Origin of the sequence: Dyadobacter diqingensis (assembly GCF_024220585.1) — a bacterium.
GTDB classification, from domain to species: Bacteria; Bacteroidota; Bacteroidia; order Cytophagales; family Spirosomataceae; genus Dyadobacter; species Dyadobacter diqingensis.
Genome location: NZ_JAMXKF010000002.1, coordinates 634,388 through 692,058, shown reverse-complemented (window position 1 = coordinate 692,058; position 57,671 = coordinate 634,388). Strand labels below are relative to the sequence as shown.

Sequence of the window (57,671 nt, the reverse complement as noted above, 5' to 3'; positions counted from 1 at the left end):
ATAAAAACAGGATTCTGAAACCGGTTTTCTGGTAGTTATTCCAGGCCGGTACAGTCGTTGGTGTAGTTTTATTGAGCGTAAAATTGTCTGTCAACAGGTCAGCCATGGTTATAAGGTTAAAAGTTTTCTTCTACTCAGATAAAGGGGGTATTTCTTTTGTATTTTTTCGAGAACCACGTACAGGGAATCGTTTTTCTGATCGGTGCCGGAGAGTACAACAGTCGTGCTGTCGGGTCTGGAAATTTTGAATTTCAGCGTCTCGCCCGGATAATTCCGGTTTTTATTTTTGAGCAGGATTGTGCTGTCCGTAGGATTTGCGTCATAGCTGTAATAATGTCGGGATGTAATGCCGGCCAGCTCATAGTTTCTGTCAAAATCCTGTTTCTGAATCTTTTCGAAGTTGGTGTCGTCGATAGCGACCGGACGGTTAGAACGGATACTGAGCGTAGCCCATTTTTCAAAGACCACGTCTTTCCACCGGGCGGAATCCGTTTGAGAATAGGGCAGGACTTTCCCGTTAACACGGAACGTGCTGACATTGTAAATTCCACTGGCATCTGTCAGGCCGGGCTTGGCTGGGAATTGATAAGGGTCATTTTTATAGCCGGAATAAGCTTTGATGCCGTAACTAAAAACAAAAACGAAAATAATAAGCCCTTTAAAAACCAGACGCGCCGTTTTCAGATTTCCGTTCCAATGAAGTTTATAGCGATTGGGGCGGGCAGGTCTGTTCAACGAAATAAGGGTAAATATCTTTTCCGCGTCAAATGACAGTACAAAAAGGGCGAAACTGATCAGGTAAAAACTGTATACATACTCGCCGCCGTCATAGGCAAGGTTGGATATGAAAACGTTACCTGTAAAAATGAGGACCGTCAGGGCACCCAATGTTGCTGTTTTCCGAAACAGTAAAAGCAGCCCGGCCAAAATTTCAACAGCACCAAGAAAGCTTTCATAGACGGGTACAATTCCCAGACTCATCGAAAACATTTTCCAGTCGGTAAGGTCTCCGTAATTGGTATGCAGATTGCTCAGGGAAGGGTAGGGCGCCTGCATAGGAAAGAGTTTTAAAAAGCCGTAACCCAATATGCCAATGGCAAGCCGGTAACGAACAATCACCCTCAGCCAATAATATAACCTGTCAAAATGGTTGCTTTTAAATTTGAATTTTTCCCAGATCAGGGCGCCGCCTATGGCCACTGCGGCAATAAGAGTCCAGTTGAGAAATGATTCTTTCCCTGGAATGAACTGAGGTGTAAGGCGTGAAAGCGTAAACAGGTCACCGTAGCTGATGTTTAGCCCGTCCATGCTTTTTATGGTCTCAAACAAATCGGTGTTGAGAGGCAGCGACTGGATCAGAAAATAGATAAAAGCGATCCGGAGGTATCGGTACTGTGTCTCGCTTCGTATTTCGCCGGTCGTAGAGTCTTCCATAAGGGGATATAATTTATTTAATCGATAGGTTTTATATACAAAAATGAACCACAAAAATTAGCTTGATTTTCATTGGTCAAATTATGTTTTGGTCAGAAAATTCTTGTGCTGAATTGTTATTACCAGCCTTTCACCGCACCGCCTTTGAAGGCTGTTTCGGCAGCTTTTTCAACTTCTGCGGAATGATAAGCCTTGACAAAATTCTTTACTTTCTGCTCATCTTTATTGTCTTCCCTCGCTGCAATGATGTTTACATAAGGAGACTCTTTATCCTCCACCAGAAGCCCGTCACGACCCGGGATCAGATTGGACTGCGAGGCAAAAGTGTTGTTGATGATCGCTATCGTGACATCCTGGTCGTCCAGGGCTCTTGGCAGCTGTGGTGCTTCCAGTTCCAGAATCTTCAATTCCTTCGGGTTTGCGGTGATGTCAGTCACTTTTGGCAACAATCCCACACCGGCACGCAGTTTGATCAAACCGTATTTCTGTAAAAGCAGCAGCGATCTTCCGCCGTTGGTCGGATCGTTGGGGATGATGATCGTATTTCCGTTTTTCAACCCGGATAAATCCCTGATCTTTTTCGAATAACCCGCGATGGGATAAACAAAGGTATTGCCAACGACGGCAAGTTTGTAACCGCGCTGTTTAGACTGTTCTTCCAGATAAGGCTTATGCTGAAACGCGTTGACATCAATATCACCCTGATTAAGGGCCTCGTTCGGAACCACGTAATCGTTAAAGGCAACAAGTTCCACTTCAAGCCCATACCGTTCCTTCGCAACTTTTTTGGCCGCTTCGGCAACACTTAATTCCGGGCCGGCTGAAACACCGACTTTGATATGGTTTGGATCATCTTTTTTGGAACTTCCTGAGCAGTTCCAAATTGAAATTACGGAGCCTGCGAACAGCAGGGTAGACAAAAAGGATGTGAATATTTTCATGATTTTATCTGATAGCTAACCTGAAAAAATGGAATTATCTGTGATCCACACGTTTGGATATGCGGTCGCCTGCAAACTGGATCAGAAATACCAGTATGACCAACAAGGCAAGAACAGTGTTCATGATTACAGCGTCGTACCCGATGTAACCGTATTGGTAACCAATTTGCCCCAATCCGCCCGCGCCAACCGCGCCGCCCATGGCGGAATATCCAACGAGCGTGATCAGCGTAATCGAAGCGCTGTTGATCAGGGAAGGCAAAGCTTCGGGCAAAAGCACTTTGCGAACGATCTGCAAGGGCGTCGCCCCCATGGCTCTTGCCGCTTCAATAAGTCCCGAGGGAACTTCCAGAAGACTGTTTTCCACCAGCCTTGCTATAAATGGAGCTGCCCCGATGCTAAGCGGAACAAGCGCCGCACTCACACCGATCGAAGTACCTACCAACGATCTTGTGAACGGGATCATCCATACGATCAGAATGATAAATGGAATGGACCGAAAAATATTCACGAGTACCGAGACAATGGTATTCAGGGAAGGATGAGCCAGAACCTGGCCTTTTCGGGTCAAAAAAAGAAGAATTCCGACCGGAAGTCCAAGCGAAAACCCGAAAAAGCCGGATGCGAATGTCATCACGACCGTTTCCCACAAACCTTTCAGCATCAATGATAACAGTGAATCATACATAACCTACAATCTCGACGATGATTTGTTTTTCAATAAAAAATTTAATCGCTTCCCGGCAGTCCTTCGGATTTCCAGAGAGCTCCACAAGGATCACACCGAAGCTTACATTTCCGGCATAATCCATCTGGGCGCTGATAATTTTGGTGTCAATTTCAAAAATGCGGGCCGCCTGCGAAAGAATGGGCTCGTCCAGCGAGTTGCCGGTCAGCTCCATTTTTAATAACGTCCGTTTATTTTCTTCATTCGAATTTTTCAGCTTTTGCCGGTACGGATCCGGAATTTCAATGTGCATGGAAGAGGTGATAAACTCACGCGCAAGATCGGTTTTGGGATTAACAAAAATCTCAGCAACGGTACCCTGCTCGATCAGTTTGCCGTGGCTAATCAGGGCAACCGAATCACAAATTGATTTAATAACAGCCATTTCGTGGGTAATCAGAAGAATGGTTATGCCTAGTCTTTGATTGATATCTTTTAATAAATTCAGAATAGACCGGGTTGTAGCCGGATCCAGGGCGCTGGTTGCTTCATCGCATAACAAAACTTTCGGGTTGCTGGCCAGTGTACGCGCAATGGCCACCCGCTGTTTTTGGCCTCCCGAAAGATTGGAAGGATAATCATTTATTTTTTCTTCCAGCCCGACGAGCTTAAGTAAATCCACAACCCTTTCCCGGATCTGTTTTTTAGGTGTATTGTCAAGTTCGAGCGGAAAGGCGATGTTTTCAAAAACCGTTCTGGAAGAAAGCAGGTTGAAATGCTGAAAGATCATACCGATATGCCTCCTTTCCCGGGCAAGCTGCGAAGCTGAAAGTTGTGTCAGCGTTTTTCCTCCAACGATCACCTCACCGGAAGTGGGTTTTTCGAGCAGGTTCACACAGCGTATCAGCGTACTTTTTCCGGCGCCTGAGCTTCCGATCACGCCGAATATTTTCCCTTCTTCCACACGTAGCGACACATTGGAAAGCGCTGAAATCTCTCTGTCTTTCTGATAAAATGTCTTGGTGATATTTCTTAACTCAATCATTAAAATGCAATTTTAGGAGGTGATTGTAAACTGGAAAATCCGCTCCATGGGGCGCAATTTACTCAAACTTCTAAAATAGAATCGCCATATCTGCAATTATTTTATTTGTCCTATCGGTTTTATAGGTTTATTCTGATTCTTAGTAGCACGATGCCTTGAATGGGGGCGCATAGTCTGATATTTTTCCCGGTTTATACCTCACAGAAATTCCCAATGATCATGATCCGGAATGTAATTCGTAATAAAAATCAAAAAATAGTTTGCAATTGATCTTAATCATACTTTACTTTGTCTATCAAATTAATAGATTAATACTTCTGATTTATTACCACCAGTAAATCCGGATAGATTTAATATTTATTTTCTGTTATGGAAACGATTTATTCGTCGGATGGCCGTTTGGTGCCTGGTGTGAAAATGTTGCTGCGATTATCTTCTTCTTGTTTTGCTACGAAGCGTCTTTCCTGTTGTCGAGTCAGTTAGAACTGATTACGTATAACATGTGACGTTATTTGTATTGCACCCCTCATACAAGCTTGTCTTTGAATAAGGCCTTACAAAAATCCCGTCGTTAAGAAATTAGCCAATGTTTGAAATCATTGTTGTTTATGAAAACCATTTTAAAAGAAGGACAGTCGGACAAAGAACTGCTGGATCTGTTTCAGCAAGGTTCGATGGCGGCATTCGAAGAACTTTATAACCGGTATTTTCAGAGGCTTTATCTGCACGCCTACAAAATGCTCGGGAATCAGGATGAGGCCAAAGATCTGATCCAGGAATTGTTTACATCGTTTTGGATCAAAGGCCGGGATCTGGCCCTGACAACAAGCGTTTCGTCGTATTTGTACGCCTCGACTCGTAACCGTGTACTTAATATTTTTGAACATAACCGCGTACACGATCATTACATCTCGTCATTCGGTGCATTTTTGTCTACGGTAGAATTGTCTGTTGATGAGGTGGTTATCGAAAGGGAGCTGGCCGAAATTATTGAGGGAGAAATAAAACAGATGCCTCCCAAAATGAGGGAAATATTTGAATTAAGCCGGAAAGAAGAACTGTCATACCGGGAGATCGCTGAATTTCTGTCGATTTCCGATAAAACGGTTAAAAAACAAATCAGCAATGCGCTGAAAATACTGAGAATGAAAATTTCCTATGGCTTGTTTTTTGTTCAGGCTTGTTTGCAGTTTGTCAGTTAGTGAATTAAAATTGATTGTTTTGTATTGATAATCAGTTAGTTAATATTAATTTACAAAAATAGTTTAAAAAATAACATCTTCTTCTACTACCAAACACTTTCTGGCCTGTCTTAGCATCATACGCAGTAAATCTGATCTCTCAGAGTAACAATGAACAGGCAGGACGCAAGAAGACTTTTACAGAAATACCGGTTGGGACAATGCACCCCGGAGGAAAAATCGTGGGTGGAGCAGTGGTATCTTGAAATCGCCAGGCAGGAGGTTACGATGAAGGACGACATTGTCAAACAGCGGTTGAGCACCTGGAAGGCCGTGCAAAACAATATCTCCAATGGCAGACGACACGATTATTTATTCAGACGTCCATTGCAGGTCGCTGCTTCTGTTGCGGTCCTGCTGGGGTTGTCATTTCTGACTTATCAAAACAAGGCGGTCTTTTTTAAATCCAAATCAGAACAGCTTGCTTACACCGTGATCGAAACCAAAAAATCGCAGCTCGGAAACTTCGTTTTACCCGACGGATCAACGGTATGGCTCAATGCGGGAAGTAAGTTGAAGTATTCCAGCCTGTTTAACCGGAAATTGCGCGAAGTGACCCTGGAAGACGGGGAGGCTTATTTTGACATCAGACATGATACAGAAAAGCCATTTGTTGTTTACGCCGGTAAAACCAAAACCCAGGTGCTGGGAACTGCCTTCGCAGTGAAATCATACAAAAATCTTTCTCAGACGCAGATCAGCGTCGCAAGTGGAAAAGTAGGGGTGATGGGTTCAGGGGCGACTGGCAAACATCCGGTGTTTTTGCTGCCCAACCAGCAGGTTACCTTCAATGCGGCCGGTTCAACATTCGAAAAGGCGAATATCAATGCCCAGGATTTTATTGGCTGGAAGGACGGGAAATTACAGTTCAATAATGAAAATCTCGCTTCGATCGCTGTGATGCTGGAAAAGAAATTCGATACATCCATTCAGTTTAAGGAGCGTGATTTGAGCAAGCTAAGATTCAGTGCCGGTTTTGAGGCGTCCGAAAAACTCGATGATATCCTCGAAGTACTTTGTCTGGCCGAAAATCTGACTTACAAAATAGACGGGAAAAAAATCACCCTTTCACGAAGTAATTAACATTCATTTTTTACAAAACCCACCATTACTTATTTAACCCAAAATCGTTTAAATATGAAAATAACTATGCGAAAAAAGCTGTCATTGCTGACCCGGCCTGTGAAATACATGTCGCTGTCACTGATGCTGTTAAGCTTTACCGGCCAGTTCATCCGTGCATCCGATTTAAGTGATTCATCGATCAAGGAAATCAAGATTTCGATCAAGGCAGAACACATGTCCCTGAAAGATATTCTGCAATTGATTCAGGAAAAAAGCGGTGTGGTTTTTGTTTACTCAGAAAGACTAGTTACTCCATATACTAAGCTAGTTTTATCCAGCAAAAATGAGACCGTTGCAAAGGTGTTAACCAAGGTTTTAAAGGATACGAACCTGGATTACAAAGAACAGAACGGGAAGATTATTCTCGTTGAGCGGGCTGTGAAATCCACTGTTTCGACCAGTCAGGTTGAAGCAGATCAGCCTTTGCGGAAAATTACCGGGAAAATTACGGACGATAAGGGAGAGGGCATTCCGGGTGTCAATATCGTTTTGAAAGGTACAAACACGGGAACTTCTACGAATATTGAGGGCGGTTTTCAGCTGGATGTGCCCGAAGCTACGCTGGGCGACAACGCGATTCTCGTTTTTTCTTTTGTCGGGTTTCAAACCCAGGAAATTCCGTTGGGCAACCGCAAGTTCTTTGAAGTGCAGCTGGAATCCTCTGAAAAACAGCTGAATGAAATTGTGGTGGTTGGTTATACGCAATTAAAAAAAGGTGCCGCAACCGGCGCGATTTCGAATATCAAAGCGGCTGAGATTACAAACCAGCACGGTGTCAGTTTCAGCGAAAAAATTCAGGGACTTACACCGGGACTTCAGATCTCTTCAAATTCAGGCGTGGAAGGCGGAAGTGTGCTGGTAAGGCTTCGCGGCGCTACGTCGATCAACGCAGGAAACGACCCGCTTTATGTTATTGACGGAGTTTTTATCAATAGTCAGTCGTTGCAGGGTGTAAGAACCGGTGGGCAGACGACCAACCCGCTGGCCGACATTAACCCATCTGATATCGAGAATATTGAAGTGCTCAAAGACGCGAATGCGACGGCGATTTACGGTGCGCGTGGCGCAAACGGAGTTATTCTGATCACCACCAAACGTGGTGCAAAAGGGGGTAAAACCAAGGTTTCGTTTAACACTTCACTTGGTATTGCCAAAGCACCGAAATTATGGGATTTGACGACTGGTCCGCAGCATGCCGAGATTATGAACGAACAGTGGATCAATGACGGGAACCCCGCAGCAACGCGGCCTTTTCGTCCGGTTAGTGAAGGAGGGCAGGGCAATCCAGCCGACCAGGGTACATATGACCGTTTGAACCTTGTTTTTCGTACCGCCATCCAACAATCAAACAATTTGTCGGTGACGGGAGGAAATGACAAAACCCAGTTTTATCTGGGTGGAGAGGTTACCAATCAGAATTCCATTTTGAAACTTCAGGATTTTCAGCGGCTTGGTTTCCGGGTTAATGTAGACCATAACATTAACAGCAAGGTTCAGATCGGTATCAGCACGTCGTATAGCGCCACCAAGCGCCAGCTTGCGCGGACAGGTGACACGGGAGGAATTTTAAATACAGGTTTGCATACGCCGACTTTAACACCGATTTATGCTGCCGACGGATCATACAATAAAAGTGAAAGATTCAATAACCCGTATGTGTTGTTTGAAAACAGTAACAACCATGCTTATGGCAAACACCTGATCGCGAACGGTTATTTTAAGTGGAATATCACCAATGACCTGACCTTCAAAAGTTCATGGAGCCTTGACGACAATTTTTACAACGAAGCCGTTTATTACAATGCCAATTTAACGGAAGGCAAGGCCACCAACGGAAGTGCAACCGATGCTACGACGCTGGATCGTACCTGGATTGCGGAACAGCTTTTGAATTATACCGCACCACTTGGCGAGCGTCATTTCCTGTCTGTTTTTTTAGGAAACACGTTACAGAAAAACCAGTTTCAGCGGTCAACCATAACGGGTACGAACTTCCCGAGCACACAGTTCACAACCATTTCCGCAGCTGCTATCACGACAGGCTCTAACACCGGCGTAACCAATTCGGGTCTGATGTCGTATTTCGGAGGGGCAAATTACAGTTTTGACAATAAATACAGCTTTGACGTTAATGTGCGTTCGGATGCTTCCTCGCGCTTTGGAGCAAAATATCGCTGGGGAACTTTCCCGTCGGCCGGAGCCTCGTGGAGAATCGGGCAGGAGGATTTTGTAAAGGATAACCTGACATTTTTGAATGACCTGAAAGTGAAGGCAAGCATAGGCTGGACGGGAAATCAGAGTATTCCTGACTTCGCTTCTCTGGGCCTTTGGTCGGGTGGAAATAACTATCTGGATCGGCCGGGTGTTGCGCCTGCGCAGCTGGGAAATGAGAACCTGAAATGGGAAACAACCCGCCAATGGAACATAGGGCTGGAAGGCGGCATTGCCAATAACCGTCTGAAATTTGAGTTTGATGTATACAACAAGTATACCACGGATCTGTTGTTATCGGTGCCTACGCCGGCAAAAACCGGGTTTTCTTCTTCGTACCAGAACTTAGGAGAGATGAGTAATAAAGGGTTTGAATTTCAGATCAGTTCTACGAATATTTCCAATAAAAACTGGGAGTGGACGACCAGCTTTAACGTGGCCCATAACATCAATACCATTGAAAAGCTGCCGATTTCCTTTACCCAATACAACCGCGACTGGGTGCGGCTTGAACAGGGTTCGCCGATGTATTCTTTCTGGTTGTACAAACAGCTTTATGTAGATCCGCAAACGGGAAACGCAGTTTATGACGACTCGCGTACCAAAGATGGAAAAATCACCACGGCCGACCGCCAGATCGTAGGAAATGCCTGGCCGGCTTATTACGGAGGTCTGAGAAATACGGTACGGTATAAAAACTTTGATTTCTCTGTCAACTTTTACTTCTCTCAGGGTAACAAAGTATTCAACATGAACCGCTACTTCCAGGAGCATGCCGGATCAAGGGGAACGTCCTGGTCGATGCTGGAAAGCATGATGGACAGATGGCAGAAACCGGGTGATATCACGGATATCCCGCGCGTGACGATTTTGCCTAACGAAGATGGTAGCTACAACCACAATTTCGAAAGCAGCCGCTTTATGGAAGACGGATCGTTTATCCGTCTGAGAAGTGCTTATCTGGGATATTCGCTGCCGAAAAAATGGCTTTCCAAAATTCGAATTGATAACGCCAAGGTGTATGTTAACGCGACAAACCTGCTCACGATTACCAAATATTCCGGGGCCGATCCGGAGGTGAATACTGCACAGGACATCGCCAATGCGACCGTTCAGGGGCTTGATTTTTCCATGCCGCCACATCCGCGCACCATCGAGTTTGGTATCAATCTTACTTTCTAATTCCTGTTTGACATTTTATGAGAAAACTTACATTTCATATCCGATATAACGTTGCCCTTCTGCTTGTTGCCGGTTTCCTGACCTCGTCCTGCGAATCGTATTTTCTGGATGTTGAGCCGCAGCAGTCTATTTCCGACAAGTCTGTGATCGTTGATGGTGCCACGGCAGAAACAGCGCTGCTGGGCGTGTATGATAAACTTCAAAGTGGTAATTATTATGGCGGTGACGGCTATCAGGCAGCCGCTTATCTGGCAGGCGGGGATAACCTGTGGGTGGGTACCCTGAACTATTATGCGACCTTCATCACCCATACCTACCGCTCTGATAACACACTGTTAAACAACGTATGGTATACGATCTATACGGTAGTGAACGGCGCGAACAATGTGATTGATAAAGTTGAAAAGCTTGAAAGCAAATCGATAACCGAAGCCCAGAGAAAGCAGTTTACCGGTGAGGCTTATGTGCTTCGCTCGCTGGCTTATTTTGATCTTGCCAGAGCCTGGGGCAATGTGCCGGTGGTGTTAAAACCAACAACGGCTCCCAATGATTTTGACGGTGTTAAGCAAAGTTCAAAAGAGCAGGTTTACCGCCAGGTGCTGGAAGATCTGACCAAAGCGGAGGGCTTGCTCAGTGCAACGACAGACCGTAACCGAATCACGCAAAAAACAGTTTTCGCCTTTAAAGCCAGGGTGCATTTGTATTTGGGAGAATATGAGAAAGCGGAGGAATACGCTTCCAGGCTGATCTCGGATACCAATTACGAACTGGTGAGCTGGTCTTCAATTATCAGCAGTAAAAATTCGAAAGAATCTGTTTTTGAGCTTGCTTACAGTACGGCAGACAAGAGTTCTCATTATGGTGCCTGGTCGAGCGATGGTTACAGAAACCAGTTTTGCCCTGCACCGTCACTTTTTAATCTTTTGCAGGATCCTGCGACGGGTGGTGAGAGAAAAGCTCTGATCAAAAATATTTCAACCCCGGCAATCCTCAATTACTTCGTACAGCTTCTTTACTGGCGTTCGACGGGAGATAACCCGACATACCTTTTCCGGATTGCCGAACAATACCTGATCAGAGCCGAGGCGAGAACCAAAAAAGCAAGCCCGGATTTGACAGGTGCGCTTTCTGATCTGAATGCAGTAAAGGCAAGAGCCAAGGTGGCTGCTTTTACTTCCTCTGATAAAACTTTGATTGAAAAAGCAATCGAAGATGAACGGAGAGCCGAATTTGCGTTGGAACCACACCGCTGGTTTGACCTGGTCAGGACAGGCAGGGCGGGTGTTGTGCTGGGTGTTTCGGACGCGAAGAAATGGATTTTTCCAATCCCCTTCAACGACCTGGCTGCGGACAAAGACCTTATTCAGAACGACGGATATTAAGCAGACATCATAAGCCTGAAAGGCTTGGTATTTCACAGACGGGCAGCGCCCGTCGATGGCCATCGATTTTATGAAAACAACACAAGCATGGAAAGGATACGAAAAGATCCTGTTTCGTACCGCTCTGATCTACTTTTTCATCCAGGCGTTTCCGCTTGACTGGAAATATTATAAAACGGTTGTAAGTATCAATTGGCTGGCTCCTCATTTTCAGGAGCTGTTCCGGCTGACGACTTACATGCCCTCGTTCATTTCTCCCGGAAGTATCTGGGGAATTGAAAGTTTTGTCAACTGGCTTGTTATCCTCATTATCGCAATCGCCGGCAGCGCGGTATGGAGTATCGCAGACAAAAAAAGCACGGACTATAATCAGTTGTATTACTGGCTCCGCGTATTGCTGAGGTACCGCTTGGCCGTGGGTATTATTGGTTATGGGGTATTGAAATTGTTCAAACTGCAACTGCCGGAACCGACACTGAGTGATTTACATACCAGTTACGGCGATTATCTGCCCTGGAAAATTTACGCGCTGAGCACCGGTATCGGTTCTGCTTTTTACGAGCAATCGATCGGACTGATTGAAATCATCGGCGCGGTGTTGCTGCTGTTCCGGAGGACGGCTACGATCGGGGCGTCAGTCATCATTTTTGTACTGACCAATATTGTGATCGCCAACTTTGCATACGAAATCGGTGAGCATGTGTATAGTGCTTATTTGCTGAGTATTGCGCTGTTCCTGCTGGCTTACGATTTGCCGAGGTTATACAGCGTTTTTGTAAAAAGGCAATTAACACGAGCCGCGGGCTTTAAACCTGTTATTGTCCAAAACTGGCTCAGAACGTTCCGAATCGTTTTGAAATCCTCGGTTGCACTGTTTTTTCTTTTTTACGGAGTGAAAACCTATGCCGGTTTGGCAGACAACTGGCCATTTCCCACGGAGGCTGGTTTAAGCAATGCTTATGGTTTTTACAATGTATCGGAATTCCGGATCAATAACCGTGAAATTCCTTATTCACTTACGGATTCGCTGCGGTGGAATAATGTGGTTTTTGAAAAATGGAACACGATCAGCATCAGGACGAACCGTTCTGCAAAAATTGATTTTTCAGGTACCACCGTGGATTATGCTTTGGAAAGAAACTACGAGTCTGCCGGAAACGCCGGAAGACATTTCTATGCTTATCAGGCTGACACGGTTTCAAAACAAATCGAATTGTTTGGTAAAAACGATAAGACGGAGAAACTGCACTTCCATTACGCACGGCCTGATGTTTCAACCATCATCCTTTCAGGGACTGATGCAGACAAGGATTCGGTACGTATTGTACTGACGAAGGTGGACAAAAAATACCTGCTGAAAGAAGGCCGTAGAAAACCGATAAAAATCAACTGATACATTAAAAAAGGCACCGTTATGTCTGAAATTCAAATAAGTCAGCCGTTGCGCAAACAGCGGAAAAAAGCGGAGGAAGTAAAACCGGTGCTTCCGCTTTGGGCACCCTGGGAAAGAGTACTATTCCGTGTAGCATTCCTGTTTTTTGCGATTCTTATCGTACCGCTGACTGTCGAGTGGTATACAAAACTTTTTACGGTAAAATCCCTGTTTGAGTTTTTCTCAACGTTAACGGGATATCGTGTCGATTTTGTAAAAATTCCCGGAGAAAGCGGGCGCTGGGGATTGTTCAGCTACGCAAACTGGGGAGTTGCATTGCTCATTGCGTTTGTCGGGGCTGCCGTATGGACATTTGCAATTCGTAAAAAGGAGCGGAAGGAATACAACGAACTTTATTACTGGATCAGAACCCTGGCCAGGTATCGTATCGGCATAGGAATCATCGCATTTGGATTTTTGAAATTGTTCCCGATGCAAATGCCTTTTCCATCGATCGGCAATCTGGAAGCGACCATCGGCGAATACACGGCTTATAAGATTTACTGGCAATCGGTTGGTGTTGTCATCTGGTACGAAATATTCCTTGGATTTATCGAGGTGTTCGCTGGTGCACTGATGTTTTTCAGAGCAACGTCGGTTTTGGGAGCCGTTATTAATCTTGGCGTTTTGTACAACATCGCCCATGCGAACCATGCGTATGACGGCGGCGTGCATGTGTATAGCGCCTATTTTTCGCTGCTTTCGGCGTTTGTGCTCGCTCATGAAATTCCCTATGTGTGGAAATTATTGATCAAGGAACAAGATGTCAATCCCGTAGAATATGTACCGGTTTACAGATTAAACTGGGTGACTTACAGTCTTGCCGGCCTTAAATATGCCGTTGTTTTCGGGTTTGTTTTTGTTTATGGCTGGATACGCTATGACATGCACTACAATCAGGGCAGACTGAAAGAGCCTAAAACCCCCGGGCTGGCAGGTGCGGCCGGCTTGTACAATGTGACTGAGTTTAAGATCAATAATAAAATACTGCCTTACACACCACTCGACACCGTTCGCTGGCAGCGTGTGATCTTCGAAAAATTCTCTACACTGATTTATGAGGTAAACCGCCCGGTCAGTATTTCGCTGGCAAACGGCACGCCGCAAACCAAAGACGTCGACCGGAGTTATGAACTCGCCGGCATTGGCGGAGGACGCAGGTTCTTTTACTATGACGCGGATACTTCCAAAAACATCCTTTTTCTGCAAGATAAAAACCGTGTAAAAAATGAAGAAGAATCGGGTTCCAGGGCGAAAAAGAGCGATTCGAAAACCGCAGCAAAAACGGATAGCATAGCTCCGTTGACCTGGCATTATCAAAGGCCTTCCAAAGACAGAATTATCATTTCAGGAATCGATGACAGAAAAGATTCCATTTATGTGGTGCTCGACAGGGTCAGTAAAGATTATGCCCTGAAAAAGCGCAGAAGGGATTATTACAGTGAAACCATTCAATCTAAATTTTAAAATTATGAAAGCAGTGTTTTTAAGTATTGCATTATTGTTGGCTGTATCGGTCAGTGTTTTTGCCCAGAGCAAATCCAATGTTAAAGCGGAGGAGTTTGACAAGGCTATTAAGCAAAAAGGAATCCAGCTTTTAGATGTGCGACGTCCGGCCGAGTATGAAGAGGCACATATCAAAGGCTCGACCCTCGCGAATTGGGAGGATAAGGCAGAATTTGAAAAACATACCCAGCATCTGGATAAAGACAAGCCGGTTTATGTTTATTGCCGCAGTGGCAAAAGAAGCAGCGCCGCAGCCGATTTCTTGTCCGGGCAGGGATTTAAAAATGTAGTCAATCTGGAAGGCGGAATTCTGGGCTGGAAGCATGAAGGAAAGGCAGTTGAGACGGGTACAAAGGCTCAGGGAACGGCGTCGGTTTCGCCGAAACCGTGATTTGGATTTATGATAACCTCCCGGAAACGCTTTGTCCGGTATAACTTTTTATCTCCTTAACTAAATATCCTGCCGGAACCATTTCCGGCAGGATATTTTAGTTAAAAACTCTATAATAAAAACGTTGAGAATTACAGCAGCAACAGCTTTCTGGTCACAACGCCGTGGCTGGTTTGAACGCGGATCAATAGCAGTCCATTGGGAAACATCGACAGATTTAGGGTTGATGCTTTCGACAGCAGCAGGATCCGACCTGAAAGATCAAAAACTGTTACCTGCTCGATATTGTCTTCGGTTTGAATGTGAGCTTGTCTGCCAGCGTCTGCCCACACGGTAATGTTCCTTGCCGGATCTTCGAAGTCAACAGATATTATTCGAGAATACTCCGTTTTTCCATCAAAATCGGTTTGGCGCAGGCGATAGTAGTTGATTCCGGCGATTGGACTTTTATCTTCCAAAACGTAATGCTGCGTTTGAGATACTGTACCGTTACCATCCACAAAACCGATTTCATTCCAGTTTAATCCGTTTGGGCTCCGTTCGACGTGAAATCCTTTATTGTTGATTTCACTGGTGGTACGCCAATGCAGACTTACAGCGGAATTGGCTTTTTGGGCAGTGAACGCGACCAATGTTACGGGCAGCGTAGAATCGTAAACCAGTTTGACTGCATTGGAAGCATAAACAAGTTTCCATCCGGGAGGGAGATTGGCAACGGAAAACGAACCCGATATCAACGTGGCACTGACAATGTTTACTTCATCAAGATTTGTAGGCGTATAGTTGACAGAAACCGTCAGTGTTCCTCCTAAGGTAGCAGTCCCGGTTACCGCAATCTGGTCAAAATTCACACCTGCTACGCCGGTTCCGTTTACTTCGATGTCCATATTGCTGTTGGAGAAATTCTGGCTATCGTTGAAAGTCAATTTTCCTGGTGAAAAACCGGGCGACAACGTTCCGCCGACGAGAACAAGGGCAGATGGCATGATTGTCCCTGTACCTTTTAATATCCCATTGGCATTATTGTTGAATTTACCGACCCCGCTTCTTGTAAGCATAAGTATGACACCATTTGCGGAGCCTATGCTAACGGTACCTGCGTTGTTAAATGTGCCAATCTGATTATAAATACCATCATGCGACCATTCAATCTTGACCTGTCCGCCTATACTATTTTCGAAAGTTGCCTGATTACGGATTCCGTAGTCCCCGGCGTAGTACACAGCTCCCGTGGTAATGCTTCCTGCATTTGTAAAAGTATTCTGGAAGTTTCGTAGCGCAGAACTGGTCGAGCGGTCGATGCGAATGTCTCCGCCAGCATTGTTGTTGAAAACAGACTCATTGAAGATACCATTAATTCCGATATTGTTATCCTTCCCGATGGTGATCGCGGCGGCATTGGTGAAGGTTCCGGCAGCATGATAGAGCCCGGTGTCATTGGAGCGATCGATACGGATATGGCCGCCCGTGTTGTTGTTAAATGAAGCACGGTTAACCAGGCCGTAAGTCCCGACGCTGGCTGTTGCTCCGATGATAATATCAGCCTCATTGTTGAAGGTTCCGTACGGGTTTTTCAACGCGATGTCGCTTGTGTTGTCAATATGGATATGCCCGCCCGTATTGTTGGAGAATAAGGCCTGATTTTCGATACCTGCACTCCCGGTCGCACCGATAGCCCCGATCGTGATATCCCCCGTGTTGGTAAAGGTCGCATTGGGAGAAGGCGTGTCGCGATTTGCGTGAAACAATCCTGCATTCGAGGCACGGTTTATCTTGATAGCACCGGTTGTGTTATTAAATGTTCCGGTATTTCTCACACCATAAATGCCAATACTTTGATTTGCGCCGATTGTGACATTTGCAGCGTTGGTGAAAGTTCCTGAAATATGATAAAGGCCAACTTCGGTGGTACGATCTATTCTGATACTTCCGCCTGCATTGTTGTTAAAATCCGACTGGCTTTCTATACCTGTCGTTCCGGCAGAGGCTACCGATCCGATGACAAGGGTTGACGTATTATTGAACGTTCCGGCTGCGTGGTATAATGCAGATCCGCTTGAACGGTCGATCTGAATGTTTCCACCGGTACTGTTGTCAAAGGTCCCCTCGTTTGCCAGTCCATGAATACCGGTGCTGCTGAGCGCGCCAATGGTGATGGCGGCTTTGTTGGTAAATGTACCTGAACTGTTGTAAAGTCCGATATCGCTTCCCTGATCTATTTTGATATCACCGCCAGCGTTGTTATTGAAGGTCGCAACATTACGGATACCCACAGTCCCAACACTGGCGGCAGCTCCGATGGTAATGGCTGCGGCATTGTTGAAGGTTGCGTGTGTAGATTTGAATTCGTCGGCATGGTTCACCAGGGCGCGAAGCGATGAGCGGTCAATGTGGATGTGCCCGCCAATGTTGTTGCTGAAAGTGGCCTCGTTCCAGATACCATGGAGACCTGTACTTTCCGAAGCTCCGATTACAAGTTCTGCTGCGTTGGTGAAGGTGCCGGCGGCATTATAAAGTCCGGTGTCAACAGCGTTATCAATTCGAATTTCCGCATTCGAATTATTATTGAATATTCCCTGGTTGACGATACCATAAGTTCCGACGCTCCCCGCCGAGCCCAGAATAAGCTCGCCGTTATTGGTTACAGTGCCGAGGTTGTTCAGACCAGTACTGAATGTAAATGGTATCTCATATGTGGCTTGCCCGTTAATAGTCAGGCTGCCGGTTGCGGTAATGGTCAGTGCACCACCCGTTTGAATAAGTACGGATTTGGCGAAGGCCACTGCGCCGCTTTGGATAACAGGATCATTTGTTACGTCAGGAATGATGGCGGCGTTGTCATTATCCGGTACTCCTGCCGACCAATTGGCCTCATTATTCCAGTCAGAACTCTCGCCGCCTGTCCAGGTGGTTTGTGCAAAGACACAGGTCACGGTCATTAATAACATAACCGGGAGGAGCAGCAATAACCGTGTGGATTTTCGCCAGGTCGTTGCGACAGATTGTATAATTTGTTTCATTTTTTCAGGGATTAGATTGACGGTTGCCCATTGACAGCCGACGATAGTCGACGGTCAATGGGCAGAAAACACGTTAATTTTTTCCTGGTTGAGGAATAATGCGCAGATATGGTTTGAGTGTTTTCCATCCTTCCGGATATTTTTCTTTAGCCTCTGCATCGGAAACCGCCGGAACGATGATGACATCTTCGCCATCTTTCCAGTTTACCGGCGTTGCAACGCGGTGTTCGGCGGTTAGCTGCATGGAATCCAGCACACGGAGTATTTCGTAGAAATTGCGGCCCGTGGTCATCGGGTAGGTGAGGTTAAGCTTTATCCTTTTATCAGGACCTACGATAAAGACCGAGCGCACGGTCTGATTGGTGGCAGCGGTCCGACCTTCCGACGTTCCCGGCTCTTCTGCCGGAAGCATATCATACAATTTTGCAATTGCCAGGTTGGGATCACCGATCATGGGGTAATTCACCGCATGTCCTTGGGTTTCCTCGATATCTTTTTCCCATTTTACATGGCTTTCTACCGGGTCTACGCTCAAACCAATCACCTTGCAATTTCTTTGCTGAAACTCGGGAGCAAGTTTTGCCATGTAGCCTAGTTCGGTTGTGCAAACGGGGGTGAAGTCTTTTGGGTGTGAAAAGAGAATAGCCCAGCCATCTCCAACCCAATCATGAAAACTGATCGTACCTTGCGTGGTATCGGCTTGAAAATCAGGAGCGATGTCATTTAGTCTGAGACTCATAAAGTTTTTCGATTAATGGTTTATATAGTAGAGTAAAGTTTTACTTTTTCATCGCCTATAGTAGCAGAAACGTCTTTTTACAGGTTTCGCACACATAGCTTTCAGGTTTGACGGCTCCGAACGAAATCACACGCGCCAGCCGTCCGGCGATGGATTTTCTATTGGAAACAACCAGATTTCCTCCGCAAGCCGTGCAACGGATTCCCAGTATGGTTCGTTTAATAATAATTTTATCCAGATCGATCAACGCCATAGTGCCTTCAAAAGTGGGTTGAAGCAGGGATATGGCCAAAAATTAGGGACGAACGTCTCTGATCCGGGACGAATGACGGGAGGTTTGGGAGGAAGGTGCGGGGGCGATTGATTGTTGAGGGGTGACGATGGAATGTTGACGATTGACTGTTGACCAATGACCATGGACGATTGACGCCCGGCCATAGTCAATCGTCATTTGAACGTCAGCGACTGTCCCTTGCTTATTTTCTTTTGAACATTCACCGTATTTCATGATCCGTTAGACGATGGCTAATTGTCAATGGTCCATCGTCATCGGTCAGGACCCCAAACTATTCCTGAACTTATTCATTTTTGCGAAAAGTTCTTCGGAGCGTTTATCGAAGGAGGCGAATTCCTCATGGGTGATATATTTTCTCCTTTCAGAGAGATAAAGACAGGTAACACATTCGGCCAATGAACGAATGGAGTATCCAACAAATTTCCTTTGCTCGGGGTTTGACTGGCCTATGGAACCCTCGGCGATATTCAATGAAACAGAATCAGCAGCTCTTTTGAATTGTTATGTAAGTGAAAACATTTCTTCTTTCGGAAATCTGCGGGTTAACAGATGAACCTCATCAGCAAATTCAATTGCCAATTTCCATATTTCCAATTTCTCAAATTTGAAGGGCATAGTTTATTTGACCGTTGACGAATGATAATTGACGAATGACGATTGAGCAATGACGATTGACGATTGCGGGGGAATGGCTAGGATCATAAATCGTAGTAGCTGTTTGACTAAAACACTCGTCTATGGTCACTCTTTCATCGTCAATGTTCTTCTGTCAATCGTCCATAGACAATGGTCAATCGTCAACGATCAATGATCAACCCCCCACCTTATCCCAAGTGCGTTGAAAAGCTCGTCGCGATAGGATTTGCCGATGGGGATTTTGATTTCCTGAAGAGAAAGCTCGTTTGGGAAGATATTCTCGATAAAACTGATGTTTATTGAGAAACGGCGATGGACACGAATGAACCGCTCCGGATCCAGCTGTTCCATAAAATCATTGATGGTAGAACGTACCATGATCCGTTTTTTCGATGTCAGGTGAAGAAGAACATAATTGGCTTCACTTTCCAGATATAACAGCTCATCAAAGAATATTTTTCTGAAAACATAACCGTCCTTCACAAACATAAAATTCCTGATTGGAGACGAAGCGTTGTTTTCTGATTTTAGTTCGATCTGGTTGCCGGTAAAGTTGCTGAATGCGATTTCGATGGCTGCGTACAGTTCTTCTTTCGTGAAAGGTTTAACAATGTACGCGTGTGGTTTCACCTTTTTTGCGCGGTCAATCGTTTCAATATCGCTGTTGGCTGTCAGGAAAATAAAGGGAATCCGATAGGTTTCGTTGATTTTTTCGGCCACATCAAATCCGTCTTTTCTACCGGCCAATTGTATATCCAGCAGCACAAGGTCCGGTTTTTGATTTTCAAGTAAATCCAGCGCTTCTGTGTAATTGATAGCCGGTCCGCAATGGGAATAACCAAGCTCTTCGAGAGTCCCCAAAATCGTCCGGGCAATGACGAGTTCATCTTCAATAACACCAATTTTTAAAACAGCCATGAGGGTTTAGTCTTGATTTTTACGCACATCGCGATTGGTAAAATTAATCGAAAAGGCGGCGCCACTTTTCACCGAATAGTGAACTTTGCCGCCTATCTGCCGCGCCAGGTCATTAACCAGTTGCAGGCCAAGTGTTGTTGCCCTGGATAAGTCGAAATCCACCGGCAGACCGGGGCCGTTATCGGTATAAGACAACTGGTATTTCCCTTCATCCACGGTATGGATTGCGAGGCTGATTTCGCCTGCCTCCTGATTCGTAAACGCGTATTTGAAAGAATTGGACAGTAATTCGTTCAAAATCAAACCGAGTGGGACCGCAGAGTCGATATCGAGATGCAAATCGGGAATGTCTATCGCAATCGTAACCGTTTTTTGCCTTTGAAATACACTTTGAACCTGCCTGCACAGGTCAGTTACAAACCTTCTCAGATTAATGGTACTGAGGTTTTCTAACTGATAAAGATTCTGGTGAATTAGCGCGATACTCCTTACTCTGTTGCGACCTTCCCGCAAAGCCTCTTTGGCCGTCTCGTCATTCAGTGTTTTACTTTGCAGTTCCAGTAAACCCGAAATTACCTGTAAATTGTTTTTCACCCGGTGATGGATTTCTTTCATCAGCACATCTTTTTCAAGAAGCAGCGCCGACTGTTCCGAGAGTGACTGTTTCAATTGTATCGTCCGTTCGTTAACGGTCTGTTCCAGTTTTCTTTTTTCTTCGGCCAATTGCTTTAACCGGAGTTGAATAATGAAATAAGTCGCCAGTAGAAATGCAAATGCTACGCCTGTAATAAACCACCATTGGAAATAAACAGGTTTTAAAACGGTGATCGGAATATTCAGTTCCCGCTTGTTCCACGCGCCCTCCCGATTTTGCGCCTTAATACGTAACGTAAAGTCACCATAGGGCAATCCACTGATACGAACCGAGTTTTCATTGATATAATTCCAGTTTTTATCAAGTCCTTCAATTTTATAGGCATACCGGTGCCCTTCGTCTTTGGTAAAGTCTAGTAACTGGAAGTCAAGTGTGAAGAATTTGTCGCTGGGTTTTAGCAGGATATGACAATGGAGCAATAATTCGGTTGTTTTGTTGATCAATTCATTTCGCGAGCCGACAAACTGATTAAATGCAATGATCCGCAAAGGCACCTGAGGGTCGGAGATATCGGTCCTGAAATCTCTGGGGTCGAATGCATTCACACCGTTTAATCCACCAAAAAACAGTCGGCCGTCAATACCTCTGAATGATGACGTCCGGTTGAACTCGTTATGAGAGATGCCGTCAATGGTGGTATAAGTATTGATTGAAAAGCTTTTTCGGTTAAAACGGATTAGTCCGTAATCTGAACTGATCCAGAGGTTTCCGAAATTATCGGGTTCGATCCTGTATAAAACATCGGAGGGGAAACCGGCAGTGATGTTAAATTGCCTGACCGAGTTGTTTTTGGGATTCCAGTGGTAAAGTCCCTCACCATTGGTAGCCAGCCAGAATGACCCGTCCGGATCCTGACAAGCGTCTAATAACGTCAACCTGTCTAAAAATGGTGAGCGGAGTTTGGTCATGGCCCAGTGATGATTGACCGTTGACGATTGATAACTGACGATTGACGATTGTCGATTGATCGTTGCGGGTGATATTTTATGGCCGGCGGTCAATCGTCGATGGTCAAACGTCAATTTATATAAACCATTTTCCGCCACTGCCCACACGGTATCTTTTCTGCCCGTAAAAAATCGGTATACAAATTTGGCCGCTGGCGTGGCCGCGGTTGTCATGGGCAGTGAATCAAATTTACCGCTGTTGGAATTGAAGAAGGAGAAACCATTGCTTCTGCCAAGAAGTAAAAGGCTGTCATTCAGTGAGTGCATCGACCATATTTCAGATATCAGGCCGTCCGCAAATGTTGTCACTTTATTTTTTAAGTCATCATATCGCGACAGTACATAACCGCCGGTGTACAATGCTGACCGGTGCCTCACGAGTGCATAATTGATCGCATCGTGCCTGACCGCCTGAATTTTTGCCCCATCTTGGCCGAAAGTATGTGTCCATATATTTGAAAAAACTTTTCCGTCTTTGTCTGCATAAATGCCCCTGGCCTGAGTATTAGACTGAATGGATTGCTGACTGCTCGAAAAATAAGGTTTAAACCGGTTTTTTTTGAGTTTCATCTGCATAACACCCAGGGAGGTGCATAACCAGAGATTGCCAAGTTTGTCTGGGAAAAGCTGGTATACGAACAGATTTTCGAAACCTTTGAGCTCGGATTTGTCGAGAACTTTCACAAACGCATGCTTATTCCATAGATACAGCGCATCATTACCGATGTAAAAAAATGAAGCAGCGCCACCCGGCGCGATACCGGCCTGATACCAGTACCGACCTTTCACAGGACCTAAATTATATTTGGCCAGATCCTGGACAGGGCTCAGTTTGCCTTTCGCTGTGAGCAGATCGACGGAAAACTGATCAGAATTGACAGCCTTGTTATAAGTAATTAAAACTTCATTTTTGTCTGTGAATGCAATGGGTAACGAGCGCCATACACCGTTCTGGCGGAAGGCAACCACCGTGTCACCGGTTACGAAATATTGTTTTTCATCATTGGCTAATTTCAAAACGGCTTTTCCTTCGACGAAGCTGCAATAGGGACCGGAAATCCGATGATCAAATGTAAAATTGATTTTGTTCCAGTCTTTCATCTCATAGCGTAGCCTGAAACCCTTTTTGGAGGAGTACTTCCAAAACCGGAACGGAAATGCCGTTAAAAAACTAACTTCACCGGTGCCGTCATTGGCTATCCAGTACACATCACGCTCTTTGAAAGGTAAGTTGGGAAATGCCGCAGTAAGTGTTTTAATTTCTTTGGTCGTGGCGTCCATCACATCCACTTTCCCGTTTGTAATAAGCTGAAATCCCGTACTTCCATATTCGATAAACAGATGGTTGGCGTCATCGATTGCCAGTTGAACTATCTTGTTGTCTTGTAGTTTATTACGCTGCCTTGTGAAAAGCAGAGTGCTATTGCCATCGTAACGGTTCAAGCCATTTCGCGTACCGAACCACAGAAAGCCAGTAGAATCCTGCAAACCACAAAATACTTCATGAGAGGCAAGTCCGTCTTCAACCGAAAGCAGCCTTTTCGTAATCGTATAGTCAGAATTAATCCGTGCAGAATCGTTGTGCCCTGAAAAAGATTGACCTTTAGCCACAAAAGCCATGGCCAGCAGCCAGCACAAAAGGAGCGTACGTTGCTTGAAAAGCAGAATGAGACCGGTCATTTTAAAACGCTATGAAGCACTGAGAGGGAAATCAACAAAACTCATTTCTTAATCCAGACAAAAAACAAAAACGAAAAAGAGTTGATCGGTTACAAAAGTAGGTAAATATGCGGGAATTTGGAAGTGCGGCGTTTCCTTCTGATTTAAGGTTGAATTTCTTGATTTTGATAAATTTTGCCAGGTATAAGTTCTGCATGGAACAATCTGGTAAATCCCTCATAATACCAGTGTATGATCCTTACGTGGATTACTTAAAAACAAGACAAAAAATCGACGTTCACCTGATTAACTTTGAAAAGCTGCCTGATGTTTCATGGTAATTTGAAGCATCCTATGGAAGAAATGTATCCATGTCAGCCTTGTTAATAGAATCAGGTATTTGCGGTGCTGATCCCCAGTTTTATCACAAGCAGGTAGCTTATTCTACGTTAATTTGCTTTGACTTACTCTGAGATTAAGTAAACCCGGAAATATTTTATTTTTTACCTATAAAAACCGGAGGTTAAGATGTATCGGGAGTAAAATGTTGGCGTACACACGATCAAATATTTATCCTTTACAGTTTTTAGACTATATTCGTTTTTTGCAAATAAATATGACATTGTACAGAAAGTTTTGTGATGAAGAATTGGTCATCTTTCTGATGGGGGGAGATGAGCGGGCATTTACGGAACTGTACAGAAGACACTGGCAAAACCTTTTTAATACCGCCTACAAAAGATTACAGAATCTGGAACAGTCTCAGGATATTGTTCAGAATATCTTCGCAGATCTATGGGAGCGGAGAGGGCAGGTGAATATCGAAAATATTGAGGCCTATCTGCACACAGCGGCCAGATATCAGGTTTTTAAACAGGTAAACCGGCAATCTGACAGCTGTGGATTTTTAAATGATTTTGAAGAAAAACTCGCTGCATCCTGCCAGACAGACGAGGGGATACTTGAAAACGAAGCCCTTGATTTACTTAAATTTTGGATTGCGGCGCTGCCTCCAAAGCGCAGAGAAATATTTTTGCTTCACTACATGGATGATTTTCCAACTTACGAAATAGCCAGCCAACTGGATATCTCTCAGAAAACCGTCCAAAATCAGTTAAACACTGCGGCACATACGCTGCGTTCTCAGTTGAAAAAGATTTTGTTTTTTGAGTTTATGGCATTATCAATGCTCTTCGATTAATTGTTTAATCAGCAGTTAATTTGGCCGTTTTAAAATAATATAAATTTTTTTAAAGATTATTTGGGAGTTGCTGCACTTTGCGGTACATGATAATTGAGCACGCTCTGAATCGCTTTTTCAGTGCTGGTGCCAAATATTTTACAGACTCTCTTATGAATCAGTTTGACGGCAGAAAGGATTTTTTGAAAATGGTACAAAACTATCTGGATGGTACTGCCACGCCGGAGGAAATACAGTTGCTGGAAGCGTATTATGAAAGTCTGGATAAAAATCCCGGCATTCTCAATCAATATACCGATCAGCAGAAAGAAGATCTGGGCTCTGAAATGGAAGCTTTCCTTTTGAACAGAATGGCTGCTTCTGAAACCAGAATCCTGCCGTTATGGAAAAAGCCATGGTTTACTGCTGCCGCTGCTTCGGTGTTGATATTTCTAACACTGGGTACCGGATTTTTTTTAGTGAATAAAAGAAAGCAGGAAACTGCTTTAAAACAGATAACGACTCCGCTTGATTTTACCCCGGGAGAGGATAAGGCCATTCTTACACTGGCCGACGGATCTTCGATCATCCTGGATAGTGCTTCAAACGGGCATATCGCGGACCAGGGCAAGGTTGCGATCAGCAAGAGCGCAGATGGACAGCTCGTTTATGGCCACCAAGATAAAAATATTCAGGATGAGCAACCCGCTCAAATGAATATGGTTTCAACTCCGGCCGGAGGACAGTACAGAATCGTTTTGCCCGATGGCAGCAAAGTATGGCTTAATGCTAAATCGTCGTTGCGCTTTCCTACTTTTTTTGCCGGCAGCGATCGTAAGGTGAGTATTTCCGGCGAATGTTATTTTGAAATAGCCAAGGATAGACGCAAACCATTCATTATTGATGTTAGCGGTAAACAGGAAATTCTCGTGACCGGTACCCATTTTAATGTGAATTCCTACAAGGATGAGGCTGCAATTAAAACCACACTGCTCGAAGGAAGTGTCAACGTAAGGAATCTGACAAAGCCGGGCAAGCTGACTCTGAAGCCCGGAGACCAGTCTGTAATGGCTTCGGATGGAAATTTTCATGTCAGTCAGGTTGATGTAGACGAGGTGGTTGCCTGGAAAAACGGGCTGTTTCAGTTTCAGAAAACTAGCCTGGAAATGGTTATGCGCCAGGTTTCACGCTGGTATAACGTCGAAGTTACGTATGAAACGAATACGCCGAGGAAGACATTTTCCGGCAAAATTCACAGGAACGCCAACGCTTCGCAAATGCTGGAAATACTAAAATTTGCCGGAGTTAATTTCAGAATGGAAGCCACGGAGAAGGAAGGATTGACGGGAAGGATCGTCGTGCTGCCGTAACAACAGATAATTTATGCTAAACCTTTATAAACCAAACCGAACCCTATGAATAGAAAACTACGAGGTCCTTAAAAATCCGGAGTAGTTGACAAAGAAAACCGCAGACGTGTTCGAACCACATCTACGGCAAATCTGAGTTAACCTGCCCGTTAACCGGGGAAAGTAATCGGACAATCACAATCAATGTATTAACTCAAACCTTGTAAAAGTATGAATTTTCATCCTAATGGAAAAGCTATGCCCTGTGCATCGCAGTCTCCCGGATTAAGACTTGACAACATCCGGAAGAAGATCAGGATTTCACCGGACGTTAAAAAACGGCTTATTATGCAAATGAAACTCGTTACATTTTTTCTGACCGTGATCCTGGCCCGTGTGGAAGCGACCGGGTTTGGTCAGCAGATCACGATAAGCGAGCGGAACGCACCGATAGAGCGGGTGCTTCAAAAAATCGAAAAACAGACGGGTTATGTCTTTTTTTATGACACTGATGATATTGAAAGTCTTAATGTGAGTATAGTGCTTAAAAATGCATCGATCGATCAAACCCTGAAAGAGTGTTTTAAAGGCCTGCCGGTAACCTACAAGATCGTTGACAACACGATTGTCATCAGGAAAAAGGATGTTATACAGCGGAAAATTCCGGATGAGGCCAGATTCATTGAACCGCTTAAAATTCAGCCTGCTGAAATTAAGGTGAGCGGCACAGTGACCGATGAAAAGGGGAGTGGCCTGCCCGGGGTCAGTATATTGATCAAAGGGGCCAGTCTTGGTACACTTTCGGATATTTCCGGGAAGTATCAGCTTTCGGTACCCAATGCCAATGCTGTTTTGGTGTTTAGTTTTGTAGGATTTAATACGCAGGAAGTAACGGTTGGGAATAAGTCTGTTATTGACATTTCCCTTTCGCCAGATATAAAAGGTTTGCAGGAACTGGTTGTTGTTGGTTACGGAACGCAGAAAAAAGTAAACCTTACGGGCGCTATCACGGCTGTCAGTGCTGCGGAATTGAACACGCAGGCAGCCTCGAATCTTTCCAATACCCTTGCCGGACGTGCTCCGGGTGTGAACGTGACCAATACTTCCGGACTTGCGGGCGCTTCGTCAACCATTCGTATGCGGGGTAGTTTTGGTGATCCGCTCTATGTAATTGATGGAATTGTACGAGACAGAGATGCATTTGATATGCTGGAAGCGGCGGAAGTGGACCAGCTTAGCTTTTTAAAGGATGCTGCTACGGCTTCCATCTATGGCTCACGTGCGGGAAATGGTGTGGTGATGGTGACCACCAAAACGGGTGTGAAACAAAAACCGACCTTTAACCTGCAATCAAATTACACGACGGGCAGACCAACCCAAACGCTGCTCTCTGACCTTACAACGGCCGAGGATGAGCTGATTTACCAAAACCGGGTAGCGCAGTTCAACGGTACGCCGATCCCAAACAAGCAGCGTGAATTTGATTATTTTAAAGACAAAAAATACAACGTTAACGATTTTATATGGCAAAACCCTTACAGTCACAGGCATTCATTAAGCGTTTCGGGCGGAGATAAAAAACTAACGTACTACTCGCTGCTGAGTTATCGTGGAGAGGAAGGTTCTTACAAGAGTCTTGAACACAATAAGTTTAACATGCGTACGAACGTTACAGCGGAAATTACGGATGATATCAAGGTCAATCTGAACGTTTCGGCAACCCAGCAAAATCACGACCGTTTTTACTGGCCCTTTACCGGCGAAGATGATTTTGACGTATCGGATTTATATCGTGTGACCTTCAACTGGCCTAAAACCTACCCATTTTATTTAGAGGCGGACGGAACACCGGTGAATCACGTCACAAAGTACCCCGTACAAACCCCAATGGGAAGCTGGCAGGCATGGAGTGTTATTGATCAGGTGATTGGTGACCGTTATATCAAGACCAGAAGACGGAATATGAACTCGATCCTATCGATGGATATCAAACTTGATAAGCTGATTCCCGGGCTGTCTACCAAAATTGTCGGTAATTATTTGGCGGATGATTTCATGCGCAAAAAATATCTGACCTATCAGAAAAACTATGTTTTCAACCAAGCTGATGCCAATGGCAACCGGTTTGTTCCCGCAGCTCCGGATGAGAGCAAAACAAATATTTTTACTTTCAGTCAGAACCAGCCTTTTTTGAATTACAATATCAGTACCGGATGGAGTTATCAGTTTGACTGGTTTGCCAATTACTCACGTACTTTCAAAAAACACGGTGTTGAAGGGCTGATTGTTTTTGAACAGGCACAAAACGGGGGGTATAGCGCAATCGCTCAACTGGAAGATCCGCTTACTTCTTATGATCAGGGATTTGTGTATTCGACTGATACAGAACGAAGAAATGGGAACGCCTGGGAAGAGCTGGGTGCTCGTCGTTCCTGGATCGGAAGGTTTAATTACAACTATGATAGCCGGTACATAGCCGAATTTTCGTTCCGTTATGATGGCAACACGTTGTTTCCGGAAGAAAAAAGATGGGGTTTCTTTCCATCTGTCTCAGCAGCATGGAGAATATCGGAAGAGGCTTTTCTGAAAGATAAAACCAACTTCCTTGAAGATCTTAAACTGCGGGCTTCTTATGGTACCACAGGTAATGATTTAGATATTAACAACGAAAAAATAGGCGCGTTTAGCTACAATTACCTTTATTCGAATTCGGGAGGGTATATTTTTGGAGACAAATTATATCAAAGCATAGCTCCGGGAGCGACACCCAATAAAAATCTAACATGGGCGACTTCAACAACCTACAACGTTGGACTTGATTTTGGAATGCTTAAAAACCGGTTGAACGGAACACTTGATGTTTTCCTTAAAAAGGAAAAAAATATTCTGGGTTCAAGACTGGTGACACTTCCCGACAATTACGGACAGAGTCTGGCTCCTGAAAATTATGCTGCAAGATCATGGAGAGGCGGAGAGCTTTTTGTGGAGTGGCGCGATAAGGCCATTGACAACAAGGTCAACTATTCGGTGACGGCGAATATCGGTTATGCCATTGACCGCTGGGATATCATTGATGAAGGAGCGGCTTATAAGGAAGGTGGCAACCGTCATTTTGAAAGCAAGGTTGGGCATCCGGCTAACCGTATTCTGGGTTTACGTACAATGGGTATGGTTCGCACGCAGGATCAGCTTGACGGCATTCTTGCGAGTGGGTTAAAACAGTTTGGACGGACACCTTATCTTGGCGGCCTCTATTTTGAAGACGTAAGAGGTGACGGCTATTCGGCAGGGCCTGACGGGAAAATAGATGGTAACGACAGACAGGTATTGTCCAATAATGGCGCTCCCCGGATCAATTATGGTTTTGGGTTGAACATTTCCTACAAAGGATTTTCGATTAATTCGCTTTTCCAGGGTGTGGGTGCCTATGACCGGATTATCAGCAATCAGGAAGGTGCGGGGATGAGGCAGCATGGTGGCACGGTTCGTCCTTATTATCCGATTTGGGCTTCTGATGTATGGACTCCCGAGAATACCGGTGCAAAATACCCGCGGCCTGTCGGCCAAAACTGGTATGAATCGGGTTCGGAGGCCACTTCATTCTGGATCAGAAACGGCGCTTATCTACGACTTAAAGTTTTGAACATTGCATACAATCTGCCCAAGGCCTGGACTTCCCGACTGAAACTTTCCAGTACCCAGATCTTCTTGAATGGTACCAATTTATTTTCAGTGTCGAAAGTGAAAGAGTTTCACGATCCGGAGCAGAAAAACTACGATTCGTTTCCGATCATGAAAACATTTACTGTGGGTTTAGACTTTAAATTTTAGGAAATAACGATATGAAAAAGATACTCTATCTAATAATCTGTTTAACAGGTTTTTTATCATCCTGTCACGACGTTCTGGATATCGAAGATATTAACAACTATAACCCGGAACTTGTCTGGAACGACGAAAATCTTGCCAATGCCTACATGGCCAATCTGTATCCGATGTTTGGAAACTGGAATACCGGCGCGGATGCATTTAGTCAGCAGCTTGCGGGCATTCCGTTTTACTCAGACCGGATCACGATTACCAACGGCGAGTTCAAACTGTGGAATTACGGCCGGATCCGTCTTATTAATCAGGCCATTGTTGATGTAAACAGCGGTAAGCTTTCTGATGTTGTGAAAGGAAATATCACTGCTCAGGCACTCTTCATGCGTGCATTTACTTATTTTGACATGGTTCGTTATCACGGCGGCGTGCCCTATATTACGGTCCCGCAGGATCGTTACGAAGACGACCTTTTTGTGCCAAGAAATTCCACAAAAGAGTGTTTTGATCTGATCGTCAAAGATCTTGATGAGGCCATAGCAAAATTACCTGCCCGCATTACAACCAGCTCGAAGGATTTTGGCAAAATTGACCGGAATTTCGCGTTGGCGTTCAAAGCAAAAGTTTTGTTATTGAAAGCATCCCCGCAGTTTAATCCTTCCAAGCCCTGGGACAATCAATATTGGGCTGATGCTTATGCTGTTAATAAAAGGGCCTATGAGGATTTGAAATCACAAGGTTATGCGCTGGCCGCTAATTATGAGGATGTTGCCCTGGTTGAACGGGGGCCGGAGTCAATTTTTACGGTGATTAATTCTTATCCGAACAAAGTGGCTGGCTGGGATAACGGTGTGCGACCGGGATCCGAAAGCCGTGGACCTGCTTCGTCTGTTCCTACCTGGGAATATTTGAAGGAGTTTCCGATGAAAGATGGAAAAATGTTTAACGATCCAACCGGGAAGTATTCAAAATCAGAAGCGGAGCTTTTGCAAACGTTCTGGAAAGACAGGGATCCGCGTTTTAACAAATCCATTGTCTGGAACGGTAAAGTATATGAAGTTTCGGGAAAATCAGGGAAACGCCAGTACACCGCACTTGGAATTGCTCATGAACTGGATGATTTTGGAGTGAATCCCAAGGCTGGTGTTAACTCTACTAACCTCGACCGTTACACCGGATTTTTTATCCTGAAAAACAGTCTTTTGAAACTGGCTCAGGCGGAAGTGCAGCAATATGACGTGGATTATGTACTCATGCGTTTTGCCGAAGTCATGATCAATTATGCAGAAACGGCCAATGAAACCGGAAAAATGGATGAGGCACTCGATATCCTCAAACAGATCCGCAAACGCGCAGGCATAGAGCCTGGAACGGATGGGAACTATGGAATTACTGCAAAAACGCGTGCTGAAATGCGTGAGACCATCTTATCAGAACGTAATATTGAATTCAGTTTCGAGGGACACCGTTTCTGGGATCTGCGTCGGCTGCGTATGCTGAACCGCCTGGACGGAACTACCAAACATGGTGTTGAAGCCATTGCGGTGTTACCTAATGGCCAGGATATGCCAATTGGCGACGCCCGGACCAAAGCGGATAAGTATGAACTTGTCGAGTCGGATTTTAAATACAGCGTTCTTCAGGTTCCGCGTTCCGGTGTGAAAGTGAATGTCGTGCCGGATAAATATTATTTCTTTCCGATACAGCAGGATTTGCTTGACAGAAACAAAAGCCTGACGCAAAACAAGGATTGGGGCGGTACCTTTAACCCGACATTGGAGTAACGTCAGTCTCTCAATAAAGCCGATAAAATCGCTTCTCTTTCGACTTGTTTGAAAGAGAAGCGATTTTTTTTATGTTATGTATTGGTATTATTTGTTTGATATTCAGTAGTTTGATTGGTATTTTATTGTTCGTTATGATACGTTTTTGCAATGTTGTTCTTGATGATATTATAATATTTCGGGATTGTAATCCTGTAATATTATGATATTTCCGGATTACAATCCCGTAGTATTATGTATATTTGATATTAAGATACAATGTTATGATAACAAGACTGCTCCAAAATAAGATCGAACAACGACTTTTTAAAGGAAAGGCTATTTTACTTTTCGGTCCCCGCCAATCCGGAAAATCTACTTTGGTGGAATCCGTATTGGCTGGCAGAGATCATCTTTATCTCAACGGTGATGATGCCGATGTCAGGGAAATTCTCACCAACACGACCGCAGCAAAATTACGTTTGGTTGTGGGCAACAAGAATATCCTCTTTATCGATGAAGCTCAGCGCATACCTAACATTGGTCTTACACTTAAATTGTTTACCGACCAGATCAAAGACGTTCAGGTTATCGCCACCGGTTCTTCTGCATTTGAATTATCCAGTCAGGTGAATGAACCTCTGACAGGGCGTAAATATGAGTTTATGCTTTATCCGTTAAGTTTTTCGGAAATGGTCGGGAAGAATGGATTAATCGGAGAGAAAAGGCTGTTGGAACACCGGATGATTTACGGCTGTTATCCTGAAATTGTTACAAAGCCAGGTGAAGAAGCTGAACTGTTAAAGCTTTTGGCAAGCAGTTATTTGTATAAAGATTTGTTGATGTTGGAGCAGATCAAAAAGCCGGTTATTCTTGAAAAGTTATTAAAGGCGCTTGCTTTACAAGTTGGAAGTGAGATCAGCTATCAGGAGATCGGGCAAACCATTGGGAGTGATGCAAAAACGGTCGATAAATATATTGATTTATTGGAGAAAACCTATGTTGTTTTCCGCCTGCCCGCGCTGAACCGCAACGTACGAAACGAAATTAAAAAAGGGAAGAAGGTATACTTTTATGACAACGGTATTCTAAATGCCATTATCAATAATTTTAAACCGGTACAATCCAGAACCGATGTCGGTGCTTTATGGGAAAATTTCATTATTTCTGAGCGAATGAAATTTTTGCACTATAACAATATTGATGTAACTTCTTATTTCTGGCGGACGACACAGCAGCAGGAAATTGACCTGATTGAGGACCACGGAGATACGCTGGAAGCGTATGAATTTAAATGGAGCAAGAGAGAAAAAGTCCGTTTTTCGCAAACCTTTACTGACAATTATATTGGTGCCAAAACATTGGTTGTTTCGCCGGACAATATCGAAGATATTTTATTGTAGACGGTTAATCCTATTCATATCTCCGGCTCCAATGGGATTACTATACTTCTGATTTTTCGAAAAATATAAGGAAATTCCTCCGGCGATCTTGGAGTAAATATTAAAATGACAAGTCTTAGTTAAAACAAATGATGTAGCATGACGTTAAGAATATTTTTAATCAACCTCACCTGTTTGATTTTTTCGACCGGCCTGATGGCACAGGATAAGGCAGCAAATTTACAAAGGCTTTTTGACACGCTGGATGCCCGAAACAATTTCAACGGTTGCGTGCTGGTTGCCGAAAAGGGTAAAATTCTTTTCGAAAGGGCTTATGGTTTTGCAGATAAGGAAACAGACCGGTTTTTGACAACGGAATCTGTTTTTGAACTGGCTTCGGTGTCGAAAGGTTTTACTGCGATGGGAATTATGCAGCTGAAAGAAAAGGGAGTACTTTCTTATGATGATTCTTTGCGTAAATTTTTTCCGGATCTTCCTTATTCCGGTGTTTCAATTCGTCACCTTCTGACCCACACATCCGGGATTCCTGATTTTATGGGTTGGAGTGACAAGGAAATAGACGTTACCAAACACAATTCCAATATTGATATTCTGAAAATACTACCGGTAAAGTATCGCACAATTGTTCATCGGCCGGGATCGAAATTCCTTTACTCCAATACGAATTATCTGATTCTTGCAAGTATAATCGAAAAAATTTCGGGCGTTTCGTTCTCTGAATATAGTTATCAAAATATCTTTTTGCCTGCCGGGATGATTAAGACTTTCGTGTCTACAAGATACGTTGCCCAAAAGCGAGCCAATTATGCTAATGATTATTTGTGGGATGCGGATAAAAACCGGTTTGTAAAAGCAGATAGTCTGGAACTATATGTGTCCTACCTGGCCAATGTAAACGGCGCCTACGGCATCAGCAGCAACTTAGGTGATCTTTATAAATGGGATCAGGCGTTGTCAATGAACATACTGGTAAGCGAGGCCACAAAAAAAGAGGCATTTTCTCCCGTGAAATTTGATAATTCAGTGGAAATTATAAGATCGGAATTGGGGTTGCCTAGTGTTTTTGGCTGGCAGTTATTATCCAATATACCAGGAAATAATGATGTTTTTGGCTTGGGGAATTATGGAGGATACAATACGCTTATTGTAAGAAAGGTATCCAAACAACAGACCGTTATTTTGCTGACAAATGTTAAAGAGTCAATACAGATAATGGATGTAATGGACTCCATTGACCAGATTCTGGAAGATGAAACTTACACCTTGCCGGATCCGATTATTATGCAAAAGAGTATTGTTTTGGACAAGAAAGAACTTCTGTCTTTGCAGGGTACCTACATTTCTGCCGATACAGATTTTCCTGAAACGAAAATCAGAATGGTAGGCAATGGTCTTTGCATGAAGGTAGGCGATATGTTGGAACAGCATATATTTCCTGAATCACCCGACACATTCTTTTTAACAAATTCAGCGAATAAAATAAAATTTATCAGAAACATCCAGGGGAAAGTGGAAAGTATAATACTGCTTGCCCCTAACACAAAGAGGATGTTGCATTTGAAAGAATAAAATCAAATGTTTTTCAGCGGTTCAGAGCGTAGTAAATCACATAAAGCCAGCTAAAAATACCATGGATGATGGCCCACATGATGGATCTGTTTTCTGACCAGGAAATGGCTACGGCAATGGCAGAACCGAGTCCAATACCATTGTTGACCACTGTTTGTTGTGCGTTGGTATTGGCAAGAGCAAGAAATGGTGTTAGTGTAAATGCAATGATAATCAATGTTGTCAGCGGAAATTTTTTGATCATATTCGTGATGTAAACGTTAGAGGGTTTGACGGGCAAAATAGCGAACGAATGGCAAAACTCCCAACAGATATTAAATTTTGATCTGTCGGGAGTTTTGTTATTTTAACCAAGATCAATAACACGTTCAACATTAATCTGTTGTAAAAAATATGTATCGTGAGACACCACGAGTAATGTACCCTCATATTCGTTGACAGCAGAGGTCAGAATTTCAATGTTTTGAATATCCAGATTGTTGGTCGGTTCGTCCAGGATAATCATGTCCGGAGCCTGATGGGCTATGGTCAGGCAACACAATATTAACCGCATTTTCTCACCTCCGCTCAGACTGATACAGGATTTATCCCAATCGTTTTTTGCAAACAAAAACCGGTTAAGCCTGATTTTTACATCATGCTCCTGCAAAGCGCCGGAATTAAACTGCTGCGCCTGCTGATAAACACTGAGATGATTAGCAATCAGCGAGTAATCCTGATCAATATAAATTGCGCGCATATCGGCCCGATGGATAATACCGGTTTTTGGCTGCAAGCTGCCGAGCATCATTTTGATCAGCGTCGTTTTACCTGAACCGTTAAAACCTTTGATTACAATGCGTTCTCCGCTTAAAATCTGGAAGTTAAGCGATTTGTTCCACAGCAATTGCTGACCATATCCGGCATTAATGCTCTCCGCTGTAATCAGTATTTTTCCTTTATGCAATGTGGAATCGTCGAAACCGAATTTCATTTTATCCACGTCAGGTAATTCCTTTCGCAGCTGGCTCAATTCATGTGAAATGGCATCGACCTTTCCGGAATGGACATCTTTCATGCGGGAAGTGCTTTTTTCGGCGTTGTTTCTGAATGTGTTCATGGAAATGGTCGGCAACCCTGCCTTTTCCTGTTTTTTCTTCCCGCGCGCATCCAGTTTTTGCTGCCGTTCCAACGACTCCCTTTCTATCTCTTTTGCCTTACGAAGCGCCTTCTCCTTACTTTTTAAATCCTGATTCAACGCATCACTTTCGATTTTTTTCTGCTCGGTATAAAAGTCGTAGTTACCGCCATAAACGGTTATGCCACGTTTACCCAGCTCACAAACTGTATTAAGCAGGTTTAACAATGTTCTGTCGTGGCTTACGACCAGCAGCGTATTGGATGTGAACCTGATATAATCATAAAGAAGGTTTCTGCTTTGCAGGTCCAAATGATTGCTGGGTTCATCCAGTAAGACGATTTTTGGCTGGTGAATCGTGATGCCGGCAAGGAAAACCTTGGTCTTTTGTCCACCACTCAGCGTCTCCATTTTTTGTGTCAGATCCAGATCATCAAGCTTCCATTGAGACAACGCCTCGCTGCACCTTTCCGAAATTGTCCAGTCATCGTCAAGCAGCGCAAGGTTTTCTTCCGTTACATGGCCATCCAGTATGTGCTCCAATGCCATGAGTTTATCCTCAATCCTTAAAGCTTTGGCAATGGTATAGTCATTGAATTGTCCAAAAATCTGCGGGACATAATAGGGGACATCCTCTGTTTTGACAAGTCCGTCGGAAGGTTGTAAAAGCCCGGCCAATATTTTCAGGAGTGTAGATTTTCCTGACCCGTTATTGCCAATTAAGGCAATTTTATCTTGTTTACGGACATTGAGACTGATGTTTTCAAACAGCAAATCCCTATCCGGATGGATATAGGTTATATTTTGTAAAATAAGCATTATTTCTTTCTTAAAATGAATAGTCACAGGAGACGTGATCGCCCCTATTTAATTTTTTGTCTGAAAGAAACTGTATTTCACATAATGCCTGCTCTTTGAATTTGGAATGCAAATATAGTAATTTTTTCGAAGTCAGGTAGGGGCTTGCGGAAGGAGTATGAGGTTTTGGGAGCGATGTTTAGGAATTTAACAGCATAGGGTTTGCCACCCTGTGCTGTTAAATACTCTATGATCAGAAATTTTTATTGTAACGATATCTCTTCAAATATCGAGTAAATGAGATCGACAAGTGCAGCCGGTTCTCTATGTTTGGACAGGAAATAATCCGCGCCTGCTGCCAGACTTTTGCTAATGCTTTCGCGATCATCACTCCCCGAAAGAGCAATGATTTTAATTTCCGGCCATTGGCTCTTTACAATAACAGCCGTTTGAAAACCATTCATGACAGGCATTTCCAGATCGAGAAGTATGATGTCCGGTTTCTGAGAAACTTCGGTTAATTTGTCAATACATTCTTTCCCGTTTTCACTGGTAAATGCAATGGCAATATTGTTTGAGGATAAGACGTATTTGGTCGCATGACGGGCAAGAGGGCTGTCGTCAACGATGGCTACAAAACGAGAGGGTTCTTTTTTCATCTATAAGTTGAGTTTATAATTCATGAGGGAGTTTTCCGGTATATCTTCTAAACCAGACAGAAAAGGTACTTGATTTTTTAAATCCCAGCGCCATTGCCAGTTCTTTGACCGTCATTTCTTTCCTTTTTAAAACTTCAATGGCATATATCATTTGAAGTTTTCGAAAATATACCAGCGGAGTCATTTGATAAATTCTCTTAAAACTATTTTTAAGTTTGGTAGGAGAAATGTAAAAATCAGCTGCCAGCGCATTGATGCCCGGAAACTTGTTTTGTATTTGTCTTTCAAGCTGGGTAATAATCCGGGCCATTAACTCTTCATCGGCTCTGAGCCCCCGGGCAGAGGTCGATTCGGTAGAGGAAATTTTAAAAAACAAATCTGTAATGTCAAGGGTATTGGCTGTGAGCGAAAGGTTATAGTTAAAGTTAGAACGATTTTGTCTTAACAGATAGTGAAGCTTTTGAAGGGCCATGGTTTCGATTTCATGCGTGTTCCTTACCAGATCTCCTTTTCCGGTGGAAATAATCTGACTCGGTTGGAAAAGTCTCGAATCAGGTGCAGAAAAATTCAGGAATTTTTTTAGATACCGGCCTGAGAAGACAAGACGATAACACTTGACCGGCGATTTTTTTCGGATATAAATTTTGTAAGTCGTGGTAGGACCGCTAAAAATAGTGATATTTTTATTCCATTTGATTTCTTCGCCAAGCTGATAGCCAAATGAATTCCTTGCTTCATAATAATTGATCGAAAAGTATTGGTTCGTGGCGTTCTTAGGTTGATAAACGTAACAGGTGTCAGCCTTTTCTTCCGTTTCCAGAGAAAATACCCAAAATCCTTTGTTGATCTGCTGATAAAATATTTCGGACCAATCGTATTGGCTGTCAGAGAGGTAATCTTTTTTAGTCGAATGGAATCTACCAGGGTGCATTTTTAAATGTTTGACATACTGAACAGGCTCCATTCTTTTAAGGATTACCTTTTGAAATTTCTCTTCCATGGAAATTGCAGTACCTTATGGAATCATTCACAATTCCCGGTACCACATATAGCTTTTTTTACAACGTATGGTTTTAAGACCGGCAATTTTACAGAATTAAACGGCTTTAAAAAGACTTAAAGACTCCCTGATAAGCCCACTTAAAGCATGATTTTCTTAATATCGGCAGATTGTTTAGTTTATATTGAAGAAAAAATATAATTTTTCCTAATATGTGTTTTTGTAAGTAATTGATTACTAGTAAATAATCAATGTTTATAACCGAAGGTTATATTGAAGAAATTATGGGTGGAAAAATGTAACCGTTTTTGGAATAATTGTGATTGCCCTGGCCGGGAACGCAGGAAATTCAGATGGTTTTCAGGTTATAACCGCATCAGATGACTACGCCCGAAGCCATTGTGAAATTTGCAAACATTGGTCGGTTCTGCGTTTTCAGTATTTGTTTTGTTTAACAGAAGGGCTGAATATTTTACGGATTATCTCCGATTCCGGCACATAGTTCAGGGATAGAATCTTTGATCAAACACAGATTTACGCCTATTTGTTGATGTCTTTTTCAGAAAACAACCAGGAAAACAAAGGAAGTAGAGGCCAAAACAGTACGTTATTTGCAACCCTGGGCCAGTTGGGCTTGTCCTTGCGGAGCTCTCTGGCGGAATACCAGATTAACACAAAACCGGAAATGATCAATGCGATGGCCATGTTGTCTATGGTTTGGTTGTCAGTAGTTTAGAGTAAATATATTATTTTTTATGCCTACACCAAAGTATTATTACTTGGACGGATGCTGGCTACAATAAAATAACTATTTTATTAGTTTTGAGAAGTGAGGGGGAGAATGGGCGTTATAGCCCCAACATAAAATCATTTTAAACAAGTGCCTATGTTTTCATTCCTATTACTCTGGACTCTATGCAGTATGCCTCAAACGACGGCCCCGGCGTCATTTGCCAGTGATACCATCAGTATCTATGGAAGCTGCTGGGACGTTGCGACCGGTGTAGATCTGAAAGTAAATGTAACCGCGCTGGTGGATGGGAAAAAACTAAACGTCGGATCAAGCAACGAAAACGGCATATTTGATTTGCCTATTCCTGTTGCTGCAAGCCATCTTACTTTTGAAGCCAGGGGATATCGACCGGTTTCAACAGCCATGTTTGTACCTGATAAAAACCAAAAGAACGAAAGATTTAAAATCGGGATGACGATGATTGCGCTGGACTCGCAGCTCATTGGCAGTCCCTATAAACCGGGAATCAAAAAAACAGATGTTGCCGCCAATGGCGACGGAGCCGTCCAGACACATTTCGAGGTGCGGGATGCTTATATGAACAAACTACTGACTGCCAAAATTTGCCTGACATTTGTCAAAAGCGGGCAAACCTATTGTTTGAATACTGATTCTGCCAGCGCGCCAATGGTATCGTTTGTCGGTGAACTGGATGATGTGGATTTGAAAGTGACCGCAGATGGATTTGAAAGTTATCACGGAGGCCTGAAAATTGACCCTGGCAGGACAGGAGATTATCTTTACCAGGTCAAGTTGTTAAAAATCGTTTCACCAATACTTGCGCTTACCTTAAATTCTCCTGACAGTCTGAATGTGGAATATTTCATTACGCAAAACGATTCATCCGGGACATGGCTGCCGTTTGTCAAAGGAAAACCATGGACGGACATTATGCTGAAAAATGTAAAACCGGGTAAACATACTATCAAAGCTGTTCTTGCCGGCAGCAAAACCGTGCTTTTGGAAGAAAATTTCAACGTAATGCCGGGTTTGAATTTCAGAGCGATCCATGTCGATATCCCATTGCCAAAATCTGATAATACAGTTGTTTCGGCCGGTAATCACACTTCGGGCAGGTCGCCTGATAACGTCACGCTCTATTTTGACCAGAGCAGTTATGCGTTAAGAACAAAAACAAAATTGACGCTCGACTCAATTTCCGGCTTCCTAACCAAAATGCCTGACAGTAGGGTGCGGGTAACCGGTCACACGGATAATGTCGGAAAACATGCTTTAAATGTAAGTTTATCTGAATACCGTGCCCGCGTTGTGGCGAATTATCTCAGACAAAAAGGGATTGAGCCACAGCAAATCGATTTTAACTGGAAAGGCCCGGACTCTCCGGTTGCAGTCAATGACAGCGAAGAAAACAAGATAAAAAACAGGCGGGTGGAGGTGCAGGTTTTTCGGAAATGAGTTAAGCTTAATGCGATATGCGCGGGAGATTTCAGGAGTTTGTTCTTTTTTCGGGTTTAAGTTAGAGTATTTGAATTTTGAAATTTCCGGTCAGTAATTTTTAAGTCAATAGTTACTGACTGGCTGAAAAAGCAGGTTGGCGGCAATCCTGGAAGCATTAATTTACGAGCCACTTTTAATAGCTGGTCATATATCTTGTAAATTTTTGTTAGCCATCACATGGATAAATTACTGAATGCAGGCGCCCAGGCGTTGCGAAAAGCGGCCCTCAATCAGGAGGCAAAGGATTTTTTATTGGGTAACGAGGTTTTGTTCAAAACCGTACGAAAAGCAGCTGACCGGTATATCGGTGGAGAAACCCTGGCGGAAACAACCGAAAAGGTGGCTCAGGAAAACAAAAACGGTTTCAAATGTTCGATCGAGTTTATGGGGGAGAACGTAAAGTCGGAAGAGGAAGCCAATGAAGCCACGGCGGAGTTCGTTAACATTTGTCAGGCAATTATTGATAAAAACCTTTTCTCGACTGTTTCGCTGGATCTATCTCATATCGGACTGGGTATTTCCCGTGACTTGGGTGCCAATAATCTGAACAAAATATGCGTTGCCGCTGCCACGGGGAATATTGAGGTTATCATCAGTGCCGAAGGAACGGATCAAACCGATCATGTGATCGAAACGTATAAAAATGCTTCAAAAAGCCACGACAATCTTGCGATTACGCTGCAAGCTTATTTGCACCGGACGCAGGATGATTTTCAGGAACTGATCAAAGAACCGGGAAGAATCAGAATTGTGAAAGGTGCTTTTGAAACCGCAGAAGGACTTTCAATTCCGAGAGGCGAGTTGTTAAACGATACTTACCTGGGTTATGTTGACAGGCTCTTATCGGCGCAGCATAAGTGTTCGATAGCAACACATCATCATCAGATTCAGCAGGAAGTCAAAAAACTGATCGATCAATATAAGCCGGAAAAATCTTTTTACGAGTTTGAAAGTCTTTACGGGATTCAAACGCAGCAGCTGACAGCCCTAAAAGACGAGGGTTATGTTACGAAAATGTACTTCGTTTACGGAAGGGAGTGGTATTTGTATTTATGCAACAGAATTGCCGAATATCCCATGAATTTGTTTCAGGCGCTGGCTGATATTGTCGGGGCGGAATAGGTTATTAGAATTGTCAAATTAAAAGTAATGTTCGTGTCGTCGGCACCATATCCGGAATTTCGGAGATGGTGTTGCGACACTTGCATGATCCCCAAATTTTCCGGCGAAAAAGATGGAAATTTGTCTGACAAAGCTTATTTTTAAGGGACATTCTTCATCAATACGCACTAATTTTCACAATGATGATTTTAACCTGTATCATTTTTGTATTTCTTACTTTGTTGTGTTTTTATCTTTCGATATACCTCGACGCAGGAAGGATAACGATATGGGGCTACCTGCCGACTATATTGTTCAGCCTGGCATTTGCCTATTTGCCCGGAGCGTATGGCCCCAAGTTTATCGGAGCTTTTATTGCGGGTGTAATGCTTATGTTAAAACTATTGTATGATTATTTAAAGCGGCAAAAATTCAGCGCAAAGGATTATATTGATTTGAAGAATAAAGATGAAGGGAATATGACCGGGTAAAAGAATGCATTGATTGCATGTGGTAAAATTCCCGAATTTTACTCTACTATTATCTTCTGAGTTTTCGTAATTCCTTCCTGATCCGATATTCGTAGCACGAAGTTTCCGGCAGGAAGAATAAGTGCTTTTTCTGACTGGTTATTTATTTCAATCTGATCAACAGGGACAGCGTTTTCGTCCTCGTTTTCATAATATGCCCCAACGAGGCAGGGGAATTTTACATCAAACTTTATGGTGGTTAAATCAAAAACTTTCCATGCGTTGTTTCTTTGGAGCCAATCGGGTCTGCCGGAGATAAATTTTGTCCGTGGATGTATTATTTGCAAATCAGTCTGGGCGGAATCCGCACCGGGATTTACTGGTTTATGTTTTTTATCGATTAAAACTGCTGAAAAATCTATCTGTTCAGGTTTGTAACAGGGAGATTCGAAATTTGGTGAATTATGCTCACTGAGCTCCACCTGGTCAATGGTAAGCGGGTTAATGCCTGAAAGTTCTTTCAGCTGACCGGCCATTGCTTTGCCCCAGGCCGGATAGTCTCCTTCCACTACATGGTTAAACCCGCAATGCAGCAAAATCTTTGCACCAGGATCTTGGTTTAATACTTTTTGAATATTTTTTGCTTGTCCGATTTCCCGGATTTTTCCGTTCCCATCCGCTTCATAACCGAAGACAAAGAAACCGATTTTGAGCGCTTTTCGGATCATATTTCCAAATTGGGGTTCTTTGGAGTAGTAGCCGTCATTTTGCATCGGCCACTTACGAATATTTATCAAAGAATCTTCGGCCAGTGCTTCAAGACCCAGATAGCGAAAGCCATTTTGGTACAATCCTTCGAGCAGCGATTCTGTGAAAACCCTGTGTAAAGGCTGGTGATGCGCCTCGTTAACAATAATAATCTGTTCATTTTTACTCTGATCGACGATATAATCCTTTGCAGAAATGCTTTCATAATTGCTCAACACAACATTGTTATCACAATCTTCCGCCGATTCCGATTCCAGCGCGCGGTCAAAAGCTGATAATGCTTTTTGATATTCTCCGATAAAAGAATAGCTCCATGCGGCGAAATGAAAACTCATCGACGCGCTATCAGCAAGCGTTTTCTTTATCTCACTGTTTGTCTTATAACCTTCTGTTTCCTGCGCGCATATACTGTGCGAAAGAAAAAACGTAATGCACAATGACTGGGCTAATCGATAAAGACATTTCATTTTTTAAAGCTGCGTTGTGAACAATGTACGCCGGCAATGTACGGAAATTTAAAACTATGTCATTAGTTTGGTATGGCTAGGATTGTGAAATTTATTTTACCTACTCAAGATTACCCTTAGAAACCATTACAAAGGTTCTTGGTGTAAACAATAAGTTGAAATTGTAAATCCAGAGCTCCATGTATTAAACTTGCGATTTACTTTACGACGCAAAATGCAGATAACGTTTACAGATACAGGTTTAATTTTATTAATATATTAAATCGATAGGGGTATCGCTATTAGATCAGATAACCGCTAATACATCTTTCAGTGTTTGGTCAGAAAATATGGCTTGAATATTCTCACGTACTTAACTGAGAAAAATCATCAAAATATATTATAGTAAAGGAGTAGATTTACGACTTGTAACCATTTGTTAATAAAATTGATATTGTTTGTAACTATTTGTTTCATTAACTTAATTAAAACAGCAATGATTAAATTAATACCTCCTCATTTCAAGGTCAAAAAAAAAGACCTGTCCAGATTGTCATTTGAGTCAAAAAATTTTAGTCTAATGGGTTTGTCTAAACGTCCACTACATTTTTTGATAGTTTTTTTATTACTATTTGTTATTCCTTTTTGCCAGGTATTTGCACAGGTTGAAACAGTACCAAATGGTTGTTATGCTTTTAAAGTGGCTAATAATAATAAGTTTCTTACGAATGTAAATGGAAAGCTAAAAGTGCAACCTAACAACGGGAGTTTGGATCAAGTATTCAGACTGGACGGTGGTCATTCGAGTACTAAATTGGTTGCTCAAGGAGGAACTAATAGGGGATATATTAACTATAATTATTCTCCGTCTATGGCCGCAGGGGATGCGGTGGAACTCAAAAATACTTTCCCACCAGCAACTTCCACCAACGCGGAGGCAGATGCTCCTCTTTGGCAGACAATTCTCCTTTCTCCCGGAATCTATGGAATTAGAACACCTGTGCTGCCAATGAATCCGCCTACCGGCTGGGCACAGTTTTCATTTGGTAGTACTTTGGATTGGGGAAATGGTAGTTCGAACTCTAATATAAGTGATATCTATTTGGTCACTCAGTCTGATATGAACCTTCATGGGTCTAATAAGTGGGTGCTCGAACCGCGTACTTGTCCTGCTGATTTTTGTGATTATAATATCGCAAGCCTTACTTCTACCGATTATAACCCAGCTTACGGGACTTACTTTACTTTAACTGCAAATTGTGTTGGCGGAGGATGCGTAGGTTTAACTTATCGTTGGTACCCCAGCGATGGGTTGACAAGCGCTGGAAATACTACTGCTTATCAGTCAGGTTTTCCAACTTCTACCTCTCCGACCATATTTAAGGTTGAAGCTTGGAAAGACGGTTGTCCTTTGGACGTGAAAAGCGGTAGTGTTGCTGTAAACATGCAACCTGCATCAAGTAATTTCAGCCAGTGTCTGGAATCCGAATCTTCGAACGGCAATGGTAGCATCACCAGCGATCCGAATGCCTCGAATGGTCAGACAAGAGGCGACGAAAATAACAATGGTCAGTACGTCGATTATGCGATAACAGGCGTACCTGCTGCAGGTACTTACAGCGTTAAATTACGATATTATGCATCCTCCGCTCCAATCGTTAATGTTCAGGTCAACGGAGGCTCCGGGCAAACCGTCAATTTACCTGCTACATCTTCCTGGAATATCGTTTGGACTGAGCAAACTATATCAGTTAATTTGAATGCGGGCAGTAACACAATTCGTATTCAGGGTATCGGTGGAGGAAGTTGCCGTCAGGATAAAATATGTGTCAGCAATGGTTCAGGTGCCCGTTTTGGGATAGATGTTTTAACATCTCAGGAGTCTGGTTCTAAACATGAGCTAAACATATCTCCTAACCCAAATAACGGTAATTTTTTTGCTAGCTTCTATCTGGAAGCGGGCAAAAAGGCCAGTTTGAAAGTTATTGATATGAATGGCAGGATTTTACAGGAAAGGGGAATTTTAGGGAAAGGAGCGCATAAGGAGAAAGTGCAAATTGACGGAAATACAGTCGGTAGTTTTCTTGTTCAGGTGCTGAAAGAAGATGGACAGCAAGTAAAAAAAGTGATGATAGCAAGATAAAATTTTATTCAGGACGATATCGGTATTTGATAATTCCCTGGCTCAAATGATTGAGTTGGGGAATTATTAGTTAAAATTTACTAAACCCTCCCAGCTGTTTTTTAAATGCTCGTTCTCTCAAATCCTATTTAGATGGTCTGAGAAGCAATGATGTTTTTTTGAAATCCCGTAATCGGCGATTCAGTGCTGTAAGATCACGATCTTGACGCACTTGATTTAGAGAAAAGTAATCTTATTACAAAGATAGAATTTGGCAAACCTTGGGACGTCGAATCTTTATTAAGATTAGCTTTTGTTTTATAAAAATTAAGACTTTGTTGTGTTCTGATTTTGCTTAACTCGTGCCGTTCTCACGATTTTACGCACTAAATTTTGTTATCATTTATTCCAATTGTAAATTTACAACTGTAAAAAATTAAATCATGACATACATCAGCGCACAGCCATATTTTACCAACACATGGGATGACATATGTTACCCGGTGGAGCCTGTCTGGCTGGCGGATATACTTCCGGATTATGACATCATGGCAACTGATCGTCAGCAGATTATCGTCGGGAAACCAGATGGAGGAAGAAAAACTATTTTTGGGATACAGAGCGCCGATTATGCGATCATTCCCAACGCGGTCATCAGAGAGGTTGTGGATGAGTTGTTTCCAAGTTATACCCTTCAGATAAAATATACTACTACGGGTGAGTTCAGTATTACCATCATTTTTCCGGAGGAACTTTCGGTGGGAGGTGAACAGCTTCATCGTAGTCTGATTCTGACCAATAGCTACAATGGCAAGACGCCGTTTAGTATTCAGGGACAAACGCTGACTTCCATGCTTGACGAAACCGCACAGCCGGGAAGCAGTTTTTACAGGGCTTTGTGCCAGAATGGATTAATGGGTTGGGCAGATCCTTTTGCTGAACTATCTGTTTATCGCCATTGGTTAAAGGAACTCTCCAAAGGAAAGGATAAGAAGCAGTCGCTCAAAAGTTCTGCAAAGGCGCAAAAAAGTGTTCAACCCGCTTCTTCGGTGCGAAAAATTCATCACAGCAGGTTGACACCGGAGTTATTCCGTCAGCAGCTGCATGAGTTATTGTCGGGGCATTTACGTGCCAAGCCTACACTCACCGCAAATGTTTACGAAAGTTTCCATCAAAAAGCGGTAACAAAAGCCGATGATGGCTTGCTTCGTGCTTTGCCAATTCCTGTGCAGTTAGCCAAACAGGCACAGGACCGCCTGCGACTGGAGGAGCGTTTGCTGGGTTCGGAGCCGTCATACTGGCTCATGTATAACGCCGTCAATTATGCACTGTTCAACGCCCGCAGCAGTTTGACGCTCAATGATCGTTACCGGTTGGACGAGCGGGTATTCCATCAGCTGGCAGCTCGTTCCCTTGCCTGAGTTAGTTTTTTAAATACATTTCGATACATCAACAAGAGAATAAAAACCACCTAAAATCTGACACCATGCATTCACACGTATTTAAAGGCGAGGGGAGAATTGCTGATGAACTGGCCCGGCTTGATGCGATCCTGGGACAACCGGGAGTTAACAGTCGCAAGAATAACTTTCTGGCCAACCTGCATAGTGATCTGATTTTATGCGCGCGGTTTATCCAGGAGAACATGGCCATACTGGGAGATAGCCAAAAGGGTTCGGATGGTCTTCCTTTGAAAGCAAAACGGATTCATCTGTGTGAGAAAACGAGGCAACGGTTTGTCAACATCCTGAGCCGGACTGCCCGGGCGCATGAAGGACCTTCCCGCCAGGAGCGGATTTTTATCCAGCAATTCTGGTATGAAATCCAACAGAATGCGATATAAGCCTTCAATCATTTTAAGTGTGGCCGGAAGCACTGACTTCCGGCCTGAAACCATCAGCAAATTTGCCTCGATCTTGTTATAAACCTTAAACAGCGGACTGTGCCGGATAGCCCCAACTGTCCCGATTCCGGAAAATTTTTAAATATTATGAAGAGATTGATCAACGCTGTGATCTTATCAAGATCCGCGATTATTATCCTGATAATCTGGTTTATAACATTGATCATGTTTTTTGCAATTTTCTAGTCAAAAGCGACTATATCCACTCCATTTTAGAATTTTTTTCCAATTACTAATCGTTAAAATAGTGAATTCAGTACAATCTTTTATGTCCCGGGTCATTAGTCGCAACCCGGGAGAAACCGAATTTCATCAGGCAGTTCTTGAAGTAGCCGATACCATCATTCCATTTATTGAAGATAAGCCGATCTATCAGAAAGCTAAAATATTTGAAAGAATCGTTGAGCCGGAACGCGTGATCATATTCCGTGTTCCCTGGATGAATGACCGCGGAGAGGTTGAAGTAAACCGGGGTTATCGGGTTCAGATGAACAGCGCCATCGGGCCTTACAAAGGCGGGTTGAGATTTCATCCTTCGGTTAATCTGGGAACGCTGAAATTTCTAGCCTTTGAACAAACCTTCAAAAATAGCCTTACGCAGCTTCCGATGGGCGGTGGAAAGGGTGGAGCTGATTTTGATCCAAAAGGGAAATCAGACAGAGAGGTCATGTTTTTTTGTCAGAGTTTTATGACTGAACTGTTTCGCCATATCAGTTCAGATAACGATATTCCGGCCGGAGATATCGGTGTGGGAGCAAGAGAAATCGGTTTTCTGTTCGGACAATACAAGAGGCTTAAAAATGAATTTACCGGTGTGCTGACTGGCAAAGGACCAAGTTATGGCGGCAGTCTGATCCGTCCTGAGGCGACTGGTTATGGTGTGGTGTATTTTGTAGAGCAAATGCTTAACCTGCGCAAAGACAGCATCAAAAACAAAACCGTTGTCATTTCAGGTTCAGGAAATGTGGCTCAGTATACGTTGGAGAAATGTATTCAGCTGGGTGCGAAAGTCGTTACGCTTTCTGATTCGTCGGGATATATTTATGACGAAAAAGGGATTGACGCTGAAAAGTTTGCATACATCATGCACCTCAAAAACGAAACACGCGGCCGCATCAAATCCTATGCGGATAAATTTGGCTGTACGTTTGTAGAAGGAAAAACGCCATGGGAAGTGCCATGTGATATCGCTTTACCCAACGCCACACAAAATGAGCTGACAGCAGCAGATGCCCGTCTTTTAATTCAAAACGGATGTATGTGCGTAGCGGAAGGTGCCAACATGCCATGCACGCCTGAGGCTATCGAAATATTTGAAAATAATGATATCCTTTATGCACCGGGTAAAGCAGCCAACGCGGGTGGCGTAGCGGTTTCGGGTCTGGAAATGTCTCAGAATTCGTTAAGACTTTCGTGGAGTCGTGAGAAAGTTGATAACAGGTTACAGGATATCATGCACAGTATTCACGCAACCTGTACCCAATATGGTCACCGTCCAGATGGACGTCTGAGTTATGTTCAGGGAGCCAACATCGGAGGGTTTGTACGCGTTGCCGATGCCATGCTGGCGCAGGGGCTGGTATAATCATCCATTGGCATATTTAATTGAAGATCATTTTCAGACAAATTCGAGGCGCGATAGTGACGTTCCCGGGTTTGTCTGAAATGATTTGAAGACCAGAAAACTACTTATTGGGGTTGTAGCCCGGCCTTTTTTCCTGGGTCAAATTTTTAATTGCTTCGTTTCTCGCTTCGTCCTTTTCTTCGAAATAATTTACGACGTACATCAGCGGTATGGTAATCCGGTCTGCGGCATTTGAAATTTGTATCACCGCCCGATCAACCGAGTCTTTATCGAAACCTATAAAATTGCCACGGATCGTCTCGCCCGGTGCTTTTTGATATGGTATCACTTTGTTGATATATTTCTCAGCTCGTTTTTGCAGTCCGGTAAGTTGAGGTTGAGACATGGTCCAGTTTGTTTAACTTTAAGAATAATACAAGCGTCCCGTGTAATCAGGTTCAGGCTTTTTATGATTGTTGCCATACTTGTATTTTTTAGAAATCCTGTAAAGATAACCATACATTGTCAGGAATGTAAGGCTTGAAAAGTCCCATGCTGAAAACTCCTGTTGTCCACTGCTTCTAATGAATTTACATGTTGCGAACTTCCAGGTTTGATGATTGACTGTGAAGGACTTGCTTAGGCCATTTCCACGCCAGCCAGACGATCGTGCTGGTCAGGATAATTTCGACCAAACCTAAATAAATGTAAAAGAGCATCCATTTGCCTTTCGAGGTGACCACGATCAGCGTCATAACAAGGGTGAAGAAAATGCCAACGGATATGTTCGACCATCGGTTTGCCTTTGCTTTTAGCATAAGGGAAAGGAAAATCATAACGATAGGCAGCGTCATCAATACTGCAAATCCCAGCAGCGATAAAGGTGTTGTGGTGCCAACACCCGAGTTGCCGTCCATCAGATTTTTGATGTGGCCAGGGACAAACAAAATGAAATAATCGCCGTACACATAACAGAACATCACGGCCACCCACAATGCCGATAGTTTGATCTTGATGTTGACCTGAAAATCTTCAGGCCCATTCGTTTTTGTAATATCTGAAACCATAGTCTTAGCGCTGAAATTGTGAATCAAGTTTAAACAATGTTAGGATCGGTTATCCTTCGTACCCATAATCAGCAGCCAAAGACAAGTGCCTATTTCGCCTATGCTTGCCGGCAAAGTGATAAAACCGGAAATGGGCATCTCGTCGTAACCCAGTAAAAGAAAATGCCCCACAAATTTGATCAGGTAGCCAAAGCAGCCAGCTATTAATAAAACACCTAAAATTTTGGGCAGAAATCCGGATTTGAAAACGAGATAACCAAAAGGAAAGAGCCATAATCCCCAGAATATGGAAGCGATCTGATTACCGTTGTTGTAAGCCTGGAGATGAAGCAAAACCTGGGCTTGTAACTGTTCTGTTCCAAATATTTTGAGATAGTCAGCTTTGCTTATCAGATTCAGAATTTCATATTTATGGAGCAGGTTTACAAGCGAAATGGGGACGCTCACAACCGCCAGGATCACCATAGCCAATGCGTGATTTTTGCTTACCGTGTTTAATAATTTGTATAACGTCAGAGGTAAAAACAGGAAAAAAATGTAACAGATTATCGCGCTGAGCATGCCTAGCCGGAACAGCGTTTCGGAGTTGGTGATATTATTGAAGGTTGCGGTTGCATCGTCCCACACAATGAGTTTTCCGGGAACATAGGCAAGATTAAAAATACCGGTTACGACAACGACCAGGTATAGTAAGCCAGCGATCCTTGCGGTCTTTTTATTTGAATTCATCCGTTGATTGTTTCTTGATTTTTCTAAATTATGACAATACATACTATTGCATAGTACAAATTGTATAACTGGCTGTTTTTGAGGATGAATGTCAGCTGTTTCCGGCTATTGACTCCGGAATTTTGGTTCGCTGTTCAGAGACAGGTAATGATTGTAATTATTTTTATGTTAATACTTAAAGAAATAATTGTATTAAATATTGTCGAAAAGCACTTGTTTTTAGATATTTATGAAATTATAAAATCCTTTTATCATGAAAACCTTTCAGATTAATATTTTGTCCGATAATGATACGGAAAAAGTTATGACAGTACTTAATGAGATGGCGGACACAGGCCTGATCGAAATCAAAAATTACAACTGGGCCGGAGTCGCGCCAAACAACGACCAGCTTGATGAAATCATTGATGAGTCGGAGCTTGCTCCCTACTATTCGGCGCAGGAGGTCAGGGAAATTCTTAAAATGTAGATGGAAAAACAAAATCCTTACCATTGCTGTCAACAGGCAGGAATGGACAATCCGGAATTTTCAACCGGTGGTTAAGATTAATTCCTGATTTCACAGATGTATGAGCGTATAACCGTTATGGTTACATCAGATTTCTGGGAAAGCAAGGAGGAAAGTCTGCCGAATGGAGACGTTATCAGGGAATATCTTTGGCATGTTGCGCAAGGGTAATCCCTGATGCTTAATTCCGGAGGATGAAAACGTGTCTGCAATTTACGTAAGCGATATTTTTTGTGTTTGAAACTGTTAACTTCGGGAGGTTAGCAAAATGTAATCATGAAATTCGTATGAAAATAGCTACATATAACGTCAACGGAATCAATGGGCGACTGCCGGTTTTACTGAAATGGCTTTCGGAAACCGGTCCTGATATTGTGTGTCTTCAGGAACTGAAAGCACCGCAGGAAAACTTTCCTGAGCAGGCAATAAAAGATGCCGGCTACCACGCACTCTGGAAAGGACAGAAGAGCTGGAATGGTGTGGCAATTCTTTCACGGAGTGCTGATATACGGTTGGTTCATGAGTCAGTTTCCGGCAACGAGGAGGATGAAAACAGCCGGTACATCGAGGCTTTGGTTCATGATATACGCGTTGGGTGTTTGTATCTGCCCAATGGAAATCCCAATCCCGGACCGAAATTTGATTACAAGCTCGACTGGTTTGAAAAATTTATAAAACATGCAGAGGCGCTTCTGAAAGAAAAAATTCCTGCTGTGCTGGCCGGAGACTATAATGTTATTCCCACAGAACTGGATGTTTATAAACCTGAAAATTGGAAAACTGATGCGCTCTTTCGTCCCGAATCAAGAGCTGCTTTCAAGCAACTTACCGATCAGGGGTGGATCGATTCAATCAGGCACCTGTATCCGGACGAACGGATTTATACGTATTGGGATTATTTTCGGAAAGCGTATGACCGCAACGCCGGCCTTCGTATTGATCATTTGCTTTTAAGCCCCGATTTGTCCGGCAGGCTCAAAGATGCAGGCGTCGACCGGCAGGTGAGGGGATGGGAAAAAACGAGCGATCATGCACCTGTCTGGATTGAACTGGCCGATAGGTAAATTTATGACTGATTTCTTCACTTGCCATTTTTACTAAAAGGTCTTGAAATGCCAGCCCTTTTTAAAGTGACTTATTGAAGTGAAATGCTAAAACCCGGTACCTGACAGTTCCGGGATTTAGCACATAGGTACTTTGACATAAATTTATGACTGAAATAATTCGTCGAGATTTTCCAAAGCTGCTGTGAAACCTTCCTTGAAGCCCATTTCGATAATGGTTTCCAGATCTTCGAGTTTGTCATACTGAATTTCTATCGAAACCAGCGTTTTATCAGACGATGTTGTGAAGTTATTGGTCCAGGTGGATCTCGGGAATGTCGGGTTGAGATTGCCATCAGGATCACAGAATGCATCCTGCGCAGAGAAACTTTTTAGCGGGTTTATTGACTTGTAATCCGCGCGGGCATAATGCTCCGTTCCGTCTGGCCCTACCATGGCATACAGCCAGTACCCGCCTTCGGTAAAATCCATCTTTTTTGTTTTGGCTTGCCAGGGTTTCGGTGCCCACCATTGATCCAGGATTTTGCTTTCCGTCCAGGCGGCCCATACCGATGCAACCGGTGCGGCAAACTCTCTCTCTACTTTGATCTTTTTATTTTCTTTGTCCAAAGAAAAATTCATTAAAAGGCTACTTTTCATCTTTGTTTGAATTTAGGTTGATTAATATCTGATCAAGCTGATTAAAACGATCCTCCCAATGTTTTTTGAATTGCTCCATCCAATGGTCAATTTCTTTCATTTTGGAAGGATTAAAATGGTAGTGAATTTCTCTACCCACCTTATTCTGGGTCAGCAGCTGGCATTCAGTCAGTACTTTTATATGTTTTGAAACCGCTTGCCGGGTCGTGTCAAAATGGTCTGCCAGGGCGTTGGGTGTCATCGCCTGGGTAGCAATCAACACCAAAATTGCTCTTCTTGTTGGATCGGCGATCGCCTGAAAAATATCTCGCTTCATAGGGTTATTATTAATTTCGCAACTAATTGGTTGCAAATATATGTGCAACTATTTGATTGCGCAATTTTTTTGTGAAGTTTTTTTGAAGAAATAAAATCTCAATTCGTTCTCGCCCTGCTGTTTTCACTGTCTGCAGTGGACTTGTTGGTATAGGAAGTTTTCCCCGGTTTACCGAAACGGAAGGTCAAGCCAAGCCGGAAGTAATTGGTTGAAAAGGATCGGTTGAAAAAAATGTCCGTCTGCCCGACACTGTATGTTCCGCTGGCATTGGTCTGATGGAAAATATCATTAGCCGTGAAACGGACCACCAACGCGTTTTTTATAAAACTTTTTTCTATGCCAACAGTTACCGTCGAACGGCTTTTGTTGTAGTACAGTCCGTAATACCGGTCGCCAAGATACCAGGCAAGGACCTGGATTTTGAAAAGATCTCTGATGTTAAAGGTGTTGCTGGTGTATAGATAAACCTGCGGTCTCGGTTTTACGAAAACAAAATCATAATGATTATCGGTTGATCTGCTGTAATTGACCGTTGCCGTATTGGTGGAGTTCCACCAGCTCAGGTTAAAAATGTAAGAAAGTGAGGAAGTCCAGGTGTAGTCTTTTTCCAGATTAATGCCCTTTAATACATAACTGTTTGGTTTGCTGCCCCGCAGTGCCGCCGCGCTCAGTGGGTCAATTGTATAATTATAGCCGGCCCGCAGATCAAATTGCTTGTAGTTGACACCGATTTCGAAAGCATGTATTTTTTCCGGAATAAGGTTCGGATTTCCCTCAATGGTGGTGAAGGGATCCTGATAGATCACAAAGGGGTTTAATGCCTGATATCTCGGTCGGGTGATTTTCGAAACATAGGATGCCCTGAGTTTAAGCTCATTTGAAATCGTTTTGCTCAAAAGAAGATTTGGAAATACATTGAAATAGCTGGCTTTTATAAACTGATCGTTCCCTACACTGGTGTTCAAGCGGTATTTTGTCCATTCTCCGCGCATACCAACTGTATAATCAATTCCATTTCTGCTTACGCCGCTGTACGTTATGTAAGCAGCTGGAAGCAGTTCGGTATACCTGAAATTGCTGGATAGATCATCGTCGGGCTCGAACCCGTGTTCCGGTGTTCCTGCAAAAAAACGGGTCTCCGAAGAAGTACCGGCGTAACTGAATTTGAGACCGGCTTCCATCTTCGTGCCGTTCTTTAAGAATTTGGTATAATCCGTTTGCGTGCTGGAAATGTTGATGAAATGGGCGACATTATTTTTTAGCATCTGGCTCAGGCTGTCACCGTTGACGAGGTTATTTTCGGTGATCATATCATCAATACCGGTGCGATAGCGCGTGTACTGGCTGCCAACAAAAATGGAAGAGCCAAGGCTGTCCAGCGAGCCGTTGTAATTCAACGTCAAAGAATGATTTTTCCGCTTTTCATTTTTTGCAATGTGGCTGTTGTACAGGCTTTCGTCCGATTGCGTCAGCAGGGCGTTTTTACTGTCCTGACTGCCGCCGAGATGATCAAAATTTCCTTTGTAATCCAGGGACAGATTATTGCTGGGGTTGATATTGTACTGCACGCCAAGTCCCAGATTGGAGTAATTGTCATATTTCCGTTTCCAGTCGGTGGTCAGGTCTGAATTCAGGTAATCGGCAGCGGCTGGCCTTGTGCGGATGGTGTGTAAAACTTCCCGGTTATTGCCCGATAGCAAGCCATAATTACCGGCCAGCGAAAGCTTGTTTTTTACATAATTCAGATCGGCCAGACTATTCGTTTCGTTGCCGCCAAAACGGGAGTGCGAGAATTGCTGTGTAACCGTGCCCCGCACACCGTCGCCGGCATTTGTTTTGGTAATGATGTTAATCACCGCTTTCCCTTCTGCGTCATATTTTGAAGAAGGATTGGAGAGTATTTCCAGTTTAAGTATCTGGCTGACGGGAATTGCCGATAGCTGTTCAAGGGTAATTGGCCGGCCGTTCAGAAAAATAATCGCTTCGCCTCTTCCCAGAAAGGTGATGCGCCCGTCGTTAACGCTCAGGTTTGGGGATCGTTCAAGGATTTCAATGACTGAACTGCTGGCCGCCAGCAGTGTTCCGGATACGGAAATTTCAAGACTGCCATTTTTACCGTGTCTCACGAGTGGCGCCTGGCCTTTGACGCTGACTTCATTGAGAATCAGATTGTCTTCTTTCATCACAATCGTACCGAGGTCGATATGGGGTTCTGAGTTATTTTCAACCAGAATCAGCGTGTCAGAAAATGAGAGCGCACTGAGCTTTAACAAAACCTTTGGCCGGGTAATATTGCTAAAAGAAACAAGTCCGTTTTCAAACAGAGAACCCTGAATCATACTGGAATCTGTGGGGGATAATAACCGGGCCGTGATGGGCAAGGGCTCCGCTTGGATGCTGACGACTTTGGCAGATATCGTGTAGGTTTTTTGCGCCGGGGCGATAAAAGCGAAAAGCATAAAAACGCCTGTACTTAACAGTGTGCTAAGAAATTTCATAGAATGATTTACGTTGGATTTTGTTTGCACAAAAATCCGGGGTAAATCTGACAGGCGGGTTCAGGAAAAGGGAATCCGTAGTACGGATTTATAAATCAATACCCGATTTTGAGGCCGCAGGCGACATTTGCGCCGACTGGTAGCCGGCAGGTGTGACGCCCTTGAATTTTTTAAAGGCAGCGAAAAAAGTGGATTTGGAATTAAACCCGACCTCATATCCGATGGATTCCAGTGTAAAACGCCGGTCGGTGGAAAGTTTCCTGCACGCTTCTTCTATCCGGAACTCGTTGACATAGGTCGTGAAGTTTTTGCCGAGTTCATCGTTGAGCAGCTGGGATAACTGATGCGAAGAAATCTGTATTTCGCGGGAAAGATCACCAAGTTTCAGGTCGGGATTGGTATAAGGAGTTTTATCCCGCATTACATTTTCCAGTTTTTGAAGCCATATTCTGGTGTCATCCTCATTGAGTTTTTTAGCGTTTGTCCGGAGGGGATTAAGCAAAAAAAGATCGTCGGTTTTGTTCCGGTAAAAAATGATGCAGCAGCTTAAATACAGGATCAGCGAAAATGCAATAGATCCGCTGATATACGGAGCAATCGGCGCGTTGATCAAAGCTGAAAAATACAGGATGAAAATGACTACATTGGCAAGAAAAATAACAGAGATCCATAATTCGGCCGGCTTCATTTTGTATGATGGCAGAAAAATATTTTTCAATAAAGGCCTTATCACAATTCCGGATGCGACCAGAAAGGCAAACCATTGCAAATAAATGATCCTGGCGAAATAAATTTGCCAAAGCCGGAGATGGGCAGAATATGGAAAGGCAATGCCTGTGACAAGTGTCAGGGCAAGCAGGAACAGCAAACCGAGTTTCCACATCCGCGGCACTTTATGCACCTGATTTATAGCCGTTGTGACAAAACAGTATAAAAAGGGGCCAATGAAAAAGCAGGCAGAGAGGCCGATTTGTAAATATATTTTTGGCAATTGTCCATCAAAATACAGAAAGACAGATTTGCCGGTGCGAATGCTTAACGCAAAAAGTAAAGCGCTCAGAAAGTAATTGACAAGATATTTTTTTCGGGTAAAGAAGAAAAAATACAGGCCGAGTATCAGTCCGTTGAAAGCACCCAGTATACTGAAAAAGAATAAAAGTTCTTTGCCGATAGTCATAAATGCTGTCCGGATTGTGTGCTCAAAATTTAAACTTATTTGAAACAGATGCAATATCGGAACGATTACTTGATTTTATTGCGTTTTGAAAACGTTAATTTATTCCTGACCCCCAGATGAAAGCAGACGAGATCTTAAAACAGCACATTGCCAAAACGGTTTCCCTAACCGACGAACAGTTTGACTATTTTTTCTCCCATTTTAAATACCAGTCGTTTCGGAAGGGACAGGTGATTCTTGGCGAGGGTGATAAAGTGGAGAGCGAGTATTTTGTGCTTTCAGGATGTTTGAAGGCCTTTTTTATCAATGATGAAGTGAAAATGTATATCCTTCAGTTCTCCATGCCAACCTGGTGGACTTCGGATTATTCGGCCTTGTACAACAATGCCAGAGCGACAATCAATATCGACTGCATCACAGATGCAGAAGTACTTTCCATTTCCAACAATGACCGGGAAAAACTTTGCCGGGAACTGCATCAGGCCGAACATTTCTTTCGGTGGAGGACAAACAAAGGATATGTGGCCGTGCAAAAAAGACTCTTGTCGCTGATGAATAACGATACCAGAAAAAGATATGAAGAGCTTCTGGGCATGTATCCTGAGCTCTATAATACCGTTCCCAAACACCTGATCGCGGCCTATCTTGGGGTTTCCCGGGAGACGCTGAGCCGATTGTATAACTCGTCACGCTAACCTTTCAAATTGTGATCTAGGTCACGCAATGAGCTGCCGTTTTCGGAGGTACTTTGTATTGTTAATCAAACACTAATTAAGTACTAAGAAAATGGAAACGAAACAATTTGAAATTCAATCTGCTGCAAGCAGCATCGCCTGGACAGGCAAAAAAGTAACGGGTGCACATAACGGTACCATTGGTATCAAGGAAGGGACTGTAACAATAGAAGGCGGAGAGCTGAAAGGTGCAAAGCTGCTTATTGATACCACTTCAATCAAAATTCT

General features: G+C 43.4%; 47 protein-coding genes and 1 pseudogene (2 of these 48 running past the window's edge). 25 read left to right on the top strand and 23 right to left on the bottom strand.

Features of this window, described 5'->3' with window-relative positions:
- From M1L62_RS08390 to metN, 5 genes are all read right to left on the bottom strand, one after another.
- Positions 1 to 106, bottom strand: partial view of a hypothetical protein gene (locus tag M1L62_RS08390; RefSeq protein WP_254412584.1) — the beginning only. It extends 1,283 nt beyond the left edge of the window; only the first 106 of its 1,389 coding nucleotides appear in the window; its start codon is at positions 104 to 106; its stop codon lies off the left edge, out of view.
- A 2-nt stretch (positions 107 to 108) separates the two neighbouring features.
- The gene (locus tag M1L62_RS08385; protein ID WP_254412583.1) at positions 109 to 1,434 is read right to left on the bottom strand and encodes a DoxX family protein; all 1,326 of its coding nucleotides are present in this window, start codon (positions 1,432 to 1,434) and stop codon (positions 109 to 111) included.
- Between the two features lie 119 nt (positions 1,435 to 1,553).
- Positions 1,554 to 2,375 carry a methionine ABC transporter substrate-binding lipoprotein MetQ gene (gene metQ / locus M1L62_RS08380; protein WP_256527650.1) on the bottom strand — a complete coding sequence of 274 codons (822 nt, stop codon included), beginning with the start codon at positions 2,373 to 2,375 and terminating at the stop codon, positions 1,554 to 1,556.
- A 34-nt stretch (positions 2,376 to 2,409) separates the two neighbouring features.
- Positions 2,410 to 3,063, bottom strand: coding sequence for a methionine ABC transporter permease MetI (locus tag M1L62_RS08375; protein ID WP_254412582.1), 654 nt, complete (start codon positions 3,061 to 3,063; stop codon positions 2,410 to 2,412).
- Positions 3,056 to 4,087: a methionine ABC transporter ATP-binding protein MetN gene (gene metN, locus M1L62_RS08370; protein WP_254412581.1), complete on the bottom strand. Its 1,032-nt coding sequence runs from the start codon at positions 4,085 to 4,087 to the stop codon at positions 3,056 to 3,058. Before metN ends, M1L62_RS08375 begins: the two co-directional genes overlap by 8 nt.
- 608 nt (positions 4,088 to 4,695) lie before the next feature.
- Here metN and M1L62_RS08365 point away from each other — a divergent pair.
- The 7 genes from M1L62_RS08365 to M1L62_RS08335 all read left to right on the top strand — a co-directional run bounded on the left by M1L62_RS08365 (position 4,696) and on the right by M1L62_RS08335 (position 14,557).
- On the top strand, positions 4,696 to 5,289 hold the full coding sequence (locus tag M1L62_RS08365; protein WP_254412580.1) for an RNA polymerase sigma factor: 594 nt from the start codon (positions 4,696 to 4,698) through the stop codon (positions 5,287 to 5,289).
- A 150-nt stretch (positions 5,290 to 5,439) separates the two neighbouring features.
- Positions 5,440 to 6,411 carry a FecR family protein gene (locus M1L62_RS08360; RefSeq protein ID WP_254412579.1) on the top strand — a complete coding sequence of 324 codons (972 nt, stop codon included), beginning with the start codon at positions 5,440 to 5,442 and terminating at the stop codon, positions 6,409 to 6,411.
- Between the two features lie 54 nt (positions 6,412 to 6,465).
- A complete protein-coding gene (locus tag M1L62_RS08355; RefSeq protein ID WP_254412578.1) occupies positions 6,466 to 9,846 on the top strand; it encodes a TonB-dependent receptor in 3,381 nt (1,126 codons plus the stop codon).
- A gap of 17 nt (positions 9,847 to 9,863) precedes the next feature.
- Positions 9,864 to 11,228, top strand: a complete 1,365-nt coding sequence (locus M1L62_RS08350) for a RagB/SusD family nutrient uptake outer membrane protein (protein ID WP_254412577.1) — start codon at positions 9,864 to 9,866, stop codon at positions 11,226 to 11,228.
- A 70-nt stretch (positions 11,229 to 11,298) separates the two neighbouring features.
- Positions 11,299 to 12,621 carry a DoxX family protein gene (locus M1L62_RS08345; protein ID WP_254412576.1) on the top strand — a complete coding sequence of 441 codons (1,323 nt, stop codon included), beginning with the start codon at positions 11,299 to 11,301 and terminating at the stop codon, positions 12,619 to 12,621.
- Between the two features lie 21 nt (positions 12,622 to 12,642).
- Positions 12,643 to 14,127 (top strand): hypothetical protein, encoded by a 1,485-nt coding sequence (locus M1L62_RS08340; protein ID WP_254412575.1) that lies wholly within the window; start codon positions 12,643 to 12,645, stop codon positions 14,125 to 14,127.
- A gap of 4 nt (positions 14,128 to 14,131) precedes the next feature.
- Complete coding sequence (locus tag M1L62_RS08335; protein WP_254412574.1) at positions 14,132 to 14,557, top strand: rhodanese-like domain-containing protein; 426 nt, start codon at positions 14,132 to 14,134, stop codon at positions 14,555 to 14,557.
- A gap of 131 nt (positions 14,558 to 14,688) precedes the next feature.
- On the opposite strand, the gene M1L62_RS08330 is transcribed toward M1L62_RS08335, so the two are convergent.
- From M1L62_RS08330 to M1L62_RS08305, 6 genes and pseudogenes are all read right to left on the bottom strand, one after another.
- Positions 14,689 to 17,577: a T9SS type A sorting domain-containing protein gene (locus M1L62_RS08330; protein WP_254412573.1), complete on the bottom strand. Its 2,889-nt coding sequence runs from the start codon at positions 17,575 to 17,577 to the stop codon at positions 14,689 to 14,691.
- Between the two features lie 73 nt (positions 17,578 to 17,650).
- Positions 17,651 to 18,316 (bottom strand): peroxiredoxin, encoded by a 666-nt coding sequence (locus M1L62_RS08325; protein ID WP_254412572.1) that lies wholly within the window; start codon positions 18,314 to 18,316, stop codon positions 17,651 to 17,653.
- Positions 18,317 to 18,371: 55 nt separating this feature from the next.
- The gene (locus M1L62_RS08320) at positions 18,372 to 18,608 is read right to left on the bottom strand and encodes a hypothetical protein (RefSeq protein WP_254412571.1); all 237 of its coding nucleotides are present in this window, start codon (positions 18,606 to 18,608) and stop codon (positions 18,372 to 18,374) included.
- Positions 18,609 to 18,869: 261 nt separating this feature from the next.
- Positions 18,870 to 19,100: pseudogene (locus M1L62_RS29805) on the bottom strand (four helix bundle protein); the annotation flags it as partial.
- Positions 19,101 to 19,415: 315 nt separating this feature from the next.
- The gene (locus M1L62_RS08310; protein ID WP_254412570.1) at positions 19,416 to 20,165 is read right to left on the bottom strand and encodes a LytR/AlgR family response regulator transcription factor; all 750 of its coding nucleotides are present in this window, start codon (positions 20,163 to 20,165) and stop codon (positions 19,416 to 19,418) included.
- A 6-nt stretch (positions 20,166 to 20,171) separates the two neighbouring features.
- Positions 20,172 to 23,447 carry a histidine kinase dimerization/phosphoacceptor domain -containing protein gene (locus M1L62_RS08305; RefSeq protein WP_254412569.1) on the bottom strand — a complete coding sequence of 1,092 codons (3,276 nt, stop codon included), beginning with the start codon at positions 23,445 to 23,447 and terminating at the stop codon, positions 20,172 to 20,174.
- Positions 23,448 to 24,042: 595 nt separating this feature from the next.
- Between M1L62_RS08305 and M1L62_RS08300 the strand changes: the two genes are divergently transcribed.
- From M1L62_RS08300 to M1L62_RS08275, 6 genes are all read left to right on the top strand, one after another.
- Complete coding sequence (locus tag M1L62_RS08300; protein WP_254412568.1) at positions 24,043 to 24,627, top strand: RNA polymerase sigma factor; 585 nt, start codon at positions 24,043 to 24,045, stop codon at positions 24,625 to 24,627.
- A gap of 152 nt (positions 24,628 to 24,779) precedes the next feature.
- Positions 24,780 to 25,976 carry a FecR family protein gene (locus M1L62_RS08295; RefSeq protein WP_254412567.1) on the top strand — a complete coding sequence of 399 codons (1,197 nt, stop codon included), beginning with the start codon at positions 24,780 to 24,782 and terminating at the stop codon, positions 25,974 to 25,976.
- A gap of 210 nt (positions 25,977 to 26,186) precedes the next feature.
- Positions 26,187 to 29,786: a SusC/RagA family TonB-linked outer membrane protein gene (locus M1L62_RS08290; protein ID WP_254412566.1), complete on the top strand. Its 3,600-nt coding sequence runs from the start codon at positions 26,187 to 26,189 to the stop codon at positions 29,784 to 29,786.
- Between the two features lie 11 nt (positions 29,787 to 29,797).
- Positions 29,798 to 31,561, top strand: a complete 1,764-nt coding sequence (locus tag M1L62_RS08285) for a RagB/SusD family nutrient uptake outer membrane protein (RefSeq protein ID WP_254412565.1) — start codon at positions 29,798 to 29,800, stop codon at positions 31,559 to 31,561.
- 263 nt (positions 31,562 to 31,824) lie between these two features.
- Positions 31,825 to 32,943, top strand: coding sequence for an ATP-binding protein (locus M1L62_RS08280; RefSeq protein WP_254412564.1), 1,119 nt, complete (start codon positions 31,825 to 31,827; stop codon positions 32,941 to 32,943).
- A gap of 138 nt (positions 32,944 to 33,081) precedes the next feature.
- Complete coding sequence (locus M1L62_RS08275; protein WP_254412563.1) at positions 33,082 to 34,512, top strand: serine hydrolase; 1,431 nt, start codon at positions 33,082 to 33,084, stop codon at positions 34,510 to 34,512.
- 13 nt (positions 34,513 to 34,525) lie between these two features.
- Here the strand turns inward: M1L62_RS08275 and M1L62_RS08270 are convergent, their stop codons facing one another.
- The 4 genes from M1L62_RS08270 to M1L62_RS08255 all read right to left on the bottom strand — a co-directional run bounded on the left by M1L62_RS08270 (position 34,526) and on the right by M1L62_RS08255 (position 38,086).
- Positions 34,526 to 34,756, bottom strand: a complete 231-nt coding sequence (locus M1L62_RS08270; protein WP_254412562.1) for a hypothetical protein — start codon at positions 34,754 to 34,756, stop codon at positions 34,526 to 34,528.
- 102 nt (positions 34,757 to 34,858) lie between these two features.
- Positions 34,859 to 36,448: an ABC-F family ATP-binding cassette domain-containing protein gene (locus M1L62_RS08265; RefSeq protein ID WP_254412561.1), complete on the bottom strand. Its 1,590-nt coding sequence runs from the start codon at positions 36,446 to 36,448 to the stop codon at positions 34,859 to 34,861.
- A gap of 242 nt (positions 36,449 to 36,690) precedes the next feature.
- Entirely contained in the window at positions 36,691 to 37,086 is a 396-nt protein-coding gene (locus tag M1L62_RS08260; RefSeq protein WP_254412560.1) for a response regulator, read from the bottom strand.
- Positions 37,087 to 37,099: 13 nt separating this feature from the next.
- Positions 37,100 to 38,086: a helix-turn-helix transcriptional regulator gene (locus tag M1L62_RS08255; RefSeq protein WP_254412559.1), complete on the bottom strand. Its 987-nt coding sequence runs from the start codon at positions 38,084 to 38,086 to the stop codon at positions 37,100 to 37,102.
- 550 nt (positions 38,087 to 38,636) lie between these two features.
- On the opposite strand from M1L62_RS08255, the gene M1L62_RS08250 reads away from it, so the two are divergent.
- The 4 genes from M1L62_RS08250 to M1L62_RS08235 all read left to right on the top strand — a co-directional run bounded on the left by M1L62_RS08250 (position 38,637) and on the right by M1L62_RS08235 (position 41,929).
- Positions 38,637 to 38,822 carry a hypothetical protein gene (locus M1L62_RS08250; RefSeq protein ID WP_254412558.1) on the top strand — a complete coding sequence of 62 codons (186 nt, stop codon included), beginning with the start codon at positions 38,637 to 38,639 and terminating at the stop codon, positions 38,820 to 38,822.
- A gap of 150 nt (positions 38,823 to 38,972) precedes the next feature.
- Positions 38,973 to 40,295 (top strand): OmpA family protein, encoded by a 1,323-nt coding sequence (locus tag M1L62_RS08245; protein ID WP_254412557.1) that lies wholly within the window; start codon positions 38,973 to 38,975, stop codon positions 40,293 to 40,295.
- Positions 40,296 to 40,514: 219 nt separating this feature from the next.
- Complete coding sequence (locus M1L62_RS08240; protein ID WP_254412556.1) at positions 40,515 to 41,459, top strand: proline dehydrogenase family protein; 945 nt, start codon at positions 40,515 to 40,517, stop codon at positions 41,457 to 41,459.
- A gap of 179 nt (positions 41,460 to 41,638) precedes the next feature.
- Positions 41,639 to 41,929, top strand: a complete 291-nt coding sequence (locus tag M1L62_RS08235) for a hypothetical protein (protein WP_254412555.1) — start codon at positions 41,639 to 41,641, stop codon at positions 41,927 to 41,929.
- A gap of 38 nt (positions 41,930 to 41,967) precedes the next feature.
- On the opposite strand, the gene M1L62_RS08230 is transcribed toward M1L62_RS08235, so the two are convergent.
- Positions 41,968 to 43,143 (bottom strand): hypothetical protein, encoded by a 1,176-nt coding sequence (locus tag M1L62_RS08230; protein WP_254412554.1) that lies wholly within the window; start codon positions 43,141 to 43,143, stop codon positions 41,968 to 41,970.
- A 433-nt stretch (positions 43,144 to 43,576) separates the two neighbouring features.
- On the opposite strand from M1L62_RS08230, the gene M1L62_RS08225 reads away from it, so the two are divergent.
- The 4 genes from M1L62_RS08225 (at position 43,577) to gdhA (ending at position 48,732) form a co-directional block, all read left to right on the top strand.
- Positions 43,577 to 45,265, top strand: a complete 1,689-nt coding sequence (locus tag M1L62_RS08225) for a T9SS type A sorting domain-containing protein (protein WP_254412553.1) — start codon at positions 43,577 to 43,579, stop codon at positions 45,263 to 45,265.
- A 422-nt stretch (positions 45,266 to 45,687) separates the two neighbouring features.
- Positions 45,688 to 46,665 carry a hypothetical protein gene (locus tag M1L62_RS08220; RefSeq protein ID WP_254412552.1) on the top strand — a complete coding sequence of 326 codons (978 nt, stop codon included), beginning with the start codon at positions 45,688 to 45,690 and terminating at the stop codon, positions 46,663 to 46,665.
- Positions 46,666 to 46,730: 65 nt separating this feature from the next.
- On the top strand, positions 46,731 to 47,087 hold the full coding sequence (locus tag M1L62_RS08215) for a TerB family tellurite resistance protein (RefSeq protein ID WP_254412551.1): 357 nt from the start codon (positions 46,731 to 46,733) through the stop codon (positions 47,085 to 47,087).
- 307 nt (positions 47,088 to 47,394) lie between these two features.
- Positions 47,395 to 48,732 (top strand): NADP-specific glutamate dehydrogenase, encoded by a 1,338-nt coding sequence (gdhA, locus tag M1L62_RS08210; protein WP_310589963.1) that lies wholly within the window; start codon positions 47,395 to 47,397, stop codon positions 48,730 to 48,732.
- A 100-nt stretch (positions 48,733 to 48,832) separates the two neighbouring features.
- Here the strand turns inward: gdhA and M1L62_RS08205 are convergent, their stop codons facing one another.
- From M1L62_RS08205 to M1L62_RS08195, 3 genes are all read right to left on the bottom strand, one after another.
- Entirely contained in the window at positions 48,833 to 49,117 is a 285-nt protein-coding gene (locus tag M1L62_RS08205; RefSeq protein ID WP_254412550.1) for a hypothetical protein, read from the bottom strand.
- A gap of 184 nt (positions 49,118 to 49,301) precedes the next feature.
- Positions 49,302 to 49,778 (bottom strand): DUF6326 family protein, encoded by a 477-nt coding sequence (locus M1L62_RS08200; protein ID WP_254412549.1) that lies wholly within the window; start codon positions 49,776 to 49,778, stop codon positions 49,302 to 49,304.
- 39 nt (positions 49,779 to 49,817) lie between these two features.
- Positions 49,818 to 50,507: a DUF4386 domain-containing protein gene (locus M1L62_RS08195; protein ID WP_254412548.1), complete on the bottom strand. Its 690-nt coding sequence runs from the start codon at positions 50,505 to 50,507 to the stop codon at positions 49,818 to 49,820.
- 253 nt (positions 50,508 to 50,760) lie between these two features.
- On the opposite strand from M1L62_RS08195, the gene M1L62_RS08190 reads away from it, so the two are divergent.
- On the top strand, positions 50,761 to 50,976 hold the full coding sequence (locus M1L62_RS08190) for a hypothetical protein (RefSeq protein ID WP_254412547.1): 216 nt from the start codon (positions 50,761 to 50,763) through the stop codon (positions 50,974 to 50,976).
- A gap of 326 nt (positions 50,977 to 51,302) precedes the next feature.
- Complete coding sequence (gene xth, locus M1L62_RS08185) at positions 51,303 to 52,079, top strand: exodeoxyribonuclease III (RefSeq protein ID WP_254412546.1); 777 nt, start codon at positions 51,303 to 51,305, stop codon at positions 52,077 to 52,079.
- Between the two features lie 144 nt (positions 52,080 to 52,223).
- Here the strand turns inward: xth and M1L62_RS08180 are convergent, their stop codons facing one another.
- From M1L62_RS08180 to M1L62_RS08165, 4 genes are all read right to left on the bottom strand, one after another.
- Positions 52,224 to 52,718 carry an SRPBCC family protein gene (locus tag M1L62_RS08180; protein ID WP_254412545.1) on the bottom strand — a complete coding sequence of 165 codons (495 nt, stop codon included), beginning with the start codon at positions 52,716 to 52,718 and terminating at the stop codon, positions 52,224 to 52,226.
- Positions 52,708 to 53,034: an ArsR/SmtB family transcription factor gene (locus tag M1L62_RS08175; RefSeq protein ID WP_254412544.1), complete on the bottom strand. Its 327-nt coding sequence runs from the start codon at positions 53,032 to 53,034 to the stop codon at positions 52,708 to 52,710. The genes M1L62_RS08180 and M1L62_RS08175 overlap by 11 nt, the downstream gene beginning before the upstream one ends.
- Before the next feature lie 98 nt (positions 53,035 to 53,132).
- Positions 53,133 to 55,532: an outer membrane beta-barrel family protein gene (locus M1L62_RS08170; protein ID WP_254412543.1), complete on the bottom strand. Its 2,400-nt coding sequence runs from the start codon at positions 55,530 to 55,532 to the stop codon at positions 53,133 to 53,135.
- 88 nt (positions 55,533 to 55,620) lie between these two features.
- Positions 55,621 to 56,709: a helix-turn-helix domain-containing protein gene (locus M1L62_RS08165; RefSeq protein WP_254412542.1), complete on the bottom strand. Its 1,089-nt coding sequence runs from the start codon at positions 56,707 to 56,709 to the stop codon at positions 55,621 to 55,623.
- A gap of 116 nt (positions 56,710 to 56,825) precedes the next feature.
- On the opposite strand from M1L62_RS08165, the gene M1L62_RS08160 reads away from it, so the two are divergent.
- Together M1L62_RS08160 and M1L62_RS08155 are read left to right on the top strand one after the other, a co-directional pair.
- Positions 56,826 to 57,404 carry a Crp/Fnr family transcriptional regulator gene (locus M1L62_RS08160; protein WP_254412541.1) on the top strand — a complete coding sequence of 193 codons (579 nt, stop codon included), beginning with the start codon at positions 56,826 to 56,828 and terminating at the stop codon, positions 57,402 to 57,404.
- A gap of 91 nt (positions 57,405 to 57,495) precedes the next feature.
- Positions 57,496 to 57,671: the 5' portion of a YceI family protein gene (locus M1L62_RS08155; RefSeq protein WP_254412540.1), read on the top strand. 358 nt of this gene lie beyond the right edge of the window; only the first 176 of its 534 coding nucleotides appear in the window; it begins with the start codon at positions 57,496 to 57,498; the stop codon falls past the right edge of the window.

Excerpts from the sequence above, each read along its gene's own strand:
- M1L62_RS08195 (WP_254412548.1), bottom strand. The coding sequence starts at position 50,507 with ATGAATTCAAATAAAAAGACCGCAAGGATCGCTGGCTTACTATACCTG.
- M1L62_RS08305 (WP_254412569.1), bottom strand. The coding sequence starts at position 23,447 with ATGACCGGTCTCATTCTGCTTTTCAAGCAACGTACGCTCCTTTTGTGC.
- M1L62_RS08355 (WP_254412578.1), top strand. The coding sequence starts at position 6,466 with ATGAAAATAACTATGCGAAAAAAGCTGTCATTGCTGACCCGGCCTGTG.
- M1L62_RS08300 (WP_254412568.1), top strand. The coding sequence starts at position 24,043 with ATGACATTGTACAGAAAGTTTTGTGATGAAGAATTGGTCATCTTTCTG.
- M1L62_RS08275 (WP_254412563.1), top strand. The coding sequence starts at position 33,082 with ATGACGTTAAGAATATTTTTAATCAACCTCACCTGTTTGATTTTTTCG.
- M1L62_RS08265 (WP_254412561.1), bottom strand. The coding sequence starts at position 36,448 with ATGCTTATTTTACAAAATATAACCTATATCCATCCGGATAGGGATTTG.
- M1L62_RS08270 (WP_254412562.1), bottom strand. The coding sequence starts at position 34,756 with ATGATCAAAAAATTTCCGCTGACAACATTGATTATCATTGCATTTACA.
- M1L62_RS08160 (WP_254412541.1), top strand. The coding sequence starts at position 56,826 with ATGAAAGCAGACGAGATCTTAAAACAGCACATTGCCAAAACGGTTTCC.
- M1L62_RS08345 (WP_254412576.1), top strand. The coding sequence starts at position 11,299 with ATGAAAACAACACAAGCATGGAAAGGATACGAAAAGATCCTGTTTCGT.
- M1L62_RS08215 (WP_254412551.1), top strand. The coding sequence starts at position 46,731 with ATGCATTCACACGTATTTAAAGGCGAGGGGAGAATTGCTGATGAACTG.
- M1L62_RS08180 (WP_254412545.1), bottom strand. The coding sequence starts at position 52,718 with ATGAAAAGTAGCCTTTTAATGAATTTTTCTTTGGACAAAGAAAATAAA.
- M1L62_RS08385 (WP_254412583.1), bottom strand. The coding sequence starts at position 1,434 with ATGGAAGACTCTACGACCGGCGAAATACGAAGCGAGACACAGTACCGA.
- M1L62_RS08360 (WP_254412579.1), top strand. The coding sequence starts at position 5,440 with ATGAACAGGCAGGACGCAAGAAGACTTTTACAGAAATACCGGTTGGGA.
- M1L62_RS08235 (WP_254412555.1), top strand. The coding sequence starts at position 41,639 with ATGATGATTTTAACCTGTATCATTTTTGTATTTCTTACTTTGTTGTGT.
- M1L62_RS08310 (WP_254412570.1), bottom strand. The coding sequence starts at position 20,165 with ATGGCTGTTTTAAAAATTGGTGTTATTGAAGATGAACTCGTCATTGCC.
- M1L62_RS08220 (WP_254412552.1), top strand. The coding sequence starts at position 45,688 with ATGACATACATCAGCGCACAGCCATATTTTACCAACACATGGGATGAC.
- M1L62_RS08190 (WP_254412547.1), top strand. The coding sequence starts at position 50,761 with ATGAAAACCTTTCAGATTAATATTTTGTCCGATAATGATACGGAAAAA.
- M1L62_RS08230 (WP_254412554.1), bottom strand. The coding sequence starts at position 43,143 with ATGAAATGTCTTTATCGATTAGCCCAGTCATTGTGCATTACGTTTTTT.
- metQ (WP_256527650.1), bottom strand. The coding sequence starts at position 2,375 with ATGAAAATATTCACATCCTTTTTGTCTACCCTGCTGTTCGCAGGCTCC.
- M1L62_RS08205 (WP_254412550.1), bottom strand. The coding sequence starts at position 49,117 with ATGTCTCAACCTCAACTTACCGGACTGCAAAAACGAGCTGAGAAATAT.
- metN (WP_254412581.1), bottom strand. The coding sequence starts at position 4,087 with ATGATTGAGTTAAGAAATATCACCAAGACATTTTATCAGAAAGACAGA.
- M1L62_RS08350 (WP_254412577.1), top strand. The coding sequence starts at position 9,864 with ATGAGAAAACTTACATTTCATATCCGATATAACGTTGCCCTTCTGCTT.
- M1L62_RS08245 (WP_254412557.1), top strand. The coding sequence starts at position 38,973 with ATGTTTTCATTCCTATTACTCTGGACTCTATGCAGTATGCCTCAAACG.
- M1L62_RS08330 (WP_254412573.1), bottom strand. The coding sequence starts at position 17,577 with ATGAAACAAATTATACAATCTGTCGCAACGACCTGGCGAAAATCCACA.
- M1L62_RS08170 (WP_254412543.1), bottom strand. The coding sequence starts at position 55,532 with ATGAAATTTCTTAGCACACTGTTAAGTACAGGCGTTTTTATGCTTTTC.
- M1L62_RS08250 (WP_254412558.1), top strand. The coding sequence starts at position 38,637 with ATGTCTTTTTCAGAAAACAACCAGGAAAACAAAGGAAGTAGAGGCCAA.
- M1L62_RS08175 (WP_254412544.1), bottom strand. The coding sequence starts at position 53,034 with ATGAAGCGAGATATTTTTCAGGCGATCGCCGATCCAACAAGAAGAGCA.
- M1L62_RS08365 (WP_254412580.1), top strand. The coding sequence starts at position 4,696 with ATGAAAACCATTTTAAAAGAAGGACAGTCGGACAAAGAACTGCTGGAT.
- M1L62_RS08285 (WP_254412565.1), top strand. The coding sequence starts at position 29,798 with ATGAAAAAGATACTCTATCTAATAATCTGTTTAACAGGTTTTTTATCA.
- M1L62_RS08295 (WP_254412567.1), top strand. The coding sequence starts at position 24,780 with ATGAATCAGTTTGACGGCAGAAAGGATTTTTTGAAAATGGTACAAAAC.
- M1L62_RS08325 (WP_254412572.1), bottom strand. The coding sequence starts at position 18,316 with ATGAGTCTCAGACTAAATGACATCGCTCCTGATTTTCAAGCCGATACC.
- M1L62_RS08255 (WP_254412559.1), bottom strand. The coding sequence starts at position 38,086 with ATGGAAGAGAAATTTCAAAAGGTAATCCTTAAAAGAATGGAGCCTGTT.
- M1L62_RS08340 (WP_254412575.1), top strand. The coding sequence starts at position 12,643 with ATGTCTGAAATTCAAATAAGTCAGCCGTTGCGCAAACAGCGGAAAAAA.
- M1L62_RS08200 (WP_254412549.1), bottom strand. The coding sequence starts at position 49,778 with ATGGTTTCAGATATTACAAAAACGAATGGGCCTGAAGATTTTCAGGTC.
- xth (WP_254412546.1), top strand. The coding sequence starts at position 51,303 with ATGAAAATAGCTACATATAACGTCAACGGAATCAATGGGCGACTGCCG.
- M1L62_RS08290 (WP_254412566.1), top strand. The coding sequence starts at position 26,187 with ATGAATTTTCATCCTAATGGAAAAGCTATGCCCTGTGCATCGCAGTCT.
- M1L62_RS08335 (WP_254412574.1), top strand. The coding sequence starts at position 14,132 with ATGAAAGCAGTGTTTTTAAGTATTGCATTATTGTTGGCTGTATCGGTC.
- M1L62_RS08165 (WP_254412542.1), bottom strand. The coding sequence starts at position 56,709 with ATGACTATCGGCAAAGAACTTTTATTCTTTTTCAGTATACTGGGTGCT.
- M1L62_RS08240 (WP_254412556.1), top strand. The coding sequence starts at position 40,515 with ATGGATAAATTACTGAATGCAGGCGCCCAGGCGTTGCGAAAAGCGGCC.
- M1L62_RS08260 (WP_254412560.1), bottom strand. The coding sequence starts at position 37,086 with ATGAAAAAAGAACCCTCTCGTTTTGTAGCCATCGTTGACGACAGCCCT.
- M1L62_RS08280 (WP_254412564.1), top strand. The coding sequence starts at position 31,825 with ATGATAACAAGACTGCTCCAAAATAAGATCGAACAACGACTTTTTAAA.
- M1L62_RS08375 (WP_254412582.1), bottom strand. The coding sequence starts at position 3,063 with ATGTATGATTCACTGTTATCATTGATGCTGAAAGGTTTGTGGGAAACG.